Source organism: Pseudoalteromonas sp. TB51, assembly GCF_000498055.1.
GTDB lineage: Bacteria > Pseudomonadota > Gammaproteobacteria > Enterobacterales > Alteromonadaceae > Pseudoalteromonas > Pseudoalteromonas atlantica.
Genome location: NZ_AUTO01000339.1, coordinates 1 through 57,671 on the forward strand (window position 1 = coordinate 1; position 57,671 = coordinate 57,671).

At 41.0% G+C, this 57,671-nt stretch carries 44 protein-coding genes, 5 pseudogenes and 1 riboswitch; of the genes and pseudogenes, 15 read left to right on the top strand and 34 right to left on the bottom strand.

Going from position 1 to position 57,671, the window contains the following annotated elements; all coding sequences use genetic code 11:
- From L650_RS0121245 to dapB, 6 genes and pseudogenes are all read right to left on the bottom strand, one after another.
- Positions 1-267: 3,4-dihydroxy-2-butanone-4-phosphate synthase (locus L650_RS0121245; RefSeq protein ID WP_029774337.1), on the bottom strand; the 267-nt coding region annotated here is incomplete at its 3' end.
- 224 nt (positions 268-491) lie between these two features.
- Positions 492-672, bottom strand: a riboswitch (FMN riboswitch).
- 66 nt (positions 673-738) lie between these two features.
- Positions 739-1,797 (bottom strand): S66 peptidase family protein, encoded by a 1,059-nt coding sequence (locus tag L650_RS0121250; RefSeq protein ID WP_029774338.1) that lies wholly within the window; start codon positions 1,795-1,797, stop codon positions 739-741.
- A gap of 353 nt (positions 1,798-2,150) precedes the next feature.
- Entirely contained in the window at positions 2,151-2,627 is a 477-nt protein-coding gene (greA, locus tag L650_RS0121260) for a transcription elongation factor GreA (protein WP_029774339.1), read from the bottom strand.
- Between the two features lie 46 nt (positions 2,628-2,673).
- Positions 2,674-5,896, bottom strand: a pseudogene (gene carB / locus L650_RS0121265) (carbamoyl-phosphate synthase large subunit).
- Between the two features lie 16 nt (positions 5,897-5,912).
- A complete protein-coding gene (gene carA / locus L650_RS0121270) occupies positions 5,913-7,049 on the bottom strand; it encodes a glutamine-hydrolyzing carbamoyl-phosphate synthase small subunit (protein WP_004588094.1) in 1,137 nt (378 codons plus the stop codon).
- A 364-nt stretch (positions 7,050-7,413) separates the two neighbouring features.
- Complete coding sequence (gene dapB / locus L650_RS0121275; protein ID WP_029774340.1) at positions 7,414-8,211, bottom strand: 4-hydroxy-tetrahydrodipicolinate reductase; 798 nt, start codon at positions 8,209-8,211, stop codon at positions 7,414-7,416.
- Positions 8,212-8,550: 339 nt separating this feature from the next.
- On the opposite strand from dapB, the pseudogene L650_RS0121280 reads away from it, so the two are divergent.
- The 3 genes and pseudogenes from L650_RS0121280 to L650_RS0121290 all read left to right on the top strand — a co-directional run bounded on the left by L650_RS0121280 (position 8,551) and on the right by L650_RS0121290 (position 11,927).
- Positions 8,551-9,839, top strand: a pseudogene (locus tag L650_RS0121280) (Na+/H+ antiporter NhaC family protein).
- Between the two features lie 134 nt (positions 9,840-9,973).
- Positions 9,974-10,752: pseudogene (locus tag L650_RS0121285) on the top strand (nucleoside-binding protein).
- A gap of 161 nt (positions 10,753-10,913) precedes the next feature.
- A complete protein-coding gene (locus L650_RS0121290) occupies positions 10,914-11,927 on the top strand; it encodes an alpha/beta fold hydrolase (protein WP_029774341.1) in 1,014 nt (337 codons plus the stop codon).
- Between the two features lie 72 nt (positions 11,928-11,999).
- On the opposite strand, the gene L650_RS0121295 is transcribed toward L650_RS0121290, so the two are convergent.
- Entirely contained in the window at positions 12,000-12,797 is a 798-nt protein-coding gene (locus tag L650_RS0121295) for a M48 family metallopeptidase (protein ID WP_029774342.1), read from the bottom strand.
- A gap of 194 nt (positions 12,798-12,991) precedes the next feature.
- Between L650_RS0121295 and L650_RS0121300 the strand changes: the two genes are divergently transcribed.
- Positions 12,992-14,209 (top strand): Bcr/CflA family multidrug efflux MFS transporter, encoded by a 1,218-nt coding sequence (locus tag L650_RS0121300; RefSeq protein ID WP_029774343.1) that lies wholly within the window; start codon positions 12,992-12,994, stop codon positions 14,207-14,209.
- 11 nt (positions 14,210-14,220) lie between these two features.
- Here the strand turns inward: L650_RS0121300 and grpE are convergent, their stop codons facing one another.
- Positions 14,221-14,835, bottom strand: coding sequence for a nucleotide exchange factor GrpE (gene grpE / locus L650_RS0121305; protein WP_024033377.1), 615 nt, complete (start codon positions 14,833-14,835; stop codon positions 14,221-14,223).
- A 58-nt stretch (positions 14,836-14,893) separates the two neighbouring features.
- Positions 14,894-15,859: an HrcA family transcriptional regulator gene (locus tag L650_RS0121310; RefSeq protein ID WP_029774344.1), complete on the bottom strand. Its 966-nt coding sequence runs from the start codon at positions 15,857-15,859 to the stop codon at positions 14,894-14,896.
- A 284-nt stretch (positions 15,860-16,143) separates the two neighbouring features.
- Here L650_RS0121310 and nadK point away from each other — a divergent pair, with 284 nt between their 5' ends.
- The 3 genes from nadK (at position 16,144) to recN (ending at position 19,419) form a co-directional block, all read left to right on the top strand.
- Positions 16,144-17,028, top strand: coding sequence for an NAD(+) kinase (nadK, locus tag L650_RS0121315; protein WP_004588103.1), 885 nt, complete (start codon positions 16,144-16,146; stop codon positions 17,026-17,028).
- A 75-nt stretch (positions 17,029-17,103) separates the two neighbouring features.
- Positions 17,104-17,670 (top strand): hypothetical protein, encoded by a 567-nt coding sequence (locus L650_RS0121320; RefSeq protein WP_029774345.1) that lies wholly within the window; start codon positions 17,104-17,106, stop codon positions 17,668-17,670.
- A gap of 75 nt (positions 17,671-17,745) precedes the next feature.
- The gene (recN, locus tag L650_RS0121325; protein ID WP_029774346.1) at positions 17,746-19,419 is read left to right on the top strand and encodes a DNA repair protein RecN; all 1,674 of its coding nucleotides are present in this window, start codon (positions 17,746-17,748) and stop codon (positions 19,417-19,419) included.
- A 361-nt stretch (positions 19,420-19,780) separates the two neighbouring features.
- On the opposite strand, the gene L650_RS0121335 is transcribed toward recN, so the two are convergent.
- The 3 genes and pseudogenes from L650_RS0121335 to gltB form a co-directional block, all read right to left on the bottom strand.
- Positions 19,781-20,800 (bottom strand): GGDEF domain-containing protein, encoded by a 1,020-nt coding sequence (locus tag L650_RS0121335; RefSeq protein WP_223230618.1) that lies wholly within the window; start codon positions 20,798-20,800, stop codon positions 19,781-19,783.
- A 241-nt stretch (positions 20,801-21,041) separates the two neighbouring features.
- A complete protein-coding gene (locus L650_RS0121345; protein WP_004588108.1) occupies positions 21,042-22,457 on the bottom strand; it encodes an FAD-dependent oxidoreductase in 1,416 nt (471 codons plus the stop codon).
- A gap of 9 nt (positions 22,458-22,466) precedes the next feature.
- Positions 22,467-26,875 (bottom strand): annotated as a pseudogene (gene gltB / locus L650_RS0121350) (glutamate synthase large subunit).
- 436 nt (positions 26,876-27,311) lie between these two features.
- Between gltB and L650_RS0121355 the strand changes: the two are divergent.
- Positions 27,312-27,503, top strand: a complete 192-nt coding sequence (locus L650_RS0121355; protein WP_029774348.1) for a hypothetical protein — start codon at positions 27,312-27,314, stop codon at positions 27,501-27,503.
- Between the two features lie 217 nt (positions 27,504-27,720).
- Here L650_RS0121355 and L650_RS0121360 read toward each other — a convergent pair whose 3' ends face one another.
- Positions 27,721-28,059 (bottom strand): Grx4 family monothiol glutaredoxin, encoded by a 339-nt coding sequence (locus tag L650_RS0121360; RefSeq protein WP_004588110.1) that lies wholly within the window; start codon positions 28,057-28,059, stop codon positions 27,721-27,723.
- A gap of 267 nt (positions 28,060-28,326) precedes the next feature.
- On the opposite strand from L650_RS0121360, the gene L650_RS0121365 reads away from it, so the two are divergent.
- The 4 genes from L650_RS0121365 to L650_RS0121380 all read left to right on the top strand — a co-directional run bounded on the left by L650_RS0121365 (position 28,327) and on the right by L650_RS0121380 (position 33,882).
- Positions 28,327-28,908, top strand: a complete 582-nt coding sequence (locus tag L650_RS0121365) for a Fe-Mn family superoxide dismutase (protein ID WP_004588111.1) — start codon at positions 28,327-28,329, stop codon at positions 28,906-28,908.
- A gap of 209 nt (positions 28,909-29,117) precedes the next feature.
- Complete coding sequence (locus L650_RS0121370; RefSeq protein WP_024033371.1) at positions 29,118-31,040, top strand: PrkA family serine protein kinase; 1,923 nt, start codon at positions 29,118-29,120, stop codon at positions 31,038-31,040.
- A gap of 26 nt (positions 31,041-31,066) precedes the next feature.
- Positions 31,067-32,350: a YeaH/YhbH family protein gene (locus L650_RS0121375; RefSeq protein ID WP_029774349.1), complete on the top strand. Its 1,284-nt coding sequence runs from the start codon at positions 31,067-31,069 to the stop codon at positions 32,348-32,350.
- A 17-nt stretch (positions 32,351-32,367) separates the two neighbouring features.
- Positions 32,368-33,882, top strand: coding sequence for a SpoVR family protein (locus L650_RS0121380; protein WP_029774350.1), 1,515 nt, complete (start codon positions 32,368-32,370; stop codon positions 33,880-33,882).
- A 152-nt stretch (positions 33,883-34,034) separates the two neighbouring features.
- On the opposite strand, the gene L650_RS0121390 is transcribed toward L650_RS0121380, so the two are convergent.
- Together L650_RS0121390 and L650_RS0121395 are read right to left on the bottom strand one after the other, a co-directional pair.
- Positions 34,035-35,006, bottom strand: a complete 972-nt coding sequence (locus L650_RS0121390; protein WP_029774351.1) for a diguanylate cyclase — start codon at positions 35,004-35,006, stop codon at positions 34,035-34,037.
- A gap of 3 nt (positions 35,007-35,009) precedes the next feature.
- Positions 35,010-36,016 (bottom strand): annotated as a pseudogene (locus L650_RS0121395) (response regulator).
- A gap of 216 nt (positions 36,017-36,232) precedes the next feature.
- Here L650_RS0121395 and tpx point away from each other — a divergent pair.
- Complete coding sequence (gene tpx, locus L650_RS0121400) at positions 36,233-36,820, top strand: thiol peroxidase (protein WP_004588117.1); 588 nt, start codon at positions 36,233-36,235, stop codon at positions 36,818-36,820.
- A 113-nt stretch (positions 36,821-36,933) separates the two neighbouring features.
- Here the strand turns inward: tpx and adk are convergent, their stop codons facing one another.
- The 11 genes from adk to L650_RS0121455 form a co-directional block, all read right to left on the bottom strand.
- On the bottom strand, positions 36,934-37,578 hold the full coding sequence (gene adk / locus L650_RS0121405; RefSeq protein WP_004588118.1) for an adenylate kinase: 645 nt from the start codon (positions 37,576-37,578) through the stop codon (positions 36,934-36,936).
- A 182-nt stretch (positions 37,579-37,760) separates the two neighbouring features.
- Positions 37,761-39,674: a molecular chaperone HtpG gene (htpG, locus tag L650_RS0121410; RefSeq protein ID WP_024033368.1), complete on the bottom strand. Its 1,914-nt coding sequence runs from the start codon at positions 39,672-39,674 to the stop codon at positions 37,761-37,763.
- Positions 39,675-39,819: 145 nt separating this feature from the next.
- Entirely contained in the window at positions 39,820-41,724 is a 1,905-nt protein-coding gene (locus L650_RS0121415; protein WP_029774352.1) for an MFS transporter, read from the bottom strand.
- A 266-nt stretch (positions 41,725-41,990) separates the two neighbouring features.
- Positions 41,991-42,599: a recombination mediator RecR gene (recR, locus tag L650_RS0121420; RefSeq protein WP_004588121.1), complete on the bottom strand. Its 609-nt coding sequence runs from the start codon at positions 42,597-42,599 to the stop codon at positions 41,991-41,993.
- Positions 42,600-42,605: 6 nt separating this feature from the next.
- Complete coding sequence (locus L650_RS0121425) at positions 42,606-42,932, bottom strand: YbaB/EbfC family nucleoid-associated protein (RefSeq protein WP_004588122.1); 327 nt, start codon at positions 42,930-42,932, stop codon at positions 42,606-42,608.
- Positions 42,933-42,991: 59 nt separating this feature from the next.
- The gene (gene dnaX, locus L650_RS0121430; protein ID WP_029774353.1) at positions 42,992-45,460 is read right to left on the bottom strand and encodes a DNA polymerase III subunit gamma/tau; all 2,469 of its coding nucleotides are present in this window, start codon (positions 45,458-45,460) and stop codon (positions 42,992-42,994) included.
- A gap of 3 nt (positions 45,461-45,463) precedes the next feature.
- On the bottom strand, positions 45,464-46,009 hold the full coding sequence (gene apt / locus L650_RS0121435) for an adenine phosphoribosyltransferase (RefSeq protein ID WP_004588124.1): 546 nt from the start codon (positions 46,007-46,009) through the stop codon (positions 45,464-45,466).
- 172 nt (positions 46,010-46,181) lie between these two features.
- The gene (locus tag L650_RS24730; protein WP_004588125.1) at positions 46,182-46,304 is read right to left on the bottom strand and encodes a hypothetical protein; all 123 of its coding nucleotides are present in this window, start codon (positions 46,302-46,304) and stop codon (positions 46,182-46,184) included.
- Positions 46,305-46,376: 72 nt separating this feature from the next.
- Positions 46,377-47,129 (bottom strand): DUF2063 domain-containing protein, encoded by a 753-nt coding sequence (locus tag L650_RS0121445; RefSeq protein WP_029774354.1) that lies wholly within the window; start codon positions 47,127-47,129, stop codon positions 46,377-46,379.
- A gap of 10 nt (positions 47,130-47,139) precedes the next feature.
- Positions 47,140-47,967 carry a DUF692 domain-containing protein gene (locus L650_RS0121450; protein ID WP_128081079.1) on the bottom strand — a complete coding sequence of 276 codons (828 nt, stop codon included), beginning with the start codon at positions 47,965-47,967 and terminating at the stop codon, positions 47,140-47,142.
- Positions 47,968-48,080: 113 nt separating this feature from the next.
- Positions 48,081-48,566 (bottom strand): hypothetical protein, encoded by a 486-nt coding sequence (locus L650_RS0121455; RefSeq protein ID WP_024033363.1) that lies wholly within the window; start codon positions 48,564-48,566, stop codon positions 48,081-48,083.
- 227 nt (positions 48,567-48,793) lie between these two features.
- On the opposite strand from L650_RS0121455, the gene L650_RS0121460 reads away from it, so the two are divergent.
- Positions 48,794-49,774, top strand: a complete 981-nt coding sequence (locus tag L650_RS0121460) for a tRNA-dihydrouridine synthase (protein ID WP_029774356.1) — start codon at positions 48,794-48,796, stop codon at positions 49,772-49,774.
- Between the two features lie 57 nt (positions 49,775-49,831).
- Positions 49,832-50,164 carry a TraR/DksA C4-type zinc finger protein gene (locus L650_RS0121465; RefSeq protein ID WP_004588130.1) on the top strand — a complete coding sequence of 111 codons (333 nt, stop codon included), beginning with the start codon at positions 49,832-49,834 and terminating at the stop codon, positions 50,162-50,164.
- A gap of 4 nt (positions 50,165-50,168) precedes the next feature.
- On the opposite strand, the gene L650_RS0121470 is transcribed toward L650_RS0121465, so the two are convergent.
- From L650_RS0121470 to L650_RS0121505, 8 genes are all read right to left on the bottom strand, one after another.
- The gene (locus tag L650_RS0121470) at positions 50,169-51,212 is read right to left on the bottom strand and encodes a hypothetical protein (RefSeq protein WP_029774357.1); all 1,044 of its coding nucleotides are present in this window, start codon (positions 51,210-51,212) and stop codon (positions 50,169-50,171) included.
- Positions 51,213-51,275: 63 nt separating this feature from the next.
- A complete protein-coding gene (locus tag L650_RS0121475; protein WP_004588132.1) occupies positions 51,276-52,535 on the bottom strand; it encodes a tetratricopeptide repeat protein in 1,260 nt (419 codons plus the stop codon).
- Positions 52,536-52,546: 11 nt separating this feature from the next.
- Complete coding sequence (locus tag L650_RS0121480) at positions 52,547-53,161, bottom strand: energy transducer TonB (protein ID WP_004588133.1); 615 nt, start codon at positions 53,159-53,161, stop codon at positions 52,547-52,549.
- A complete protein-coding gene (locus tag L650_RS0121485) occupies positions 53,161-53,565 on the bottom strand; it encodes an ExbD/TolR family protein (RefSeq protein ID WP_004588134.1) in 405 nt (134 codons plus the stop codon). The genes L650_RS0121480 and L650_RS0121485 overlap by 1 nt, the downstream gene beginning before the upstream one ends.
- Positions 53,566-53,579: 14 nt before the next feature.
- Complete coding sequence (locus L650_RS0121490; protein ID WP_004588135.1) at positions 53,580-54,104, bottom strand: MotA/TolQ/ExbB proton channel family protein; 525 nt, start codon at positions 54,102-54,104, stop codon at positions 53,580-53,582.
- Complete coding sequence (locus L650_RS0121495) at positions 54,104-55,468, bottom strand: MotA/TolQ/ExbB proton channel family protein (protein WP_004588136.1); 1,365 nt, start codon at positions 55,466-55,468, stop codon at positions 54,104-54,106. Before L650_RS0121495 ends, L650_RS0121490 begins: the two co-directional genes overlap by 1 nt.
- Before the next feature lie 7 nt (positions 55,469-55,475).
- Positions 55,476-56,246 carry a DUF3450 domain-containing protein gene (locus tag L650_RS0121500; RefSeq protein ID WP_004588137.1) on the bottom strand — a complete coding sequence of 257 codons (771 nt, stop codon included), beginning with the start codon at positions 56,244-56,246 and terminating at the stop codon, positions 55,476-55,478.
- Positions 56,247-57,111: 865 nt separating this feature from the next.
- Complete coding sequence (locus tag L650_RS0121505; protein WP_004588138.1) at positions 57,112-57,315, bottom strand: cold-shock protein; 204 nt, start codon at positions 57,313-57,315, stop codon at positions 57,112-57,114.
- Between the last annotated feature and the right edge of the window lie 356 nt (positions 57,316-57,671).

Genomic DNA, 57,671 nt, shown 5'->3' on the forward strand with positions numbered 1-57,671 from the left:
GCTGGTGTTGTGAGTTACCATTTGCGGTAGCTCGAGCTGCTTAATACGCTCATCGCCCATACACAGGCACACAATACCGCTGCCTTCGCGGATCATTTCCGCCATTTGTTGGGTCGTTAAATGCTCGGCAGAAAAAACAAAATCACCTTCGTTTTCGCGGTTCTCGTCATCAACAACAAGTACCCCTTGGCCTTGCTGCAAAGCAGCAATGGCGTTTTCTACACGGGTGTGGCTTTTGCCAAATTGGCTAAGTAAAGACTGAATCATTATTATATTCCACATAAAAATAAATAGATTCAGGACACTGAAAGGCATGGCAAAATACACAAACTAAATTGCGCACTTTTTGCCACTAAACAGCTTATACCAATCCGCTTAATTAAGTGATTTATTTTGAGGTTAGAAAAACGTGTCGCTCAAAATAATTAAGTATTATTGCGAATTGGTATTAAACACGCAGCCACAGGCCACGTGTTTGCATACGCTACAAGCTATATTCTCTTTCATCCGGACTATAACCGTCGGCTCTGGCATCTCACCAGATCTGCTTGACCTTTATTTAATACATTAAAAAACGATTATTAAATAAAGCGCTCGCGGGCTCGTTTATTCAAAAACTAATGAGTAAAACATACCGCCGGTGGGGAATTTCACCCCGCCCTGAGAATGTACCGTGAACTTATCTGTTCACGGCCTGCGCATTATACGCGTGTATTTATATGTTATTCAAAATAAACGTTAAATAAGTTCAGTGTTTAGTGAGGCATTGAGTACTTTACCTTGGTTAATATCGGCCGTGAGTGAGCATTTTGCGCCATTAACTAAGTTTAAATTTGGCTGCACATGGCCAATATCAGCATCTATTATTACCGGGAATAAACACCCACCCAATGCCACCTCTAGCGCATGGCGGTAATCAAATGCATCGTGATGACTTTGTGTTATTTCGCTGCGCCCTAAAATAAGGCCGTTAATATCATCAAATACACCGGCAAGTTTGAGCGACAGTAAAAATCGTGCCACGGTGGTAGGCGTAAGCTCTGAATTTTCTAGGTATAAAATTAGCCCTTCGTTCGCACTGTGTTTTTTAAAGTCGTGCAATGCTAAAAATGGCGAATCCAGCAATAATCCTACGGTATCAAGGCAGCCGCCAAATAAGCGCCCAGACATCTCTATTGTGCGCTCATCAGTGTAATTTAGGCACTGCCACTGGGTAGGCTCGCTTGGCGCTAGCAGCTCATCGGGGTTTTGTGCGTAATTGGGTTTATTTTTTTGATAATAAGCAGAAGGTCCTTGCTCAAATTTACTTCCCGACTCGTAGGTAATGGTTTCAAAAATTTGTAAGCTGTAGGGGTTTGTTTCATCAGGGTGGAGCTGCATTAGGTTGGCACTATGAAGTGTTGCCCATTGGCACTTAGCCGTAAGTGCACAAGCAATTGTGCTCACATCAGAAAAACCCACCAGCCATTTAGGTTTGGCCTCTTTTATGGCGTTATAATCCAGTAGTGGCAAAATTTCCATTGCCAGCTCTCCGCCCATTGGCGGCATAATGGCGGCAACCTCATCGTCTAGCAAAAAGCCCATTAATTGCTTGGCATGCGCTTTTGCATCTAATTCATCGCGGGGTTTATTTTGGCGTAAAAACTCCCCTTCTACTACCTCGTAACCACGGTGTTTTAAACCGTCTATCACTCTATCTAATCGTGCATGGTATTTTTCTTTTAAGCCCGACGAAAGCGAGCAAATAGCAATTTTAGAGCCTACTTTTAAAGGCGCTGGATAAAGTATATTAGCCATGAATGTTCCTTTTAATAAAGTGATTCCACTGTGTAAAAGCCGTTATGCATTTACACATTACCTATATGAATGTACCTATATCAACACGCACACTCTTTATGCAATATGAATAAGCGTAGAGTGTGTTTAGCATTTATGCAGTCACCATTTTATTTATAAATTTTTTAACGAGTAATGGCATGCGCTTTTTTAGCAATCCAATTATGCCAATCCGTTTAACTCAGCTGCCTATTTTGAGGGGTGGTGTTATATATGGGGTTTATGAGGATAAGTTGGCATTAGCTAGTTTTTAGGCATAAAAAAACCGATGCAATCGCATCGGTTTTTGCTTGTACATTACTGTGAGCTAAATATTAAAGATACTCAACGTCAATGATTTCGTACTCAACGTCGCCTTTAGGCGTTTTAATGGTCACAGCATCATCTGTTTGTTTACCAATTAAACCGCGCGCAATCGGTGAGTTAACAGAAATTAAGTTATTTTTAATATCTGCTTCGTCATCACCCACAATACGGTAGGTTACTTCGGCACCTGTTTCTACATTTACAATAGTGACAGTAGTACCAAAAATAACTTTACCTGTATTAGGCATTTTAGTTACGTCAATAATTTGCACATTTGAAAGCTTAGCTTCAATTTCTTGAATACGGCCTTCGCAAAAACCCTGTTGCTCACGCGCTGCGTGGTATTCAGCGTTTTCTTTTAAGTCACCATGTTCACGTGCAATCGCAATATCATTTACGATTTTAGGACGGGTAACTGTTTTTAATTCGTTAAGCTCTTCGCGCAGTAACTCTGCGCCACGAACTGTCATCGGAATTGATTGCATACTTTTCTCACTTAACACCAAGGCCTAGTGGCCTTGGTACATTTCCTTAGTTCAATCGCTGGTGTAGCTCTTGAACTGACGTCACTTTACTACGGTCGTCCGCTTGGTTAGCAGTACAGTTAGCAAATGCCGCGTTCAAGGTTGTCGTGTAGTTGGTTTTGTTTTGCAATGCACCACGACGCAACACCTTCGAATCTTCGATCGCTTGGCGACCTTCGGTGGTATTTACGATATAGCTGTACTCTTTATTCTTGATGTTATCAAGAATATGCGGGCGGCCTTCATATACTTTGTTTACACGGCGTACTTCAATACCGGCCTCTTTTAAAGCCTCTGCTGTGCCACCTGTTGCATCAATTTCAAAACCAAGGTCTGTCATGGTTTTAGCAAGTTCTACAACACGAGACTTATCGCTGTTACGTACAGATAGTAACGCGCGACCACCGCGTGGTAAAGTGTTGCTTGCACCTAATTGTGCTTTTGCGAACGCTTCGGCGAAAGTATCGCCAACACCCATTACTTCACCTGTAGAGCGCATCTCTGGGCCACGGATAGGATCCACACCTTGGAACTTAGCAAACGGTAAAACAACTTCTTTAACGCTGTAATACGGTGGAATTACTTCTTTAGTAATGCCTTGGCTTGCTAAAGACTGACCCNCCCGCCATACAACGCGCGGCTACTTTTGCAAGTGCAATACCGGTCGCTTTAGATACAAACGGTACAGTACGCGCCGCACGTGGATTCACTTCAATTAAGTACACTTTGCCATCTTTTACAGCAAATTGTGTATTCATTAAGCCCACTACGCCAAGCTCAAGTGCCATATCGGTTACTTGTTTGCGCATAACATCTTGCACTTCTTGTGATAAAGAGTGTGCAGGTAATGAACACGCTGAGTCACCCGAGTGAACACCCGCTTGCTCAATGTGCTCCATGATACCGCCAATAATTACTTGCTCGCCGTCACAAATTGCATCAACGTCAACTTCGATTGCATTATCTAAGAAGTGATCAAGTAGTACTGGCGCTTCATTTGAAGCTTGTACCGCTTCGGTCATGTAACGACGTAAGTCTTGCTCATCGTAAACAATTTCCATTGCACGGCCACCCAGTACGTACGATGGACGCACAACCAGTGGGAAGCCAATTTCACCTGATTTAAGTAATGCTTCTTCAGTTGATGTAACTGTTGCGTTTTCTGGTTGTAGTAAATCAAGACGCTCTACTAACTGTTGGAAACGCTCGCGGTCTTCTGCGCGGTCAATCGCATCTGGTGAAGTACCAATTACTGGCACACCATTCGCTTCAAGCTCACGTGCTAATTTAAGTGGTGTTTGGCCACCGTACTGTACAATCACACCTTTTGGTTTTTCAACACGTACAATTTCTAATACGTCTTCAAGTGTAATTGGTTCAAAGAATAGACGGTCAGAGGTATCGTAATCGGTAGAAACCGTTTCAGGGTTACAGTTAACCATGATGGTCTCATAGCCGTCTTCACGTAGTGCAAGGGCTGCGTGCACACAACAGTAGTCAAACTCAATGCCTTGGCCGATACGGTTAGGACCGCCGCCAATAACCATGATTTTGTCTTTGTCTGACGGGTTCGCTTCACACTCTTCATCGTACGTTGAGTACATGTAAGCTGTGTCTGAGCTAAATTCAGCAGCACAGGTATCAACACGCTTGTACACAGGTACAATGTTTAACTGATGACGCTTTTTGCGAATTTCGGCTTCAGATACACCAGCAATTTCAGCAATACGTGGGTCGGCGAAGCCTTTACGCTTAAGTTTACGTAAAAACTCGGCATTTAAGCCGGCCATGCCACCTTCAGCAATTTTAGCTTCGTCTTTTAAAATGTCTTCTATTTGTACTAAGTACCAAGGATCAACTTTGGTAAGTTCAAATACCTCTTCTACGCTCATACCGTGGCGCATTGCATCGGCAATGTACCAAATACGCTCAGCGCCTGGCTCGCGTAGTTCACGGATGATTTTTTCGCGCGCTTTCGGGTCATCAAGTGCCACAATTGGGTTAAAGCCCGTTGCGCCTACTTCAAGACCGCGTAATGCTTTGTGTAACGATTCTTGCTGGTTACGACCAATCGCCATTACTTCGCCCACTGATTTCATTTGCGTTGTTAAGCGGTCGTTCGCGCCGGCAAATTTTTCAAAGTTAAAGCGAGGAATTTTTGTTACTACGTAGTCGATTGATGGTTCAAATGACGCTGGTGTTTTACCACCCGTAATGTCGTTTTGAAGTTCATCTAACGTGTAACCAATTGCTAACTTAGCGGCAATTTTAGCAATAGGGAAACCCGTTGCTTTAGATGCCAGTGCTGATGAGCGAGATACACGTGGGTTCATCTCAATGATAACCATACGGCCATCATCAGGGTTTACACCAAACTGTACGTTTGAACCACCGGTTTCAACACCAATTTCGCGCAGTACCGCCATAGAGGCATTACGCATTAATTGATATTCTTTGTCGGTTAGCGTTTGTGCTGGCGCAACGGTGATTGAATCACCAGTGTGTACACCCATTGGGTCAAAGTTTTCGATAGAACATACAATGATACAGTTGTCTTTTTTGTCGCGAACAACTTCCATTTCATATTCTTTCCAGCCAATCAGTGATTCATCAATCAGCAACTCACTTGTTGGTGATAAATCTAGGCCGCGCTCACAGATTTCGTTAAATTCTTCCATGTTGTAAGCCACACCGCCACCAGTGCCACCCATAGTGAAAGAAGGACGAATAATACACGGAAAACCAATACGTGTTAGCGTATCGTGTGCTTCATCCATAGAGTGAGCAATTTCAGCACGTGGACATTCAAGGCCAATGTTTTTCATGGCTACGTCAAAGCGTTCACGGTTCTCTGCTTTGTCGATTGCATCGGCGGTTGCGCCAATTAGCTCAACGCCGTGTTTAGCCAGTACACCGTGCTTATCTAAATCAAGTGCACAGTTTAATGCCGTTTGACCACCCATTGTTGGTAGTACTGCATCTGGCTTTTCTTTTTCAATAATTTTTTCTACCACTTCCCAATGAATAGGTTCGATGTACGTTGCATCGGCCATTTCCGGGTCAGTCATGATAGTCGCTGGGTTTGAGTTAACTAATATAACTCTAAAGCCTTCTTCTCTAAGTGCTTTACACGCTTGAGCACCAGAGTAATCAAATTCACAAGCTTGACCAATTACAATTGGGCCTGCGCCTAAGATAAGAATGCTTTTTAAATCGGTACGTTTTGGCATTATTACTCCAGTTAAATTAGTTATTACGCGCTTGCATCAGGTCGATGAAGTGGTCAAATAATGGGGCTGCATCGTGCGGGCCTGGGCTTGCTTCTGGGTGACCTTGGAAGCTAAACGCTGGCTTATCAGTACGATGAATACCTTGTAGTGTCCCATCAAATAACGATTTGTGCGTGGCACGTAAGTTACTTGGTAGTGTGTCTTCATCGGCAGCAAAACCGTGGTTTTGTGCGGTGATCATTACTACATCGCGGTCTAAGTCTTTTACTGGGTGGTTACCACCGTGGTGGCCAAATTTCATTTTGACTGTTTTAGCACCTGAGGCCAGTGCTAATAATTGATGCCCTAAACAAATACCAAAAATTGGTGTGTCGGTTTCTAAAAAGGTTTTAATTGCATCAATAGCGTAAGTACATGGCTCTGGATCGCCAGGACCATTAGATAAGAAGATACCATCTGGGTTTAAAGCAAGTACATCGGCGGCTGAGGTTTGCGCTGGTACAACGGTTAATTTACAACCGCGATCAACTAGCATACGTAAAATATTACGTTTAACACCGAAGTCGTAGGCTACTACATGAAACTTTTCATCATCGCTGCTAAGGGTTTTAAATCCTTGGCCTAATGTCCAGCTTGATTCGCGCCACTCAAAATTTTCCTTGGTTGAGACAACTTTTGCTAAATCCATACCTTTTAAACCTGGGAAGGTTTGCGCGGCTTGTAACGCTTTGTTTTCGTCTAACTCGTCACCGGCAATAATACAGCCGTTTTGTGCGCCTTTGTCGCGCAAAATACGGGTAAGCTTTCTGGTGTCGATGTCCGCAATACCTAAAATATTACGTTGTTTTAAGTAATCATCTAACGATTGCTCGTTACGAAAGTTACTTGCTAGCAGTGGCAAATCACGGATCACTAGGCCTTTAGCCCAAATTTGATTCGCTTCTTCGTCTTCGCTGTTGGTACCCGTATTGCCGATATGTGGGTACGTCAAAGTTACGATTTGTTCCGCGTATGATGGATCAGTCAAAATTTCTTGATAACCAGTCATAGACGTATTGAATACTACTTCACCGACTGACATGCCGTCAGCGCCGATTGCAGTACCGCGAAACACTGTGCCGTCTTCTAGGACTAACAGAGCGGATTTAGTCAAGTTAAACCTCCTAACAGTAAAAAACGGGAGTAAGCAAATGCTTAACACCCCGCCAATACCCAGAGGGATCGTCAAAACCAGATTTTTTTGTGAGCTTAAATTGTTTTACGCAGTCTTAAATGATGCCGATATAAAACGCTAAACCTTCAATCATTTTTCTTGCCTAAAACTCTTTTCATTCCCACTGAAACCCCTGGTTTTACTAGCCACTTGGGTATAATTGGAAACACGCATTTAGTAATTTTTGGCAAATTGGCTGCATTCTACATGAAGATGCTATTTAGGTCTAACGTTATTTAGATAAACACTACAAATAAGTAGTTTTAGGCAAAAATAGACCCAAACAGCTAAAAAAGTAACTAAACTACTTCAGATCTAGCACATCTTGCATATCATAAAGTCCTGCTGGTTTATTTTGTAACCACTGCGCAGCCCTTATAGCTCCTAATGCAAAGGTCATTCGCGAACTTGCTTTATGGGTTAATTCAAGCCTTTCGCCCATAGTTGCGAAATAGGCGGTGTGTTCACCTACTATGTCCCCGCCTCTTAGTACTGAATAGCCAATTTCATTTTGCGATTTTGCGGTTTCTACTTGGCTGCGGTCGTATACCGCTACTTCATCGTGATCCCACCCTTTAGCCTGTGCAATAGATTCACCAATGGCTAATGCTGTGCCCGATGGCGCATCTATTTTATAACGATGATGCGCTTCAAAAACTTCTATATCTAGGTCGTCACCAAATTTAGTGGCCGCTGTTTGTACTAGGTTAAGTAGCACATTAACGCCAACGCTGTAGTTACGCGCAAACACAATAGGAATATGTTTAGCAGCATTTTCTAATAATGCCATGTCATCGCTAGTTAAACCTGTGGTGCCTATAACCATAGGCAGTTTTTTATCCATCGCTGTTTTTAAGTGATTGCGCATACCTGCTGGTAACGTGAAATCGATAAGTACATCAACATCAGCAACCTTGCTCTCGTCGCTAAAGCTAATAGATTTGTCGGCTGAACTGTTTACTTGATTTACATTAATACCCAATAACGATGAGCTGCTGCGAACATACGCACCACCAAGTTGTGTTTGCTCTTTAATTGTCGCGGCTTCTAATAGGGCTAAGCCCATTCTGCCGTTAGCACCAAAAACACCTATTCGATTCATTGTTATTGCCTTAATCTGATTTAGTTGGATCTGTTGTTGCGTACCCTGACTAATTTGCCGCCCTAAACTTGCTTTGAGCAATTATTAGCCGCATATAATCGCACACCGGTAGATATTATCTAAAAGTCGTGCAATAGTCAGGTAAGCCCTTAATTAAATAATAATAACAATACCAGTTTACTTTAGCCATCTATACATTTAAACTTCTCTTTCGCGTCGATTTGGTCTTTGGCTTGCGGGCGCTGTGGTCATCTACTTTTCAATTAAAGAGTGATCTACTAAATTCAGCTAAAAGAGGAGTTTTGGCTGTGGTTATATTAACTGGTTATGAGGAATACAATGCAGCCAACATTTAATAAAAACAAAGCAATCCTATCTTTGCTTCCCCTTCTTACCTTTGTAGCCCTTTTTTTAGGCTCAGGTTTATATTTACAATCGCAAGGGGTTGATTACGCTTTTTACCAGCTCCCAGCGCCGGTTGCTATACTACCCGCTATTATGCTTGCCTTTATTTTAAACAAAGGCACTGTAAACCAATGTGTTGAAACCTTTATTAAAGGCGCAGGACACAACAACATTATTACCATGTGTTTAATTTATTTACTTGCTGGTGCATTTTCGGCAGTAGCAAGTGCCACCGGTGGTGTGGATGCGGTTGTAAACGCTGGCTTGTCACTTATTCCCCCGTCGCTGTTATTACCTGGGCTATTTTTAATTGCTGCGGTTGTCTCTACTGCAATGGGTACATCAATGGGTACCATTGGTGCTATAGGGCCAATTGCTTATGCGGTATCCGTTAAAACAGGCATCGACCCTGCGCTAATGGCCGGTACTATAGTATCGGGCGCAATGTTTGGTGATAACCTTTCTATTATTTCAGACACAACCATTGCGGCAACGCGTACGCAAGGCTGTGAAATGAAAGACAAGTTTAAAGAAAACTTAAAAATAGCGGTTCCTGCTGCCGTATTAACCATTGCTTTGCTGCTTTATTTAACACCTGCTCCACAAGCTGTAGAGACTAAAGATTTTGATTTATTATTAGTGCTGCCTTATGCCTTTATTTTAGTATTGGCTGTTGCCGGTATGAACGTGTTTGTGGTGCTATTTAGCGGTATTGTATTTGCTGCGCTAATGGGCTTTACCGGCAGCTACGAAGGCGCAAGCTTTGTAAAAGATATTTACAAAGGTTTTACCGATATGCAGGAAATATTTTTACTTTCCATGTTTATTGGTGGCTTATCTGAATTTATTCGTATTAACGGCGGNAAGCCATTACAAAAGTGATTGCCAAGTGGCACCGCAAAGTAGCTGATCAGCTTGGTATAGCTGCATTGGTATTAACCAGCAACGTGTGTATAGCCAATAACACGGTATCAATTATTGTTGCAGGTCCTATTGCTAAAAAACTTGCTGATGATGGCGAAATAAGTGGTAAACGCTCTGCAAGTTTACTCGATATTTTTGCTTGTGTTACGCAAGGCTCACTGCCCTATGGTGCTCAAGCATTACTGTTAGGTGCTACGTTTAAAATTAGCCCGTGGGAAGTATCAACGTCATCTTACTATTGCTTTATTTTAGCTTTTACTGCCATTGCCGTTATTTGTTTGCGCCGCAATAAAGCCTAAATTTTGTGCAAAATCTTATGTTGCAGCTTAATAAATAAGCTGCAACATATGTTAAAATAATAATCTACAAATCAATACCTTGTGCTATAATGCGCGCTTTCGCGTGTCACTAAAATTATAGTTAAATACAGATTATGAAATATAAAAAAATACTTCCCCTCGTTACCCTTACGTCAATCGCTTTATCATCTTCTGCCCTTGCTGCTAATTGGAGCAGTACCGCATTACATGTTAATAATGGCGACCAAAAAAACCCATTTACCAAGCAAGAATCAGACACGACTGTTTACTCGCTGCAACATGCATCGGGCTATGATTACGGTGATAACTTTTTCTTTATTGATTACAGCAAAGACGATACAACCGACGGCTACCAAGATAGCGACTTTTACGGCGAATGGTATTCAACGCTAAGCTTATCNGTGAGAAAATTGGCGCTGGTGCATTATTAGATGTAGGCCTTACTGGCGGAATTAACGTTGCCGGCGATGCCAAAATGATGAAATACCTACCGGGTGTTAAATTAAGCTGGGATGTACCTGGGTTCAACTTTTTTCAAACACTTGTCACTGCCTATATTGATGACAGTGAAGGCGTAGCCAAAGGCGGTGCCCCTATTGAAACTAACAGCTGGATGTTTGATGTAGCCTTTGAATACCCGTTTACCGTAGGCTCGCAAAAATTTAGCTTTAAAGGACACGCTGAGTACATTGCAGAGCGCGAAGATGAATTTGGTAACGACGTAGAAGCGTGGATACTTGCACAGCCTATTTTAGTATGGGATATGGGCCACGCGTTAGAAATGAAAGAAAACACCCTATTACTGGGTATGGAACTGCAATACTGGCATAACAAGCTAGGCACTGAGGTCACTGAATCGGTTCCACAAATACACGTTGAGTGGACTTTTTAAGTCCATACAGTGTAAAACAGAGTCAACATTACTTTTAAACGGAGCACTTAAACAGTGCTCTTTTTTTGCCATGAAAACTATTTAATTGAACAGCCTTTAATACTTAGTTATTGTCCTACTTTAATTAAAGCCGTGTGCTTGCCTTTAATAGGAGTAAGGAAATGCCAGCGATTAAAGTTATTTGTTTGTCTGCATTATTAGCCTTTACTAATAATGCATTTGCCAGTAGTACAGAACCCTCTAAAACCCTCTCTTACGATGCACTTTTAACAAATTACCAGTATGATTTTAAAGTAAATTATTTTGATATTGCATCACAAAAGCAATCGCTAAAAATGGCGTATATTTATTTAAAACCCACGCAAAAAAATATGCCAACAGTGACGCTAATGCACGGTAAAAACTTTAATGCCGACTACTGGAGCCCCACAGCCCGTTACTTACAGTCGCTTGGATTTGGGGTGCTGATCCCCGATCAAATTGGTTTTGGTAAGTCTTCAAAGCCCACTAACTATCAATATTCATTTGCGGCGCTTGCGCATCATACACATGCATTAATGGACTCGCTAAATCTTGAAAAGTCGATTGTTGTTGGCCACTCTATGGGGGGAATGCTAGCGAGCCGTTTTGCATTAATGTACCCAGATACAACCACTAAACTGATTTTGCTTAATCCAATAGGGCTTGAAAACTACTTACACTATGTAAAATACAAAGACACCAACTTTTTTTATAAAAATGAGCTTAACAAAACGCCCGAAGGTGTTAAAAAGTACCAGCAAAAAAACTATTACGATGGTCAATGGAATACCCAGTATTCAGCATTAACCGACTTTATTACAGGGCAAATACAAGGCCCAGATAAAGAGCAAATTGCCTGGGTTAACGCTAAAACCTACGATATGATTTTTACCCAACCGGTGATCACTGAATTTAAAGACTTAACGGTGCCCGTTAAATTAATTATTGGTACGCGTGACAGAACAGGCCCTGGCCGAAACTGGAAAAAAGACGGGATAGATTATCAGCTGGGGCGTTACGACAAATTAGGAAAACACGCTGCTGCGCTCATTCCTGATGCGCAACTGTTTGAGCTTGATAATTTAGGTCATTTACCGCAAGTAGAAGATTTTGAGCGATTTAAGGCAGTGTTTAAACAAGCACTAAGTGAGTAATAGCTTGATGCTTAATAAAATAAAGCCCCTGTAAGTAAACCGCTTACAGGGGCTTTTTATATAAAAACTAATTTACAGCGTACATTGCGGGTTTTTACCCTGCGATTTAGCCGTACTTTGCTCGCTAAGTGCTTCGCTCATTTGTGCTTGTAAATTATTAATTCGATTGCTCGGTGCAGGGTGAGTAGATAAAAACTCAGGTGTGCTACCACTGCCTGCTGCGCTCATATTTTGCCAAAGCGTTACCGACTCTTGTGGGTTAAAGCCAGCCTGCGCCATTAAATCTAAGCCAATGGTATCGGCCTCTGATTCGTGTGAACGGCTAAACGGTAAAACTACGCCGTACTGCGCCCCTAAGCCTAAACCTTGCATAATTTCGTTGCGGTATTGTACGTTGCCCATTTCAAGCGCTGCGCTGCCTAATTGCATACCAGTATCTAAAATTGAGCTTTGCGATACACGCTCATTTGAATGCTCTGCTATAACGTGGCCCACTTCGTGCCCTAGTACGGTTGCAAGCTGATCTTGATTGGTGGCTATTTTTAATAACCCCGTATGAACACCTATGTAGCCACCAGGTAATGCAAAAGCATTTGCCGACTCATCTTCAAATACCACGACTTCCCAATTTTGTGAGGCGTATTCTTTTGGTAAAACAGCCACGACCTTTTCAGCAATACAATTTACATACGCATTGGTTTTTACATCTTTATTGATTGGCTGTGATTCCTTCATTTGAGCAAAACTTGCGGTGCCCATTTCACTCATTTGTTGATCTGAATACAGCGCAATTTGAGTACGCCCCGTAGGCGATGTTTTACAGCCGGCTAAAACTGCAGTTGCGAGTAAGGCAAGGGCTAGCTTTTTCATGGTGTTTCCTTCAAGTCTTTAATTTTTATTAGTTGTAGAATAGCAAACACGGTGCCAGTTTAGAATCTTTGCTCTTTATTACGCCGCTTTTTATTTTTAATAAATAAATGACCTTGCCAGACAAACTAAGTTTATACCCTTGCATAGCCCTGTTACACTATAAGCCTTGTTTTTAGTGAATGTTGAGTGACTACATGGACGCCTCGGCCTCGTCTTTTAATACCCGAATTTTGTTACCCTTGTTAGCCAGTATTGTTGCTATTACGCCGCTGGCTATAGACATGTACTTACCGGCCATGTTGGTTATTGCGAACGATTTACAAACCACTATGCCAAATGTACAAATTTCGCTAAGTATTTATTTGGCTGGCTACTCGCTAGGCATGTTATTTTTTGGCCCTATTGCCGATCAACTCGGACGACGAAAACTAACCCGGATTGGCTTAACCTTATTTGGTGCAAGCTCATTTGCGCTGGCTTTTACCAACGAAATACACACCTTTTGGGTACTTAGAGCCGTGCAAGCATTCACCGGCGCGGCAGCTACGGTGGTTGTGCCTGGCGTAATTAGGCATATTTATCAAAAAAACACCGCTAAAGGCATGTCGTATGTATCTATGATTATGATGGTAGCGCCTTTAGTTGCCCCCTCTGTGGGCTCGTTTATTTTAGGGTTCTCAGTATGGTCAACCATATTTTTGGTTCTTGCTGCCTATAGCTTTTTAATTTTAGCGTTTGTACAAGTGTATTTAATTGATATCCCCATTCATAAAAATGAGAAAAAAGGCCTAGCCTTGTTTTTCGACAGCTATAAAACGGTACTTAGTAATAAAGATGCACGTGCAGACATATTAAGCTCTATGTTTGTCTCGTTTGGCTTTTTTTGCTTTTTAACCTCAGTGCCTTTTGTATACCTAGATTTATATAATGTGTCTGAGCAATTATTTGGTATTTTATTCGCATTTAATGTCATGGCACTTATGTGTGGTAACTTTTTAAATACCCGAATTGTACCAAGAATTGGCTCTCGAAAAATGCTGTACATAGGGCTTGTATGTGGCTTTGCCTCTGGGCTGGCACTGCTTACGTTTAGCTTGTTGCAGCTTTCTTTATATTACATTGTAGCGGCCATTGCGCCTTTAATGATGAGCCTAGGGGTAACAGCAAGCAATGCTGATTCATTAATATTAATGAAGTTTGAAAAAAACACCGGTACCGCCACCGCTGTTATTGGAACGCTGCGCTTTGGCAGTGGCGCGCTCGTTGGCCCATTGCTTGCGGTGGTGCATGCAAAAAGTGCAGTGCCGTTTTCAAGCTTAATGTTTAGCGCCGTGCTATTAACTATGCTGGTGCAGTTAATCCACTATAAAATAGACAAAAAAAAATGCCTCATTATGAGGCATTTTTTATAAACAGTGACTAATTAAGCGTCTGCTGCTTTAGATACCATAACCATTGCAGGGCGTAATAAACGACCATTTAATGTGTATCCTTTTTGCATTACTGCAAGTACCGTGTTTGGTGAAACATCGTTACTTGGTTGGATAGACATTGCTTGGTGGAATTCTGGATTGAATTGCTCACCTTGTGGGTTAACAATTTCAACGCCAAACTTTGCAACCGCATCGTTAAAGCTTTTAACTGTCATATCAATACCTTCAAGCAATGGCTTTAAGGTTTCGTTTTCTTTATCAGAAAACTCAATAGCACGCTCTAGGTTATCGATTACTGGAAGTAATTCGTTAGCAAACTTTTCCAGTGCAAATTTATGTGCTTTTTCTACATCTTGTGCAGCACGACGACGAATGTTATCTACATCTGCGGCGGCGCGTACAACGCTGTCTTTTTGATCCGCAATGGTTTGCTTAGCGGCTTCAAGCTCTGCGTATAGCATTGCAATTTCAGCTTCAGGGCTTTGCTCTTGGTCTGCTTCGTGTTGCTCTGCGGCTTCTACTGCTGCTTCAACATCAGCTTCCATTTGAGCTACTTCTTCGTTTAGTTCTACTTCTTGCTCTGGGTTTTGTGTCTGCTCAGACATAAAATACGTGCTCCAATTCTTTACAACTGCGGTAATTATGGGGATTGAATAAAAAGATTCAAGAGTTAGATGGCTCTAATAATTTAAATTCTTGGATTAATTGTTCAATTTGCGCCGATTTAGGGCAAATTACGCAAAAGCGGCTTTGATACTCTTGATTTTGAAAGTATGGCACACTAATTACTATCAGCTCATTACACTCTGTAAACGGTAAGTTTTCAGTGTTTAAAACTGATACCCCGTTTTTAAATGCGAGTTTATCTTCGACAAAATTTAAAAATGAAACGCCAATATTTAAGCTTTGTTCGCAATCGACCTTTTTATATAAATAGTTTTCGCCTACTACAATACTGTTATCTGATCCAAGCTTTTGACTAAGCTGGCGCGTCCACTGTGTCAGTGAGTCATGGCAATTACGCGGTGCGGTGTTTGCCATTGCTTGCATTCTGTACAAACCTTCCATTAAGGTTTGTTGGCTAAATACTGTGTTTAACCAAGTTGCAAATTGATAACGCACAGCATCTGAGGAATCATCAGGTTTGTTGATACAAATATTGTGGCTTTGCCCTGCTCTATCTATTAGCAGTACAAGCCAATCGTTAGAATCAAACTCAAGCACTTCTACTCTAAACACTTGTTGCGAGCTTGCTTGTGGTAAGCCTACACAACAACATACTTGATACTTTTTACTTAATCCATGGGCAAGCTCCACAAGTTGTGCTTGCTTTGGCTGCCAGTAATTAGCTATTTCAGCTAACGGAAAAAACTCATCAAACCAATAATCAAACCCTTGGTTTGTAGGTACACGCCCTGCCGATGTATGAGGGGAATATAACAAGCCTACTTTTTCAAGTCGCGCCATAGCATTTCGTACCGTGGCAGAACAAACCGCCATGCCTTTTTGCTTCGCTATTTTTGTTGATGGAACGGGTAACCCTTCACCATTACAATAAAGGCTCATCACTGCTGAAAAAATTTGTTGATCTCGCGGGTTTATATTCATGTTATCTACATCTTGTTGCATGAAAGAGATATCGGGGCAGTTAAAACAAATTCAAGCCTAAAGCACGCTTTAAGTGAATATGTTGTTGCATGCATTACAATAAAACACTGCTGCAACTATTTTTAAGCATTAAATACAAAAATTAAAGGAGTAATTTAATCTGTTGAGCCAATAATAAGCTCTTAGGTGAGCTTGGCAATATACAGGCGTAATTGAATCATTATCATATTGGTAAATCTGTGTTTTCAAACACTTCTGTTTTGAGTTACCCTACAAAAATATTATTACTTTTTATTGTAGCCGTTATGCACTCACCGTTTAAAACTATTGGCCTTATAGGTAAACCAAACCATCCTAAAGCTGCGGCTACGTTACAGCGTTTACATACTTTTTTATCGGCTCTTGGCTTTACCGTGATTGTAGAAAAGCGCACCGGTGGGCAGTTATCGGATGTCCCTGATACTCATCAAGTTGACCTTGTTAGCTTAGGCGAGCAAGCCGACCTTGCTATTGTTGTAGGGGGCGATGGCAATATGCTTGGTGCTGCACGCGTACTGGCACGCTTTGATGTAGCTGTAATAGGCGTAAACAGAGGTAATTTAGGGTTTTTAACCGATTTAAACCCAGAAGGCTTTGAAGGTAGCCTAGAGCAAGTGTTAAGCGGCGAATATTTAGAAGAAAAACGCTTTTTGCTCGAGGTAGAAGTATATCGCCATAACGAACTTAAAAGTGCGAATTCAGCCGTTAACGAAGCGGTGCTACACGCCGACAAAGTTGCCCACATGATTGAGTTTGAAGCTTTTATTAATAATGACTTTGTGTTTTCTCAGCGCTCTGATGGCTTAATTGTATCAACCCCTACCGGCTCTACGGCTTATTCTTTATCGGGTGGCGGGCCCATTTTAACACCTGAGCTTAATGCAATTTCGTTAGTGCCTATGTTTCCGCATACATTATCAAGCAGACCCTTAGTGGTTGATGCCGATAACGAAGTGCGCTTAAAGTTAAGCCTTGAGAACACCGACAGCTTACAAGTCAGTTGCGACAGCCATGTAGTGCTTGCCGTTTTACCCGGCGATGAAGTGGTTATTAAAAAAGCCGACAGAAAACTGCGCTTAATTCACCCAAAAAACTACTCTTACTACAACGTTTTACGTACTAAACTTAATTGGGGCAGCCGTTTATACTAATTTTATTGCCAAGCGTAGTGCTTTAGCGCAAAATACAAGACAAATAAAAATTAATCAAACTAGGAATATCTAGCAATGACTTATGTTGTTATCTTTGCTTTGTTATTACTTATCACTTTGCTTGGCGCTTATATTAGAGTTGAAAACAATAGAAAAAAAGCGTTAGAAACCAAGAAAAAACAATTTAACGAACGTGTTGCCCAAGTAAACACTCGCCTCAAAACCAAGCTAAACAATTTATTAGAAGCCAAAATAATAAGACCTAAGTATGTAGCGCAAATTCAGGCAATTGTGGCCAATTTTTTTGTGGTTCAGCCCCATACAGATGAAAACTTGCAACATTTAGAAGATATTAACGACAGCTTAGTGAGCACGCTTTCGATTGAGTTTCAAAAAGCACTGCAAAGTGAAAACGCCCAAGCGCTACAAGATAATATACAGTACTTTGTGAGTGAGTTACCCCAGCAAGGCATACTATATAATAAAGCGTTTTATCATGAAATTTTGCCCTCATTGATTGTACAAATTAAAACTCACACACCTGAAAACCCAAGCGAAAGCCTTGAAAATACTGACGAAACCCCTTCTGATGAAAGTACTGACTCTGATGCGCAGTTTTCTCAAAATGCGAGTGTTGCTTAAAAAGTAAAAAATTAATTTGCAAAAAACCTAAACACTGTATAAATTAACAGTTAATTCACTGGATGGATGAACAGTATGTTAATTGGTTTAGAAATTAAAAATTTTGCAATTGTAAGTAACTTAAGCACTGAGTGGCATAACGGCATGACGGCGATCACGGGTGAAACCGGCGCGGGTAAATCGATTGCCATTGATGCACTTTCACTGTGTTTAGGCGAGCGCGCTGAAGCGTCGGCGGTTCGCCCTGGCACAGATAAAGCAGAAGTGTGCGCACAATTTGATTTAACTGCCCTTCCTCTTGCTAAAGCATTTTTAGAACAACACATGCTAACGAGTAACGACAACGAATGCCTACTTAGACGCGTTGTATGTAAAAATGGCCGCAGCAAAAGCTATATTAATGGCAGCGCTGTTACAGCAGCTCAACTTAAAGAGCTGGGACAGTATTTAATTTCTATACACGGACAGCATGCTCATCAGCAGCTTTTAAAAGCTGAACACCAGCTGCAACTGCTAGACGCCTACGCAGGCCACAACCAGCTTGTAAAAGCGGTTAGCCAAAGCTTTAAATTATATGCAAACCTGCAAAAAGAATTTAAACAGCTTGAGCAACAGCAATTACAACAAGCCGCTCAAAAACAATTACTCGAATACCAAGTTGCCGAATTAGATGAGTTTGCCTTACAAGACGGCGAGTTTGAACAAATAGAAGCCGAACATTACAAGCTAAGTAATAGCCAAACCATTTTAGAAGCCTGCCAGCGCGAACTTCAACATTTATACGAAAGTGATGAGCAAAATGCCTGTTCAATGCTGCAACACAGCGCTCAGCAATTTGCCGAGCTTGCAAATTATGACGAAAGCTTAGCAAGTGTAGCTGCATTATTAGATGAAGCCGCAGTGCAAGTTGAAGAAGCAAGCAGAGAAGTAAGAAACTACGCAGAGCAAGCCGACTTAGACCCTGCTAGATTAACAGAAGTAGAAGCGCGCTTAAGTGGCGCAATGGACTTAGCCCGTAAGCATCATATAAAGCCTCAAGAGCTGGTTGAGTTTCATCAAGGTTTAACACAAGAGCTAGAATCAATTAGTAACAATAGCTCACGTTTGGCGCAATTAGACGATGAAATAACTAATGCGCTAAGTGCATACCAGCACGCCAGTGATCAGCTAAGCGAAAGTCGCCATAAATATGCCAATACATTAAATCAATTAATTAGTGAAAGCATGGCTAATTTATCGATGGAAAATGGGGTCTTTGAAATTCAGCTTACCCAAGAAGCTGAGCGCCAACCCAATGCATTAGGTTTTGATAGCGTCTCGTTTTTGGTCTCTACTAATCCTGGGCAGCCATTACAACCTTTAGCTAAAGTTGCCTCGGGTGGTGAGCTGTCGCGTATTAGCCTTGCTATACAGGTGATCATTGCCCAAAAAGTGACAACACCAACGCTTATTTTTGACGAAGTGGATGTAGGTATATCAGGTCCTACCGCCTCCTCTGTAGGGAAGTTATTACGCCAACTAGGAAAATCAACACAGGTTATTTGTGTAACCCATTTACCCCAGGTTGCAAGTAGTGCGCATCAGCAGTTTTTTGTAGCAAAAGAAATAGCACAAGGCGAGACCTTTACTCAAATGCTCAGCCTAAATAAAGACGGCCGTATTAATGAAATTGCACGCTTACTTGGTGGCGATAATATAAGTAAAACCGCTAAAGCAAATGCTAAAGAGCTTATTATGGCGCACGCCTAAGTTATACTTTTGCTACAACAGTGGAGAGACGTTTTAAATGCAAAGCATGCTGATAAATTTTTGCCATGTTACTGGGTGGCTACTTGTTGTTTTGAGCTTTTTGCTTATTGGGTTTAGTAAGTTTAAGCACGCAGAATTTAAGCTAAAACTCTTTAGCTTTTTAAAACTTATATTGGTTTATCAAGTAACGGTGAGTGTTTGGCAGTGGTTTATTATTGGCAACATAGTGGCTAATAATCAATGGTTACTTTTATTAGCACAGATACTGTGCAGTGCAATGTGCTATTTAAGTTTACAGCGGCGAAAAAGTAAAAGCCGCCCCAACCTTGATAGTTTTTCTATGGATTAACTAACACAAGCGTTAAGAGCAAGTTCTATTTTTACCTTGCTCTTTTGCTTTGTATAATCGCTCGTCGGCAAGCTTTATGTCTTGGGCTATGGTTGTATCTAACTGGCTTTGCACAAGCCCCATACTAATAGTTAATACCACCGATTTTCCATTCATGCGCACTGGATTTTTTTGTAATTCGGCATGAATTTTTTCTGCAATACTTTGCCCCTGCTCTTTGTCGCTGTTTGGTAGTGCAATTAAAAACTCTTCACCGCCCCACCGAGAAGCAATACCTTGCTTTGGCATGCTCTTTTTTAAAATATTGGCAAGTTGGGTTAACGCTTCATCACCAAAGTCGTGGCCGTAGTTATCATTAATGTTTTTGAAATTATCAACATCAGCTAGCAAAATTACATACGGCTGCTTAGTTTTTTTATGAAGATGTTTAAGCTCAGCAAGTTCTTTCATCATAAAACGTCTGTTAGGTAAATCAGTTAAGTGATCTATTGTGGCAAGGCGCTCATTTTTTTGACTCAGCGCGACTATTTTTTCGTTGTATTTTTCGCGTGAGCGCTCATAAAAACCAGTTAATAAAGCAACAATAATAAAAGAAATGACCACCCTTAGTGGGAGTGCTTCAGGCTGATAATCATAAATATTAAAGTTATCTGTAATAATAAAGCCGGCGATCACGGCAAATAAAAAGGCAACAATATCAAATGTTCCTTTTTTAAGGCCTCTAATAGAGTAAGTCACCGGTGATACAATAAATATCCAAATTGGCCCAGTACCTTCAGCTCCGCCCGAGATCACTAAGTACAGCATTAAACAGTAAAGGTTATATAAAATGGTGGTCGCTGATTTTTCGACTGCGCGGTAAAGGCTAAAAGCCCACGCATAAAAACCAGCTGAAACTAGCAGCATAATACCAAGCACTACATCAGCATTAGACAATGCATTACACGCCATAGCGAAGGTAGCTATAAATCCGATGGTCGAAAAAAAGCGAACAATTAGCTTTCTTTCTCTGTTGTCTGAGTATGCATTCATATTATTATTTTTTATTTGCAAGCTAGCTTTAAAAGCTCATTTTCCGAGGATTTAAAAAAGAAGTTAGCAGCAAGTTTGTACTGAAATAGTACTTTAAGCAAGATTTACACGTTAATTATTGGTTAATGACAACTTTTTAATACTTTTTCATTTGAAAAAAGCAAAAAAAAAGCAAAAAAAAAGCAAAAAAAAAGCAAGCCAGTTGGCTTGCCTTTATTATATTTAAAACTTAACGAGATAATTAAACCTCTAAATAATCCATAATACCTTCAGCAGCGTTACGCCCTTCAAAAATAGCCGTTACCACTAAATCAGAGCCTCGCACTATATCGCCACCTGCAAATATTTTCGGATTAGTTGTTTGATGAGTAAATTCACCTTGCTCTGGTGCGTTAATGCCGCCCCAGTGGTTAATTTCTACATCATACTTTTCCAACCAGTCCATTTTGTGTGGTTTAAAGCCAAACGCCATAATAACCTGGTCTGCCTCAAGTACGTGCTCAGAGCCTGGTACAACTTCTGCTCGGCTACGGCCGTTTTCATCAGGCTCACCCAGTTGTGTTTTAACCATTTTAACGCCTGCAACATGGCCATTATCATCAAGTACAATACCCGTTGGCTGTACATTAAAGGTAAAGTTTACACCTTCTTCTTTAGCGTTTTTAACTTCACGCTTAGAGCCTGGCATATTTTCTTCATCACGACGATAAGCACAAGTTACTTTAGCTGCGTTTTGACGAATAGACGTTCGCACACAGTCCATCGCGGTATCACCACCGCCAAGTACCACAACCTTTTGATTGGCCATATCAATGCACGCTTGGTTTTTTTCATCGTAACCCATAACGCGATTTGTGTTACCAATTAAAAATGGCAGTGCGTCGTGTACGCCTGGCGCGTCTTCGTTTTCAAGACCAGCACGCATACTCTGATACGTACCTACACCTAAAAATACCGCGTCGTAGTCAGCTAAAATTTCGTCCATAGTGATATCTACACCCACTTCAACGTTTAGCTTAAATTCCACACCCATTTCGGTGAAAATTTCACGGCGCTTTTGCATTACTTCTTTTTCAAGTTTAAAAGAAGGGATACCAAAAGTAAGTAATCCGCCAATTTCTGGGTGACGGTCAAAAACCACTGGCTTTACACCATTACGCACTAAAATATCTGCACACCCTAAACCAGCCGGACCCGCACCAATAATAGCTACTTTTTTATCCGTCCATGTCACGTATGACATGTCTGGTTTCCAGCCCATTTTAAATGCGGTATCGGTAATGTATTTTTCAATATTACCTATCGTTACTGCGCCAAACTCTTCATCAAGCGTACATGAACCTTCACACAGTCTGTCTTGTGGACATACGCGTCCACACACTTCAGGTAAACTGTTTGTACGATGAGAAAGCTCAGCCGCTTCTAAAATACGGCCAGTTCTAATTAATTTTAACCACTGCGGAATGTAGTTATGCACTGGGCATTTCCATTCACAGTAAGGGTTACCACAATCTAAACAACGGTCAGCTTGTGAATTTACCTGATTCTCAGAAAAGGGTTCGTAAATTTCCACGAAAGATTTTTTACGCGACGAGATTGGTTTTTTGCGCGGATCAACACGCTGCACGTCTATAAATTGATATACATTTTCGCTCATACTGCCCCCTTATTGCGCTTGAACACGAAGTTCTGCGCTACTGCGAGCGCGGTGCCCGAGTAAACTTTTTACATCACTTGATTTTGGTTTAACTAGTTTGAACATAGGTAAGTACAGTTCAAAATTAGCTAAAATGGTTTCTGCTCGACATGAACCCGTAAGCTCTAAATGCTCGGCAATTAGGCCACGCAGATGCTCTTGGTGCGAACTTAAATCATCAAGTGTTACTACTTCTACAAGCTCTGGATTAATGCGTTTTTCAAAGTCACTTCGCTCATCTAAAATATAAGCAAAACCACCTGTCATACCCGCACCAAAGTTAACGCCTACATTACCTAGCACACATACAACNCTTGCACGCCAGAGTTACGCACTGCAAAACGCTCACCAGCACAGCCTGCGGCAAATAACTTACCACCCGTAGCACCGTACAAACATGTGTTACCTGCAATAGTCGCTTTATGACTTTCAAACGATGATCCCAGTGGTGGGCGTATAACAAGCTTACCGCCTGCCATGCCTTTACCTACGTAGTCGTTTGCATCGCCAATAAGGGTCATCTCTAGGCCACCGGCATTCCAAACACCAAATGATTGCCCTGCTGTACCATGTAGCTCAATAGATACTGGATCTGCAGCCATACCTTGATTGCCGTGCTTAGAGGCTATGTAACCCGACAGCATTGCGCCCACTGAACGGTCTGTATTACATATGCGGCTCACGAGCGAAATACCCGATGAGGTATCAATCGCTTGTTGCGCTTTACCTAGTAACGTTTCGTTAAGTTCACCTAAATAGTGCGAGCTATTTGGTGCGCTACAAAATAAGGTTTCGCCCGTTGGGTTATTTGGCTGAGCAATTACAGACGATAAATCTATTTTCTTTTGCTTCGCTGTTTTACCTTCAATCGCTTCTAATAAGTCTAAACGGCCAATTAAGTCAGTTAGATTAGCAATACCTAAGCTTGCCATAATTTCACGTGCTTCTTGGGCTATAAACTTAAAGTAGTTCATCGCCATTTCTGGTAAGCCGTGGTAATGCTTTTGACGAAGTGTTTCATCTTGCGTTGCAACACCGGTCGCACAGTTATTTAAATGACAAATACGTAAGTATTTACAACCTAGCGCCACCATTGGGCCTGTACCAAAGCCAAAGCTCTCTGCACCTAAAATAGCGGCTTTAATGATATCTAAACCTGTTTTTAAACCACCATCTGTTTGCAGGCGAATACGGTGACGAAGACCATTTTCAACAAGCGCTTGCTGGGTTTCTGCAAGGCCAAGCTCCCACGGGCTACCCGCGTATTTAACTGACGTTAATGGGCTTGCCCCGGTACCACCATCGTAACCTGAGATAGTAATTAAGTCGGCGTACGCTTTAGCTACACCTGTGGCAATTGTGCCTACACCTGGCTCAGATACTAACTTCACCGATATCATCGCTTCTGGGTTTACTTGTTTTAAATCAAATATTAGCTGGGCTAAATCTTCAATTGAGTAAATATCGTGATGCGGTGGTGGTGAAATTAATGTTACACCGGGTACCGAATAACGAAGTTTTGCAATATACGGCGTTACTTTTTCGCCTGGTAGTTGTCCGCCTTCGCCTGGTTTAGCACCCTGCGCCACTTTAATTTGAATTACATCAGCATTACGAAGGTAGTGCGGCGTTACACCAAAACGACCCGAGGCAACTTGTTTAATACGTGAGTTTTTCTCGGTGTTGTAGCGCAACTTATCTTCACCGCCTTCACCTGAATTTGAACACCCGCCTAAGCGGTTCATTGCAATGGCAAGCGCTTCATGCGCCTCAGGCGAAAGTGCACCAATACTCATAGCTGCAGAGTCAAAGCGCTGGTATAAAAATTCAGCCGGCTCAACATCATCAATGCTAATGCCTTTTTCAGGTAATTTAAGCGCTAACATATCGCGCAGCGTTGCAATAGGACGGTTATTAACTAAATCAGCATAGGCTGCGTAGTCTTTATAATCACCTGAACGTACGGCCTTTTGTAGCGTTTGAATAACATCTGGGTTGTAAGCGTGGTATTCACCACCGTGAACGTATTTTAATAAACCGCCATGGCTGAGTAATTTACGTTTACTAAAAGCAAGTTTATGAAGCTTTTGCTGATCAATATCAAAATCGCTAAAACAGGCGCCTTTAATACGACTTGCCACACCTTTAAAGCACATTTCTACCATAGCATCAGATAGACCAACCGCTTCAAAAAGCATTGAACAACGGTACGATGCAATTGTGCTTATGCCCATCTTAGACATAATTTTGTACAAGCCTTTATTAATGGCTTTTCGGTACGAAAGCGTCACTTCGCAGTACGATTTATCAATCACTTTACTGTCGCTCATCGCAACCAGTGACTCGTATGCAAGGTATGGGTAAATTGCGGTTGCACCAAAACCAAGTAATACGGCAAATTGGTGTGCATCGCGTACGCTACCCGTTTCAATAATAATATTAGACTCACAACGTAAGTTATTATCTACTAAACGTTTTTGTACAGCACCTACCGCCATAGCAGCAGGAATTGGTAATTGGGTTTCGCTAAAGTTACGGTCAGATAAAATAAGCATTACACAGCCGGCTGCTGCTTTTTCTTGTGCAGCGTCGCAAATACGTGCAACCGCTTTTTCTAAACCTTCCTCTGCTGTGTATGTAATATCAATTTTACAGTAGCTGTAATGCTCGTCATCGGCATTTAGTAGCTGCTGCATGTCTGCATACATTAAAATTGGCGTATCAAACTGTAGGCGCTTAGCGTGGCCTGTGGTTTCATTAAATACGTTTTGCTCACTACCAATACACGTTGCCAGTGACATTACGTGGTTTTCACGCAGCGGGTCGATTGGCGGGTTAGTCACTTGTGCAAACTTTTGGCGGAAGTAATCGTACAATGAACGATGCCCTTCGCTTAGTACTGCAAATGGCGTGTCATCACCCATAGAGCCAGTTGCTTCTTGGCCGTTTTCACCCATTACGCGAATAACACTATCGAGCTCTTCGTTAGTGTAACCAAACATTTTTTGGTATTTAGCAAGTGTTTCGTCATCAAATGAGCGATTACCCGCATCTTGCTCGGTAAGCTCTTCAAACGGGGTTAAACGTTTAACGTTTTCTTCAAGCCATGACTTATAAGGATGACGCGATTTTAAATCTTGGTCGATTTCGTCTGAGTGCCAAATTTTGCCTAATTTAGTATCAATTACTAACAGCTCACCTGGTCCTACACGGCCTTTTTCAACCACTTCATCTGCAGTGTAATCCCAAATCCCTACCTCAGAGGCAAGTGTAATAAAGCCATCTTGGGTAATAACATAGCGCGCTGGACGCAGGCCATTTCTGTCAAGGTTACAGGCTGCAAAGCGCCCATCAGACATAACAATGCCCGCAGGGCCATCCCACGGCTCCATGTGCATAGAGTTAAAGTCGTAAAATGCGCGTAAGTCATCATCCATAGCACGGTTTTTCTGCCATGCAGGTGGCACAAGCATACGCATAGCACGGAATAAATCCATGCCACCCGCTAAAAACAGCTCCAGCATGTTATCTAAGCTTGAAGAGTCAGAGCCGGTTTCGTTTACAAATGGCGCTGCGCTTTGTAAATCAGGAATAAGTGGCGATGAAAACTTATACGAACGTGCACGAGCCCATTGGCGGTTACCTTCAATGGTATTAATTTCACCATTATGCGCTAAATACCTAAATGGTTGTGCTAAAGGCCAACGCGGCTGGGTATTAGTAGAAAAACGCTGATGGAATACACAAATAGCGCTGGTCATACGAATATCAGCTAAGTCTAAATAAAAGTTAGGCAAATCTGCAGGCATCATAAGGCCTTTATAGATAGTCACTAACCCCGATAAACTCGCAATATAAAACGACTCATCCTCTGCTAAACGCTTTTCTGCACGGCGACGTGCTACATATAAACGTCGCTCTAAATCTTTAGAGCGCCATCCTTCAGGCGCACTAACAAAAATTTGCTCAAAACCAGGTAATTGCTGTGTCGCAATTGGCCCTAGCATTGAAGGGTCAGTAGGCACTTCACGCCAACCGAGTATTTTAAGTGTTTCTTGTTCTAATTCCTCACATAAAACCTGTTTTGCAGCTTGTGCTAAAACGGGATCTGAATTTAAGAAAACCATGCCTACGGCGTAATTTTTACCTAAGTGCCAATTATGCTCACTCGCAATAGCACGGAAAAAACTGTCAGGTTTTTGTAGTAATAAACCACAGCCGTCACCTGTTTTACCATCGGCAGAAATACCACCGCGGTGCTGCATGCGATCAAGTCCAGTAATAGCTGTACGAATAAGCCGATGACTAGCTTGACCATTTACTTGGGCTATTAAGCCAAAGCCACAATTATCTTTTTCTAATGTTGAGTCGTATAACATAGACCCCTCCCTTGCTGCACTGTTAACGTGAATGAACTGCTCGACGATTTGCTAACAGACGCACAAAACTAGCCTCTATAGTAAATAGAGTCAATATTATTTTGAATACATATTCACATTCTTGAATATTTCTCACTTCAAGGCAAGATTTCTTTTTTACCCATAAGTTTTAACAATTAGCGCTTATTTGCGCGTTATTTTTTCATGACACTGGTGTCAATTTTAACATTTTGTAAAAACAAAGGCGTTAAAGCAATACCCTTTACGTAAACGTAAAGAGCCAAACCAATGAATAAATATTCACTAATTTCCCGCAGGTTCAGTTAACATTTAGATAGTTTAATGCGTTTTAAATAAATTAGAGGTTTAGGATCACGCTTTTTTAGCGTTCATTAGTATAGTTATTAATTGTTGTGTCGTTTTTAGTGCAGATGTAGTGAATTTTTATTTATTACCAATTCGCTTGATTGAGCGAACTATTGTAAGGCTGGAAAAGCGTGTTGATAGCTGGGCAAAAAACTCGCTATTTAGTTGTTCTAAAGAAAATTTTTTAGCGAAAATAGCGACACGTTTAGCCCCGCAAAATGATTACGTCTTATTACGCATTGATATAAAACTCATATTTTAATTAAAATTCGCGCTTATATAAGTAGCTTTGTTGCTTACTTATCCTGACTAGGTGCACCTAAACAAGGAGCAAGGGCTGAGTTTGCTAACTATTGAGCACAAATTAATGGTTATAATCACCCACTGATGGGCTGTTCAAGAGATTAAGACGTAATAAAGTTATATAGCCACAAAAAAGCCACGTAAAACGTGGCTTTAATAATCTAGCAAAGTAGCAATTACTCTGCGTCAGCTTCTTTATACTTAGCTGCAGTTTCAGTGATCAGTGGCTGTAATTCACCACGTTGAAACATTTCAATGATAATGTCACAACCACCTACTAATTCGCCCTCAACCCAAAGCTGTGGGAAAGTAGGCCAATTTGCGTATGCTGGTAACTCAGCGCGAATATCTGGATTAAGTAAAATATCAACATAGGCAAATGGTTCGCCACATGACATTAGAGCTTGTGACGCTTGTGAAGAAAAACCACAATTTGGTAATTTAGGCGACCCTTTCATGTAAAGGATAATTGGGTTTTCTGAAATCTGCTGTTTAATTTTATCAATGGTTTCCATCTACAACCTCAAAATGACGATAGCTTGATATACCTAGGGCTTGAAAATAAATCATTGTGGCCACAGATATATAACTTAAAATGGGCAAATAAAGCCGCAATTGAAATAGTCTTTAGCAATAGCATTGCTGTTTGCTTAAACTTGAGTAAAATACTCAACAATTATAGTAACACTATATTTTCGTTTGGTATAGGTAAGTGGTCTGTTCTATCAGGCATTACGTACTATCAAGCGAGTTATCAACCAAAAGAAGATGGAGATAAAAAAATGGCATTTGAACTACCGTCACTACCATATGCAATTGATGCACTTGAGCCTCATATTTCACAAGAAACTCTTGAGTATCACCACGGTAAGCACCACAACACTTACGTTGTTAAATTAAACGGTTTAATTCCAGGTACTGAATTTGAAAACAAATCTTTAGAAGAGATTGTTTGTTCATCTGAAGGTGGCGTATTTAACAACGCTGCACAAATTTGGAACCACACTTTCTACTGGAACTGTCTATCTCCAAATGGCGGCGGCGAGCCAACAGGTGCTATCGCTGACGCTATTAACGCTAAATGGGGCTCTTTTGACGCGTTTAAAGATGCATTAAACGACAAAGCGGTTAATAACTTTGGTTCTAGCTGGACATGGTTAGTTAAACTAGCTGACGGTTCATTAGATATCGTAAACACGTCTAACGCAGCAACGCCGCTTACAGACGAAGGTGTTACACCAATCCTAACTGTGGATTTATGGGAACACGCTTACTACATTGATTACCGTAACGTTCGTCCTGATTACCTTAAAGGTTTTTGGGCGCTTGTTAACTGGGAATTCGCGAACGCTAACTTCGCTTAATTAGCTATTATACGCTGATTTAAAAAGACGCCTCGGCGTCTTTTTTTATGCCTTTATAAAATTCAAACCGCCTTTATACGCGCGAAATTGCTAATTTAGCCACATGATCTTTTTTCACTTAAATTTTTAATTTTATTGCACAAAAATATCAATCTCTGACTAAACTTTAAAAAGTAAGCACCTTTTTAAAGCGGGTTTCGGAGGTTATTATGACTATTTTTGAGCACTACCAAGCACGATACGAAGCAGCACAAGAAGAAGAATACAGCATTAGCGAATTTCTAGAAATTTGTAAAAATGACAAATCAGCTTATGCCAGCGCCCCTGAGCGTTTACTTATGGCAATAGGCGAGCCGCAAATGGTTGATACTGCAACCGATGCACGTTTAAGCCGGTTATTTTCTAATAGAGTGGTTGCACGCTACCCTGCCTTTGCAGACTTTTACGGCATGGAAGATGCCATAGAACAAATTGTCTCCTACCTAAAGCATGCGGCTCAAGGCCTAGAAGAATGCAAACAAGTCCTTTATTTACTCGGCCCTGTTGGGGGAGGTAAATCTTCAATTGCAGAAAAACTAAAATATTTAATGCAACAAGTGCCTATCTATTCAATTAAAGGCTCTCCGGTAAACGATCATCCGCTCAGTTTGTTTGACCCAGTAGAAGATGCCAGCGTTCTCGAAAAAGAATACGGTATTAAACCACGTTATTTAAAAACGATTATGTCGCCATGGGCTGGTAAACGATTAAAAGAATTTAACGGCGATATTAGCCAATTTAGAGTCGTCAAACGCTACCCCTCTATTTTAAATCAAATAGGTATAGCCAAAACCGAACCCGGTGATGAAAATAATCAAGATATTTCTGCATTGGTGGGCAAAGTAGATATTCGCCAGCTTGAGCACTTTGCTCAAAACGACCCCGATGCCTACGCTTACTCAGGCTCTTTATGTTTAGCAAACCAAGGTTTAATGGAGTTTGTAGAAATGTTTAAAGCCCCTATCAAGGTGCTGCATCCACTCCTTACCGCAACGCAAGAGGGTAACTACAACGGTACCGAAGGTATTAGCGCTCTGCCCTTTAACGGCATGATTTTAGCCCACTCAAATGAGTCAGAATGGCAAACATTCAAAAATAATAAAAACAATGAAGCGTTTTTAGATCGTGTTTATATTGTAAAGGTCCCTTATTGCCTGCGCGTGACCGAAGAAATAAAAATCTACGACAAACTTATTCAACATAGTGAACTTGCCAGTGCACCGTGTGCACCAGGTACGCTTAAAGCGTTAGCGCAATTTACTACCTTATCTCGATTAAAAGAGCCTGAAAACTCTAGTATTTACTCAAAAATGCGGGTCTATGATGGTGAAACCCTAAAAGATACCGACCCTAAAGCAAAATCTTATCAGGAGTATCGTGATTACGCAGGGGTAGATGAAGGCATGACCGGCCTTTCCACTCGTTTTGCTTTTAAGATTTTGTCGCGCGTATTTAATTTTGATACCACCGAGGTTGCAGCTAATCCGGTGCATTTATTTTATGTTTTGGAGCAACAAATAGAGCGTGAACAATTTAGCGCCGAAGTGGAAGAGCGCTATTTAAGTTTTTTAAAAGGCTATTTAATTCCGCAATATGTTGAGTTTATTGGTAAAGAACTACAAACCGCGTATTTAGAGTCATACTCTGAATATGGCCAAAATATTTTTGACCGCTATGTGATTTATGCTGATTTTTGGATACAAGATCAAGAATACAGAGACCCAGATACAGGACAGTTATTTGACCGCGCCTCGTTAAATGCAGAACTTGAAAAAATAGAAAAACCCGCCGGCATTTCTAATCCCAAAGATTTTAGGAACGAAATAGTTAACTTTGTATTACGTGCACGCGCTCACAATAATGGTAAAAACCCGTTATGGACAAGCTACGAAAAACTACGCACTGTGATTGAGAAAAAAATGTTCTCAAATACCGAAGATCTACTCCCTGTTATTTCCTTTAATACAAAAACCTCCGCTGAGGATCAACAAAAACACGAGGACTTTGTTAACCGCATGGTTGAAAAAGGCTACACGCAAAAACAAGTGCGTTTACTTTCTGAGTGGTATTTACGGGTTAGAAAATCGCAGTAACCTTCATGTAGTTTAGGGGGAACAGTATGGCGCATTTTATAGATAGACGCTTAAATGGTAAAAACAAAAGCACGCTTAATCGTCAGCGCTTTATTAGGCGCTATAAAAAGCAAATAAAAGAAGCAGTGTCTGATGCGGTTAATAAACGCAGCGTTACCGACTCAAGTTCAGGAGAGAGTATATCTATCCCGCAACGAGATATTAGCGAGCCCATTTTTCACCAAGGTAAAGGGGGCGACAGAGAACAAATTCACCCTGGCAACGATCAATTTTCAACAGGTGACAAAATTGAGCGCCCTAAAGGCGGCCAAGGTGGTGGCGCAGGCGATGGCGATGCAAGTGATTCAGGCGAAGGCCAAGATGACTTTGTGTTTTCTATTTCTAAAGATGAATACCTTGATTTACTCTTTGAAGACCTAGAACTGCCCAACTTACAAGAAAACCAGCTAGATAAGCTTGTACAAATGAAAACTCATCGGGCTGGTTTTTGTAGCGATGGTATGCCCAGTAATATTGATATAGTACGCTCATTACAGGGCTCACTCGCCAGAAGAGTCGCCATGAGCGCGGGTAAAAAAAGGCGCCTAGCAGAGCTTGAAGGCCAACTTGCGATGGAGCGTGAGCAAGCCAACAGCGACCAAGCCATCATTGCGTTATTACAAGAGGAAATTGAGCAACTTAAACAGCAAATAAAAGCCGTACCATTTATTGATAATTACGACTTACGTTTTCGTAATTATGAAAAACGCCCCCACCCCACCAGCAAAGCCGTTATGTTTTGTATTATGGATGTATCAGGCTCAATGGATCAGGCCACAAAAGACATGGCAAAGCGTTTTTATATTTTGCTGTATCAATTTTTGACCCGAAGTTATAAAGACATTGAGGTGGTGTATATACGCCACCACACACAAGCTAAAGAGGTCGACGAACAAGAGTTTTTTTATTCTCAAGAAACTGGCGGCACTATTGTCTCCAGTGCCCTTAAATTAATGAACGAAATAATAAAAGAGCGCTATGATTCAGAGCAATGGAATATATACGCAGCGCAAGCATCTGATGGCGATAACTGGGCAGACGATACCCCACACTGCGGTGAAATATTACGTAATAAGCTACTTAATGCGGTACGCTACTTTGCCTATATAGAAATTACCACGCGTGCGCACCAAAGCTTGTGGCGCGAATACCAAAACATCGCCCAAACCCATAGCAACTTTGCAATACAACATATTCAAAGTGTTGAAGACATTTACCCTATGTTTAGGGAGCTATTTAAAAAAAATCGTCAACAACAAGGGGCTGCTTAGCCTAAGCGAGGTTTACTATGAGCACTGAACGAATTAGCGATGGCCCAGATTGGACCTTTGAGCTGCTTGAGCAATACCAAACTGAAATAGCCCGTGTTGCAGCGCATTATCGCTTAGACACTTACCCTAACCAAATTGAGGTAATAACAGCTGAGCAAATGATGGATGCTTATTCAAGCGTAGGCATGCCTATAGGCTACAGCCATTGGTCATATGGTAAAAAATTTATACAAACCGAACAAAATTATAAGCGTGGGCAAATGGGGCTGGCTTACGAAATTGTGATTAATTCAAACCCCTGTATTGCTTATTTAATGGAAGAAAACACACTCCCTATGCAGGCACTGGTTATGGCGCATGCCTGTTATGGCCATAACTCATTTTTTAAAGGAAACTACTTATTTAAAACATGGACTGACGCCGACTCCATCATAGATTACTTAGTGTTTGCTAAAAATTACATTAGCCGCTGCGAAGAAAAATACGGTATTACACAAGTAGAAAGCTTAATTGATTCGTGTCACGCATTAATGAATTACGGCGTAGATAGATATAAACGCCCGCAGCAAATTTCCCTTTTTGAAGAGCAAAAACGCCAGAAAGAGCGTGAAGACTACATGCAATCTCAAGTAAACGAGCTATGGCGCACTATCCCCGCTCAACAGCAAGAAGCTAAAAAGCAAGAGAGGCATTTTCCGCAAGAGCCGCAAGAAAACATTTTATACTTTATTGAGAAAAACGCGCCTTTATTAGAGTCTTGGCAGCGAGAAATAATACGTATTGTGCGAAAGATATCACAATATTTTTATCCGCAAAAACAAACCCAAGTGATGAACGAAGGCTGGGCCACCTTTTGGCACTATACCATTTTGAACCACTTATATGATGAAGGTAAATTAACCGACTCCTTTATGATGGAGTTTTTGCAAAGCCATACCAACGTGGTTTATCAGCCACCTTATAACAGCAATTACTATTCAGGTATAAACCCGTATGCACTGGGTTTTAATATGATGGTGGATATTCGCCGTATTTGCGAAAACCCAACAGATGAGGATAGACGCTGGTTTCCTGAATATGCAGGCACTAATTGGCTAGACACACTGCATTTTGCGATGGAAAACTTTAAAGATGAAAGCTTCATAAGCCAATTTTTATCACCTAAGTTAATTCGTGATTTTAAGCTGTTTACTATTGTCGATCACTGCCGTAATCCACATCTAGAAGTAGGCGCAATACATGATGATAGCGGTTATCAGGCTGTACGCGAAGCGCTTTCAGCGCAATATAATTTGAGTAATCACGAACCTAACATTCAAGTATATAATGTTGATGTTAGAGGCGATCGTTCTTTAACGTTGCGTTATGTTCCTCACAATAACATCCCCCTTGCTGACTCGCATAAAGAAGTGCTAAAACACCTGTACAGGTTATGGGGATTCAAGGTTCAATTAGAGCAAGAGACCAGTACAGGCGATGTGTCTACTCTTGGCCAATGCCCAGCAGATGATACTCGCCATACTACAGAGTAAATAAAATGCCTGATAAAAAATGGCATTTTAACCAAGCCCTTGTTAAGTATTTACTGCCAAGGCTTGCGGCGCAATTAGGTGCATCCTTGGTTACTTTAATTTAGCAGTAATATTACCGTGGCCTTAATTTTAGCAGCGCATAAAAAAGACGCTTATGCGTCATTTTTTATATCCTCAAAATCGGTTACTCTGTTACGGCCATGCTCTTTTGAGTGATACAGGGCTTTGTCAGCGGCTTCAATCCACCGCTCATGTTTTGCAAAGTCAGGGCTATTTCCTGCAAAGCCAACACTCACAGTCATCTCTATTTTTGTGTTTTTATAAACAAAAGGGTTGGCTTCTATTAACGCTCTTATGCGCTCGGCAAATATTGCTGCGCCTTGCTTGTCGGTATCGAGTAAAGTAACAACAAACTCCTCCCCACCATAGCGCCCTGCTATATCGGTTTCGCGAAGCGTCGTTCGTAGCAGTTCTGAAAGGTGGCGTAGCGCTTCATCGCCACAGCTATGGCCATGCTCATCATTAATTTTTTTAAAATGATCGATATCAAACATCAATAATGTGCTGCTGCCACCGCTGCGCTTAACACGTAAAAACTCTTGGTGCAGTGTGCTTTCCCAATGCCCACGGTTAAACAGTTGCGTTAAGCTGTCGGTTTGGCTTACTTGCTCTAAACGCTTATTTAAATCTTCTAATTCTTTTTTATTGACCGCCACATCGGTAACATCATAAATAATGATACAAATATGACTGACCTCACCCAGTGTATTGGTAAGTGGAATAAAGGTCGCATTTTGGTACATGTAATCCGCTTTACCGGTAATGGGGCGGTAGTTTTTAAAACGAAAGATGTAAGGTTGCTGCTCCCAGATAGTAAAAGAGCGGTTTTTAAGTACAAATACAGACTCTGACTTGCTTCTAAACCATTTCTCATCAATCGAAGGAAATAAATCAAATAGGTCTTTGTCTTTTACAGCACTTGGTAATAGCCCAGAATGATTTTCCATAAAGCCATTCCACACACACACTTTATAATTTCTATCCAGTACAACCAGGCCCACATCAACCGTGTTAAACATATCCATTAACCAATGGATCTCATTCATTTCTAAATCAGCGGCCATAACTTAGTCTTCTAATAGGTAAGCAACTTTGTATTTCAAAGTTTTAAGTGAATCTTCGGTAAATAACAGCATAAGATCGCAGTTAATATCATGGTTTTCGATGCCGTAGCTTATTTCTATCGCTAAGGTTCTTTGCCAACGAGATTTATTTGATTTAACCAATTCAGATACGTCGCGATGTTGGCCAAGTACAATGGGATGACCTTGGCTAAAAGACATATCTAGCTGTTTAGAAAGCCCCGTTAAAATTGAGCCTATTAAAATATTACTAATATCCATAAGTAGCTCAAGCTCAACTTTGTCGTTCAGCTCACCGTCGTAATTCATCAGTGACGCAATTTCTTTAAAGCTTGAATCATTTAATAAAAGTAATGCCTCGCCCGATACGCCACNCCGCCAATAAAGCCTTGGCACACCCCTGATGTGGCAGCATTATTGTCAATTGACTGCAGCGCCATATCCAGTTCATTAACTTCAAGCACATTCACATTCGGAATTGGCAGCTCTACAAACACATTCAAAAGCCGTGCAAGCAAATCGCCTGCTTGGCCCATAGCGACATTTGTAAGCTCTTGGTATATATCGCGCACATCTGGGTCTACTTGTTCACCTAAAGAATGAGCAAGACGCTCGCGCATGGCTTTATCTTTAATGCCATGATGCTCGATAATATCGGCAAGTTTTTCAGGTGAGCAAGGTTTTTGGATAAAATCAATGGCGCCTAATTCAAGTACGCGTTGGTGCGCATTTGGCTGAATATCGCCAGATACAACCACGGTTAGAATATTAAGGCCTTGCTCTTTCATGGCCATAAGGACTTCGTAACCGTCCATTTCAGGCATGTTTAAATCAAGAAAAAGGATTTCAGGCTCGATTATTTTTAGTTTTTTGATGCAATCAACACCATCTTGAGCAAACTCTACTTTAATATCCCAGTCATCTGGTAAAGAGCGGGCTAGCTGGCGCCTCGCTAATTTTGAGTCGTCACATATTAATACGGATGTTGACATACTATCTCTCTATTATTTAACCCAATGTTGTCAATAGGCCTTATGACTTTATTAAAGATACATTTTGTAACTACATGTTAATAAAAGTTCATGCAGTTTACAATTTATATATCACAGAACTTATTATTACTTTTACAGTGATATTTAATCGCTTGGTCAGTGATATTGAGTATAATACACTCAAACCTATTGCGTTAATTTAAAAGGAAATAACCTATGGTACGCTCTCTTATTTTTGCACTAAGCACACTGGCTTTAAGCTCAGTTGGGCACGCATCACAGTACCCAGAAAACACGCTTGATGCAGGTAAGGTCTCTGCTCAGGGTAAGCCTGTCACTTTGTTAGGTAAAGGTGTAAGTGTAGGTGATAATGCGCCAAATTTTAAAGTGGTTGATGGTGGTTTTGCCCCTGTAAATCTTAATGATTATAAAGGGCAAGCTGTATTAATCAGCGTAGTGCCAAGTTTAGATACTGGCATTTGTAGCTTACAAACCAAACATTTTAATGAAAAAGTAGCGACGCAATTTCCTGCTATCGCAATACTGACCATCAGTGCCGATTTACCTTTTGCTCAAAAACGCTTTTGTAATGCTGAAAACATCGACAAAGTAACAGCTCTTTCTGACTCTGTATGGCGAGACTTTGGCCAAAAATATGGCTTAATTATAAAAGATATGGGACTACTAACTCGCGCTGTGCTTATTTTAGATAAAAGCCATACAGTGATATACAAACAGCTCGTGTCTAATTTATCTACCGAGCCAAACTACGACCCAGTAATAGAAAAGCTAAAAACGTTATAGGTAACAGGGCGTGTTGACCTTTGGTGGTTTAATTTTAAATTGTTAAAAGCTACTAAATACAAAAAAACCGCCCAAGGGCGGTTTTTTAATACCTAAGCTGTGTTTAGATTATATTAACCTAAAAGCTCTGCTAGTTGCTGGCTTACTGTTTCAACAGCTTGCGTACCATCAATTTTATGGTACTGCGTGTTACCTGCTTGCGCTTCAGCTTGGTAGTAATCAACCAATGGCATAGTTTGCTCATGGTAAATAGCTAAACGTTTACGAACTGTTTCTTCCGTGTCATCTGCACGAATAATAAGCTCTTCGCCTGTTTCATCGTCTTTACCTTCCACTTTTGGTGGGTTGTAAACAACGTGATAAACACGGCCAGAGCCAGGATGTACGCGACGTCCACCCATACGCTCAACAATTACTTCATCAGCAACGTCAAACTCAATAACGTGATCAACCACAACGCCATTTTCTTTCATAGCATCTGCTTGTGGAATAGTGCGTGGGAAGCCATCAAGTAAAAAGCCTTGTTCGCAGTCTGGTTTAGCAATACGCTCTTTCACTAAACCAATGATGATATCGTCAGAAATTAACTGACCTGCATCCATTACTTTTTTCGCTTCCAAGCCAAGTGGTGTACCTTCTTTAATGGCTGCACGAAGCATATCACCGGTAGAAATTTGTGGAATACCGTATTTGTCCATTAAAAACTGAGCTTGAGTACCTTTACCAGCACCTGGCGCGCCCAAAAGAATAATGCGCATATCATTGTCCCCTAGTATGGATATTTATTTTAAAGCCTGAATTCTTCCACAAGCGCTGCAGATACTCAAGCAACTTATACTAATTGCCTACTTTAGAGCACATAAAAAAAGGAAGCATACGCTTCCTTTATAATTATGGTTATATTTTAGGCTCTTTTAGCAATTAAAAGAGCCTGTTAGCCTTACTTATTTAAATCAAGCATTAACTTGTTTAAACGTGTTACGAACCCGGTAGGATCTTTTAATGTACCGCGTTCAGCAAGTAAAGCTTGGTCTAGTAATACATGAGACCACTGTGCAAACTTATCTTCGTCTTGCTCATCGTTTAAGTGCTTAACTAACTGATGCTCAGGGTTAAGCTCAAACACTGGCTTAGCCTCTGGTACAGGTTGCCCTACTGACTCCATAAGCTTTTGCATTTGCGAGCTCATGTCGTTCTCATCGCTAACCACACAGGCAGGAGAGTCTGTTAAGCGATGCGTAAAGCGTACTTCTTTAACTTCTTCACCTAGCGCTGTTTTAATGCGCTCAATTAAGCCTTCTACTTCTTTTTCAGACTCTTCTTGCGCTTTTTTTGTTTCTTCGTCGTCAAGCTTACCTAAATCAAGGTCGCCACGTGTAATTGACTGGAATGATTTTTCGTTAAACTCAGTTAAGTGGCTCATCATCCACTCATCAACACGGTCACTTAGTAATAATACTTCGATGCCTTTTTTGCGGAAGATTTCTAAGTGCGGCGAGTTTTTAGCCGCTGTAAACGAATCAGCAACCACGTAGTAAATTTTATCTTGCTCATCGTTCATACGCTCAATGTATTGCTCAAGCGATACATCTTGTGTTTCTGAGTCGGTATGCGTAGATGAGAAGCGTAACAATTTAGCAATGGCTTCTTTATTCGCTGTATCTTCTGCTGGGCCTTCTTTGATTACTTGGCCAAACTCGTTCCAAAATGTTTGGTAGTCTTCGGCTTTGTTTTTAGCCATACGCTCTAGCATTTTTAAGATACGAGACGTACACCCTTTACGAATCGCTTGCGTTACTTTGTTATCTTGTAAAATTTCGCGCGATACATTTAGGGGTAAATCGTTTGAATCAAGCAAGCCTTTTACAAAGCGCAGGTAGCTTGGCATAAACTGCTCAGCGTCATCCATAATAAAGACACGTTGAACATACAGTTTTAAGCCACTTTGGCGCTCACGGTTCCATAAATCGAACGGCGCTTTTTTAGGGATATACAATAAGCTTGTGTACTCAGTTTTACCTTCTACTTTATTGTGCGCCCAGTTTAGCGGCTCTTCCCAATCATGGCTTACATGCTTGTAAAACTCTTTGTATTCTTCATCAGAAACCTCTGACTTATCACGTGTCCATAAAGCGGTTGCACGGTTAATGCTTTCCCACTCACCTGGAACTGCTGGGATTTTTTCGCCGTCTTCGCCTTCAGACTCAGGCACTTCTGCTTTATACATTTGTACAGGCGTAGAAATATGATCTGAGTATTTAGTAACAATGCTACGTAAACGGTATTCATCCGCGTATTCTTTTTCTTCTTCACGCAGGTGTAAAATGATATCCGTACCACGGCCTTCTTTTTCAATTTCTTGTAATGTGTACTCACCTTCACCTTGTGATTGCCACTCGTACGCTTGTGTTTCACCCGCTTTACGCGTGCGCACTGTCACTTCATCAGCCACAATAAAGGCTGAGTAAAAACCAACACCAAATTGACCAATTAATTGTGAGTCTTTACTTTGGTCACCGGTTAAGTTTTTGAAAAACTCAGCAGTACCCGACTTAGCAATAGTTCCTAAAGAGCTAATCACTTCTTCACGCGTCATACCAATACCATTGTCAGAAATGGTAATTGTGTTCGCTTCTTTATCTGCGCTAATACGTACACGTAAATCGGCATCACCCTGGTAAAGGTCGCCATTTGAAAGCGCTAAAAAGCGTAGCTTATCGGCGGCATCTGATGCATTTGATACAAGCTCACGTAAAAATATTTCTTTATTCGAATATAACGAATGAATCATTAAGTTTAATAGTTGTTTTACTTCTGTTTGAAAGCCTAATGTTTCTTTTTGTGCTGCAGTCATTTATGTATCTCCAATTAGCAAAGTGTCTGCGTTATGCACTTAATATGGGGTGAGGTGGAGTAACTTCAAGGGAAAAATTTAAAAAAGCAGCTTTTGCGCTGACATAAATAAAAAGCCACATAAAAATGTGGCTTTTAGAGTTAAATTACGGTGTATTTTTAGCGTGCTGGGCTTTTAAAGCACTGACTTGTTCGTGTAAATAATTAGCACTTACCTGCTCAGCGCCAATCGGCTTTCCCACACTCACCGATACTAACGACCATTTAAGGCGTGGTAGTTGCCACTTGGCTTTACGGCTAAACATACTGCCCCACAAGCCACCTAAGTGAACGGGCACAACAGGCACAGGTGTGCGCTCTATAATGCGCTCAATGCCCCGCCTAAACATGTCCATTTCACCATTACTTGTTAGTTTTCCTTCAGGAAAAATACCAACTAACTCACCGCGTTCAAGCGCTGCGGCAACCTCATCAAATGCTTTTGCAAACGCCTTTGGATTGGCTTTTTCGCTATCAATTGGAATAGCTTTTGCCATTTTAAATAGCCAATGCAGCGCTTTTGAGTAATAAATGGGAGCAAACACCATAAAGCGTATAGGCCTAGGCGAAGTGGCTAAAATAAACATCCAATCTACAAAGCTAACATGGTTAGCCACAATAACGGCTGCGCCTTCGCTTGGAATATTTTCATGCCCTTTTGTGCGCACGCGATACATGCATATAGCTAAAATATAGATAACAAAGCGCAAGAAAAATTCCGGTACCTTAGTGTAAATATAAATAGAGATAAGCAAATTAAGCCCCGCCAAAAGCAATAGTAACGACGAAATATGCCACTCTAAAACAGAGAGCGTTACAATACTTAATATGGCACTGCCAACCATAAAGAGCGCATTAAGCACATTATTAGCAGCAATCACCCGCGAACGACTTGCCTCCTCGGTACGCTGTTGAATAAGCGCATACAGCGGCACAGTATAAAAACCGGATGCGATACCAATACCTGCCATCCAAACAAAATGCCATACCATGTCGCCCGTATTGAGTACTTGTTTAAGCGTTAATAAGTTTTCAGAGGGCGCGATATATTGACTAATAGCCGGCTCTTGGCTTAATAAATACAAAAATAGCGTAATTAAAATAGCGCCAAAAGGTACAATGCCCAGCTCAATACGTGAGCGCGAGAGCTTTTCGCACAACAAAGACCCCACGGCAATGCTTAGCGAAAACACCACCAGCGCACTGGTTACCACGAGTTCATCGCCACCCATTACATGCTTAACGTAATTAGGTAATGCCGTTAAAATAACCGCGCCTATTAGCCAAAACCAGCTTATACCCAACACCGATTTACCAACCGATTCTGTTTGAGCATTAAGCGCTTTAAATACATTTTTAGTGGATGAAAAAATATTATAGGTAAAGTGCAAATTAGGATTATTAGCTTGGCTTATAGGAATAAAGCGGCTGCTGAAAAAGCCAAGTACCGCAAGTATCAGCACGGCAATACTAATAATTGTAGGACCTGTTGTTTGAGTAATGTAATAGGTGCCAAAAATAGTACCAATTAAAATAGCTACAAAAGTGGCAGACTCAACCAAGCCATTGGCTTTTGTTAATTCGTTAGGTGCCACATGCTGCGGTAATATTGAATACTTAAGCGGGCCAAAAAAAGTACTTTGCAAGCCCATAAAAAACACGGTAGTCAGCATTAGCCACACATATTGCGTAAAAATAGAGGCTGCGCCAATAACCATAATCGGTATTTCGCAAAATTTAACAAGCCGGATCAGCTTTGATTTTTCTGTTTTTTCGGCTAATTGCCCCGCCATTCCTGAAAATAAAAAAAACGGTAATATAAATAAGCCCGCTGCAAGGTTTGAATACAGCGCACCATCGCCAAGGGTTGCAGCTTGAAACACTAACAATATAAGCACGGATTGCTTATACACATTATCATTCATAGCCGACAAAAACTGCGTTACAAATAGAGGTAAAAAGCGCTTACTGCTGAGTAAGCCGCCTTTATTGTCGTGTTTATTATTTTGCATAGTACTCCTTACTAATCAGATAAATTCCTGATGTTTTTATAGCAACTTGAGCGATATTTTTAAGGCGCGTGAGCCGTGCAACTATCACGTTATCTAGTTGTTGTTAGTCAATAATTTATAACACAACGTCGCCAAGTTTAACTCATTTATTAATTTAATATGATTACCGGCAAACCCACACACGTTATACGGTAATTAAATAGCAAACACAAAAAAGCCCACATATTTTACTATGTAGGCTTTTAAAACGATTTCAGATAGTTATGTTAGTCCTGCATAACCGCTCGGCGGCCACTAAATGCATGCATTAACGTGGTGCCATCTACTAAATCAAGCTCGCCACCAACAGGTATACCATGCGCTATACGCGAGGCCCCTACTTTATATTTATGGCAAAGCTGGGCAATATAATGTGCAGTGGTTTCGCCCTCAACCGTGGGGTTGGTAGCTAAAATCACTTCGTTAATACCGCCGTGCGAGAGCTTTTGTTCAAGTATATCAAGGCCAATTTCTTTAGGGCCAATACCGTCAATTGGCGATAAATGCCCCATAAGTACAAAATATAAACCAAGGTATTGGCCTGTTTGCTCTATTGCCAACACATCGGTAGGCGACTCAACAACACACAGCACACCACTGTCTTGGCGTTTTGTACTTAAGCAAATATCACACTGCGCTTGCTCAGTAAAAGTGCGGCACGACTGACAATGCCCAACCGCGCCCATGGCTTTGGTCAATGCGTTACCAAGTTGAGTACCGCCTTTACGATCGCGCTCTAATAAATGAAACGCAATGCGCTGAGCCGACTTAGGACCAATACCCGGTTGGCAACGTAGCGCTTCTATAAGCTGCGTTAAACTATCTGAAAGTTGCATATTTGCTTAAAACGGCATTTTCATACCTGGTGGTAATTGCATACCGCCAGTTACTTTGCCCATACGCTCTTGCGTTTCGTCAGCAACGCGGCGAACAGCATCGTTACATGCTGCAGCAAGTAAATCTTCAATCATGTCTTTGTCGTCTTCCATAAGGCTTTCATCAAGCTCAACACGACGCACATTATGATTACCAAGCATGGTTACTTTTACAAGGCCTGCGCCGGCTTCGCCAACAACTTCCATTGTCGCGATTTCGTCTTGGGCTTTTTGCATGCGCTCTTGCATTTGCTGCGCTTGCTTCATCATGTTACCCATTCCACCTTTAAACATAATTTTCTCTCTTTCTTTTAAACTCTAGTTGTCATGAAGATAAGGGCGATTGTATTTAATTACAATGCCTGAATACTGTTTTCGTCAATTTCGGCGCTAAATAGCTGCTGAAATTGTACTATGTTTTCATCAGATGTGATCACATCTATTGCTTGCTGGTGTCGCCCTGCATCTATTTTTTGCTGAATTAAATAAGGCGAGTCAATCACCCCTTTTGCAAAGTTAATACTCAGCGATACGTTATGCCCGTATATACTTGATAACGCCGCATCGAGCTTTTGCCTAAGCATGGGCGTATCTAAGTGTTTTTGCGATTCATCCACGTCAATATGTAAACTGTCGCCTTGCTTGGTAAAAATCGAGTGTAATGCAAATTGGCGCATTCGCCCACCAAGCCCCATACGCTTAATTAAATAAGCCCACTCATCTTGCTGATGCGCAAATTTAATCTCGCTAATTGGGCTTTGAAAATCATCAGGAACCGGTATAGCGGGCTCTTGCTCTATTACCTCAGGCTTTTTTTGCGGGTTAATTTGCTCAAGCAGCTCAGGCGCTAAGTTTTCAGTAATTGTTTGATGCTTTTCTTTAAAATCAACCTTACGCGCTGGCTGGCTTTGCGTTGCTGGCTCAGCTGGCGTTTGGCTCCCTGTTACTGGGAGCGTTGGCTTTTTTTCGCTATCGCCTTGCGCATGGTCATGCCATGGCGGTGAATCGTTTTGTGACTCACTCGCTTGCGGGCTTGTATTATGTGGCTTTGCTTCGCTGTTAGGCGTAGCTTGGGCAGGTGTTTTTGGTGTTTGCGCTTGCTCAGAGGTATTTACACTCCCCCCTGAAAGCCTGCCAGCACCCGATATATTTCTATCCCGTAAAATTCGCGCAATTGCTGATTGTGCTTGAGCTTCTTGTTCACGCACACTGCTATCTTTAGCATCGGCGTTTTCAGGCGCGGGTTGTGTGTGTTGCGCTATAGGTGCAGGGTTATAACCTTGATCTACCGCACTGCTCATAACATCATCAAATTGTGCAGCTAAGCTTTGCTCCATATTACTGTGTTGCAGATAAGCATCGTCTTCACTTTGGCGCTCAGCAGCATCGTCACTCTTAGCTATGTGCTCACTTTGCTGCACAGGGCTCTGTATATCGTTTTGCAGGCTTTGAGCCGCAGGTGATACGCTATTGCTGTTTTGCTCACTTGGCGAGCGTGTTAGCTGCTCTGTGGGCGGTTGCTCTACTGGTTCATCAATTGTTTGGTTTTGCGCTGTGCTTTGGTTTTGGCTTTTCTCAACCATTACTTGCGGAGCAGGGATTTCGTCTTGCGATGGTGTTTTATTTTTATTTAATATATCACGCAGCGCATCGGCACGGCCTTTACTACTGGTAGGCGCAGGCGTTGCAGCACTCGGTGTGTCACTAGGCTCAGGAAGCGATTGAGCAGACGTTGTACCTGCAGACTCAAATGCTAATAAACGCAGCATTATCATTTCAAAGCCTAAACGAGGCTCTGGCGCCCATTGTAAGTCTTTTTTACCGTTTAACAGTAACTGGTAATAAACCTGAATTTGTTGAGCCTGGGTGTGCTGTGCAACATGACTAACATAATCGGCGTTTTTATCATCCAGTTGCGCTGCTTGCGGGACAAGCTGAGTTAATTGAATAAGGTGAGTTAATGCAATTAAATCATCAAGTAGTGCAATATAGTTAGGATTACGGCTCGCTACTTGGGCTATTTCGTCCATCAGTGCGCCACCATCTTGTGCTAACAAAGCAGCAAGCAAACTTTGGCTGTAATGTGTGTCCATTAAACCAAGCATAGCTTGTACGGCTTGATTGTTTATGTCGCCGTTGGTTTGCGCAATAGCTTGATCTGTTAAGCTCAACGCGTCACGCATACTGCCATCGGCGGCTTTTGCAATAATACTTAGCGCATCTTTATCAAAGTTTAATTCCTCTTGAGTAAGGACATGCTCAAGCTGAGTTTTAATTTCGCTTTGCGAAAGTGCATTTAAGTTAAACTGTAAACAGCGCGATAAAATGGTAACTGGTAACTTTTGCGGATCAGTGGTTGCTAGTAAAAATTTCACATGCTCTGGCGGCTCTTCCAACGTTTTTAATAACGCGTTAAAGCTATGCTTAGAGAGCATGTGTACTTCATCTATTAGGTATACTTTGTAACGTCCACGTGTGGGGGCATATTGAACGTTATCAAGAATTTCACGAGTATCTTCTACTTTGGTGCGAGAAGCGGCATCGATTTCAAGTAAGTCAATGTATCGCCCTGCTTCTATGTCAGTACAACTGCTACATTGCCCACATGGAGATGCCGATATACCCTCATCACAATTTAAGCTTTTAGCAAAAATACGCGCAATGGTCGTTTTACCCACACCACGGGTTCCAGTGAATAAATAAGCGTGATGCAGTCTATTTTGCGTTAGCGCATTAACAAGCGCTTGCTTTACATGAGACTGGCCAACCAATTCATGAAAGGTTTGCGGACGCCATTTTCTCGCTAGAACCTGATAACTCATCAATTACTCGCCTTCAAACTCAACCAGTTTTAAGATTTTAATACCCATTTTTTCTATACGCTGCTCACCACCAAGCTCAGGTAATGAAACAACAAACGCTGCATCAGTGGCTGTGCCGCCTAATTTTGCAACTAGCTTTGCTGTGGCTTCAATTGTGCCACCGGTAGCTAATAAATCGTCAACTAATAATACTTTGTCGCCTGGGACAATAGCATCAACATGAAGCTCTAATGTGTCTTCACCGTATTCAAGTAGGTAATCTTGGCGAATCACTTCGCGTGGTAGCTTGCCTGGCTTACGAACAGGAATAAAAGGGATCCCTAACGCGTAAGATAGCGGTGCACCAAAAATAAAGCCGCGAGATTCTGTACCAATAATTTTTGTAAAGCCTTGGTTTTTATATTCGTTTATAAAAGCATCGATTGTTGCTTTAAAGGCTTCTGGATTTGCCATTAGTGTTGTTACATCACGAAACATAATGCCTGGTTTAGGATAGTCGGCAATGGTTGCGATACTGTTTTTAATAATAGCGGGTGTTACTTGAGTCATAAGTTTAATTGCTCAATAGTTTATATTTCAAAGCAGCTGATTATAACCTTAACTGACGTTAAAATGCGAGTTTGCTGTTATTAATACCAAGGTGGTTTGAAAATTATAAGGGTGGAGGAAGAAAAGAAGCTTAAGGCTGATATAAACAACAGCCTTAATAGAGCAAGGAGCTTTAAGTTAGGCTTGTGATCCAGCCTAAAATCGCATTTAAACAGCCAATACCCACAAAAACTGCTAAAAAAGCAATAAAGTAAGTAGCGTTAAACGGATCTTTAAAGTCTTTATCATCTGACATTGGTATAACCTTTTTTTAAGCACGACAAATAAGGCTGCCATGATAGACGAAGTAAAAACATCTATAAAGACCTTAATGTTGATTTTTTGTCACGATAATACCGCGCTCGCACATTGCATTAAGCGTACTTAACGCACCATGCGCAATTTGTTGTTCGCTAAAATTAGGCGCGTGGACTAAAACCTGCTGGCATACACTCTCAAACTCAATGCCCGCATTGGATTCTATTATTGAAAGTAGCAAGGCGGTCATTGCATTTGTGGCTAAAAACTGTACGTCGTCGTTATCATCTCTGTATACAACAAAGTAATTTGGCTGCTCAGATGGCGTGCTGGGTTTATACTCTGTGCTGATATTTTGAACCGCATATTGGTAGCTTAAATTACGCGCTACACTCGATAAGTAAAGTGCAGAACTGGTTAGTTCAGTGCTTTTTAAGCGTTGCTCATTGGTATCTTCATTAGCCACAGAAACATCAAGCTCTATCCACTCATAATGTGCCAGCTCAAGCATAAATGCATAATCGTACTCTTGCAGGGTATAACCGCTCGACAAGTAATTAATAAACTCCCCTGCTATGTCTAAAAAATAAGGCGACTTACAGTCATGCTCACTAAAAAAAGCCCTTATTAATTTTTGCCATTGCTGCTGTGTATATAAAGTTTTAAGCACCGGAAAACCAGATGTGATAAACCCTGCAATATTATTAAAAAATAAGTCGCGGTAAATCGCCATGCGTCTATCTTCAATATCGTTTGGCTTTGGGTTATGCTCAGGCTCACGTATGTGCGCCATAAACTCATTTTGGCTGTCAATAAAGCTCATATTTCTTCCTTTATGCTAATTGCTGAGTAGGCGATGCGCATAACTGCTTATTTTGTAAATCGTGAATAATATCAAGCTCTTTTGTAAGTGTATTTATACTTGGAATATTAAAATCACGCTCCAATAAGGTAGGAAACACCCCATGCGCTTGGTACGCTTTATCAAGTAAGTCCCATACGGGGTCAATAACATCAGCGCCGTGGGTATCAACAATTAAATCATCGGCTTCATTGTAGTGCCCAGCTACGTGCCCATATGCAATGCGTTTTGAAGGTAGCCCTAGTAAAAACGCTTCGGCGTTGTAACCATGATTAATTGAATTAACATAAATATTATTTACATCAAGCAGTAGTTTACAATCGGCTTGCTCTAAAATCGTGTTTGTAAATTCAAGCTCAGATAACTGCTGGCTAGGCGCCGCATAATAAGAGACATTTTCGATGGCTATTTGGCGCTCTAAAATATCTTGCACTTGTTTGATGCGAGGTACAACGTGTGCAATGGCATCTTCAGTAAAAGGGATTGGCATTAAATCGTACATATGCCCTTTGCCAGAGCAGTAACTTAGGTGCTCACTGAATAGTTTAATGTTGTGCTGATCAAAAAACGTTTTTAGCGATTTAACAAATTCAATATCAAGAGGTTCAGGCGAGCCGATAGAAAGCGATAAACCATGGCAAACAAAATTATTGGCGTCAGTTAAGGTTTTAAATTGTTTTTTAAAGCGCCCTCCCAGCTTAAGCCAGTTTTCAGGCGCTACTTCCATAAAATCGATTTGCTTTGGTGTATGCGCTAGTAGTTCATCAAGCATCTCTCGACGAAGACCTAAGCCCACCATCCCAAATGCTGAGTTTTGTGTTGCTCTCATCATTATCTCCTAAAACAAAAAGGGCCTTTTGGCCCTTTTAGCATAACGTATATCTGAGTAAATCAGGTACTTAAATCAGCCTGTTATTGGCCGCCACATTTGCCTTCGCCGCATTTACCTTCTTTTTTACCTTTTGCGTCGCCGCCACATTTGCCTTCGCCGCATTTACCTTCTTTTTTACCTTTTGCGTCACCGCCACATTTGCCTTCGCCGCATTTACCTTCTTTTTTGCCTTTAGCGTCGCCGCCACATTTGCCTTCGCCGCACTTACCTTCTTTTTTACCTTTTGCGTCGCCGCCACATTTGCCTTCGCCGCACTTACCTTCTTTTTTACCTTTTGCGTCACCGCCACATTTGCCTTCGCCGCACTTACCTTCTTTTTTACCTTTTGCGTCGCCGCCACATTTGCCTTCACCGCACTTACCTTCTGCCGCATCAAGCTGGTATCCGGTTACTAGCTGTTGAAATTCAAATGGGTTTGCTTGTGCATCTGCAGAGGCAAAACTTGCAGAGCCAACAACTACTGCACCTAAGGTTAACGCGATTGAGTTTTTCTTTACTGTATTCATTGTATGACTCTCTTATATAAGTGTGTATTAAGATAACGCAAACTAATTATTGTCAATTATGCGTTGCTTGTATAATTAAATAGACCCGCTATCAAATAAAAACTTTCATTTATTTTCATTTTTTTTACTTTTAAATTTATACAAACAAATATGGGCAGTAATTTAAGTTTTATCAAACCATACTTTGCAGGTACACTACGCACCCGTTTTTTCAATAAAAATACTCTATGAAACTTGTTTTAGCGCCTATGGAAGGTGTTGTTGATTTTAAAATGCGCCAACTTCTTACCAATATTGGTGGCTTTGACCTATGCGTAACAGAATTTGTTAGAGTAATTGATAAATGTTTACCGGCTAAAGTGTTTCATCGCTATTGTCCTGAGCTCAATAATAACGGTTTAACCAAAGCAGGTACTCCTGTGCGCGTACAGTTATTAGGGCAAGTGGCCGACGTATTAGCAGAAAATGCGGTTAGAGCTATCGAATTAGGCTCTCACGGTATAGATCTTAATTTTGGCTGCCCTGCAAAAACGGTAAATAAAAGCCGCGGGGGTGCTGTTCTGCTAAAAGACCCTGACCATATGTATGACATAATCAAAGCGGTAAGGGATGCAGTAGATAGTAAACATCAAGTAAGCGCTAAAATACGCCTGGGCTTTGATGATGATAGCAATAGCCAAGAAATTGTAGATGCCGTTGTAAACGCCGGTGCAGATAGTATTGCAATACATGCCCGTACTAAGCGTGATGGTTATAACCCACCTGCTTATTGGGAAAAAATCCCCCCGCTAATAAAAGGTAAAAACATCGCCGTGGTTGCCAATGGTGAAATTTGGCAAGTAGAAGATGCCCTACTTTGCCAAACCCGAAGCCAGTGTAGCGATTTAATGCTAGGGCGCGGTGCGCTTTCTCACCCTGACTTAGCGAAAAAAATTAAAGCTCATGTCAATAATGAACAATATACAGGCCTAGAGTGGGAACATATAATTTATCATTTGATTCACTCTGCTATTCATCAAGACCCCACACAAGATGAAAAATATTTTGCCTCTCGTACTAAACAATGGCTGGGTTATCTAAAACGCCAATACCCACAAGCTAATGCACTATTTGATGAAATAAGACGTCTTAAAGTAAAAGGTGATGTAGCACAGGTTTTAAAAAAATACGCTAAGTCTCCGCAACTTGATTCAAATCATAGCGTATAACCAGCGCAGCTCAGATAATACCAGTATAACGAAACGCTAAATGAAGGTTATACCAATATGCTTTATCAGCAACAACTGCACAGTGAAATAGCACACGTTAAATCAGTAATATTAGCGATGCTGAGCCAATCTGCACACCCTGCCCATCTTAAGCTACGTGACGTTATATTAACTAGCCAGCATAACGAATGGCTTGACACGGCCACCTACCACTTAGGTCCTGAATATCAAACTTTAGTTAATAGGCTGACAGAATTAGAAGCGGCAATAAGCCAAATTGATATTGGTCAATACGGCTATTGCTGCGATTGTGAAGAAGCAATTTCTGAGCGGTTACTTAAAAAAGACCCTGCAACACAGCGTTGTGAAATGTGCGCTAAGCGCACATAAGCGTTTAAAGTGTTAATAGTTGCTCGGCAAAACTAAAAGCCTGGCCTGGGTAAAGCACACTATCTTCAACTAAATACTGCGCATCGCGCTGTGAAATAGCTAATCGTTTTACTAAGTTCACTTTTGCCTGAGATAAAGTCCATGCATGGTAGTGTATACCTACATCAGTTTCCATTAGCGCAAGCATTAGCCTTTTATCTTCTGGGCTCAGCTGGCTGTTTTTAGCCATAGCTGGCAACAGCATGTAATCAGTTTGCCAATCAATCCCTTTTACTTTTGGCGCCTTGCTTAAATATTGGCTAATAAACGAAGTACTATGATGCTCGTTATAGCTCAAATTAGGTGCAGTGTGCGAGTTCATTTGAAGATGCTGATTGATAGTATCAACCCATTGCAAAGGCGACTTAACTGCCCCACTGAAGTAATTTAGTTTACTTTGATACCATTCACTGCCATTAGCAAGACCACGTAAGCCAATGCTTCCCCTTGGTTTGTACTGGGCCAAGTAATCATTAAACTCTGCAATCTGGGCTTTTAAATCGTTTGCGCTAGATTGTTTTAATTGTGACGTTTGTAAGTAACCCTGCAGGAGGTTTAATTCAACCTTGTTTAATCTCAAATTGCTTTGCAGCGCACTATCTAATTGATCTTGAGTGAACTTAAGCCACTCAATTACCTCGTTAGCCTTAGTACTTTGAATTTGCGCTGATAATAAGTTCTCTAACACATTCACCTGTGCAGGCCAGCTGAAAAAGCGCTCAGGAAAACGCTCAGCAATAATTAAGTAATTTAGCTGCTGTGTTTGCGCGTTTGAAAGAGTCATTGTTTGTAGGCGCTGATACATCTGATGACGAAGCGATAAATACGCTGAGGAAAAAGGCAATACTTGTTCAGTGGATACACTTGCAGTGCCCGCAGGCTTTAGCGCCGTGTTTAAATTTTTAATACTCTGCTGCGCAGCATCATAAGATTCAAAAGGCAGTGGTTGTTTTGAACAAGCAACCAAAAACAGACTAAATAGGACAGACAAAAGATGCGTTTTATTCATTATAAATTCCAATAAAAAAAGCCCCAAAGGGGCTTTTTATATAATTGCTAAAACAAATTAAAGTTAAATTTTAACACCGTTGCGAGCGGCTTTATCTTTAATAAATGTAGACCAACCTTTAGCAAACTTACGTGTGCGTGGGTCGTCCATTGCTTTAGTAATAGCAGCATAAGCTTGCTTGTATTTAGCTTGGTAGTAGTACGCTTCAGCTAAATCTGAATAAATGGTGCCTTTTTTGTCAGAGCCAAGCTCTAACGCTTTGTTCAAACGAACAACAGCAGCACTAAAGTTCTCAGATTGTAAAAGTAACGATCCTGCTTTGCGGTAAAGCTCTGCATCGTCGTCAAATTTAGCAGCTTCTTCGTAGTACTTAGCAGCTTTTTCGATGTCTTTAGAACGGTGGTAGTTACTAGCAATTGCATTAACATTTTGCTTAGTACGCTTAACTTTGTCTTCTTTAATCGCATTTTCAAGGGTTTTAGCCGCTTTAAATGGAATTTCGTTTAAAGAATAAAAGTTAGAAAGTACTTTGTAATCTACTTCCGCTTCAAAATAGCCATTTTTGAATGCTACTTCCATGGTCGCTAGACCTTTAGAGTAGTCTTCGGTTTGTAGGTAGTATTTACCTAAACTAACCCAGGCTTTTTTGTCATCTGGCCAAACTCGTACAATCTCTTCACCAATTTTCACCATGTTGGCGTAATCTTTAAGTTCAAAGTAAGAACCTAATTTTAATTGGTAAGGGGCCTTGTTAGGCTCCTTTTGTAAAGAGATTGCCTTGTCGGCAGGTTTAAAAACATCACGAAACTGACCTAACTGATAGTTAGCTTGCGCAATACGAGTATAAACTTTAGGGTCTTCTTCGCCGGTGAAGTCCATCCAAGCTGTATAAGCTTTTTTGGCTTCTTGGAACTTTTCAGTACCTGCGTATAAATCACCTAATAGCTTTAAAGTTTGCTCGTGATCTGCGAAGTTTAAAATATCAGGGGCAACAGCTTGTCTAGAGTATTTAATCGCTTCATCGTACTTCTCTTTTTGCGCGTACATGCTACCTAAGTAACGATTTACAGTCGCTTTATCGAAGTCGTTAGATGCGTCAATCTCTTTTAACAAGGCAATTGCTTCATCAATTTTGTCTTCATTGTACAAGTCAAACGCTTTAATTACCTTTTTACCAGTACGCTCGCCCATGATTTTAGTCTTGGCTTTTTTACGCTCTTCAATTTTAGCGTAATCCGGCGCTGCTAATACAGGTGCAGTTATAGCTGCACCTGACACAGACATAAGAATTGCAAGAGCAGTTACTTTAGATAAATTTCTCATTACTCGCCTCCTTAGCCTTGGTTAAGTTTAAAGTCTAGTTGAACTTGTAAACCAACTTGTTTCTGTGGTTTACCGTCAATAATTTTAGGACGGTATTTCCACTTGCGTAATGCACGTTTAGCTTCACGGTCAAAGATACGTTTTGGTTCTGCGTCAATAACTTGAACGTCAGTCACGCCACCTAACTCATCAATTGTGAACGAAAGTTGTACCCAACCTTCTTTACCATCACGCGCTGCTTGCGTTGGATATTTTGGTTCAATACGAACGATAGGTGTCGCATCACCATCTCGTCCAAATGCACCTGGACCACTTAGTCCACCAGCAGAACTTCCTACATCAATGCTACCCATGTTAAATGACATAGCACCAGGGTTAGGATTGTTATTCTCCGGCTGTGGCGGCTGCGGTTTAGGCGGCTGCTTTGGCGGTGGCGGAGGCGGAGGCGGAACACGCTTCCTCTCCTGCACCTTAGATTCAGGCGGATTCGTCATTATTTCGACTATGATCTGCTCTTTTTGTTCAGTATTACGGTCAGCCCCACCAGAGATGAGGTAAGCCATGAAGTAGAACAAGCCGAAAGTAACTGCCCCACCTGCAATCAGTGAAAACAGAAAACGAATCATTACTGATCTCCAGCTATTGAAATTCTCAGGTTGTCACCTGTCGCTTTGATCTGGTCCATAACTTTAACCACTACGCCGTGCTTTGCTTCTTTATCAGCTTGCAAAATCACAACATCAGTAGGTTGTTCTGCTAATAAACTTTCGATTTTTGCTGAAACACGTTCAACATCAACTTGCTGTTTATCAATCCAGATAGCACCATCACTGCGAATAGCAACAAAAATGTTAGCATTTTTTTGCTTCGTAGCTTGGGCCGCTTTAGGTTTATTGACCTCGATACCAGCCTCTTTAACGAACGATGTAGTTACGATAAAGAAAATAAGCATGATAAATACGATGTCAAGCATTGGCGTCATATCTACCGCTGCTTCTTCTTCTTCACGAAAACGTTGTTTACGTGCCATATTTAATTCTCTCTCTAGTGATGAGGCATGCTATCTACAAGTTTGGCTTTCACCATTCTCGCTCTTGCCTCAAGGCGTGAGCTAAAGAAAACTCCAGATAGTGCCGCAACCATTCCAGCCATTGTTGGGATTGTTGCCATTGAAATACCTGATGCCATTAAACGTGCATTACCAGTACCTTGGGTTGCCATGGTTTCGAAAACCGCGATCATACCCGTTACAGTTCCAAGTAAGCCTATTAAAGGACAAACAGCTACTAATGTTTTAATCAACAACATACGCTGATCTAATTTTTCAGACGCTTCAGAAATCCATGCTTCACGGATTCTGTGTGCGTACCAAGACGTAGTGTCTTGGCGGGCATCCCACTTTGCTACAATATCCTTCGTTAAACGAGGAAATTCAGCAAGTAGGAACCAATAGCGCTCAATCATTAAAACCCACATAAGAAAGAGTGCTATCGCGACCACGTATAATACCTGGCCGCCTGTGCCAACAAAATCCCTGATAGATTCCCATATCTCCATCAGGACTAGCATTAGGCTTTCTCCTTCTCCGCATGAGTAGCAACGATACCTGCGCTTTGCTCATCAAGGATATGTAATACTGACTTACTACGACCTGCAACAATTGAATGAAGTAGGATAAGTGGTAGTGCAGCAATTAGACCTAGCGCTGTAGTTACAAGAGCTAGAGAGATGTTACCAGCCATGATCTTCGGATCGCCCGTACCGAACAATGTGATTGTTTGGAACGTTAAGATCATACCGATTACTGTACCTAGTAGACCAAGTAACGGTGCGATTGCAGCAAGAATCTTGATGATGTTGATGCCAGCTTCAACACGTGGCGTTTCACGTAAGATAGCTTCATCAAGTTTAAGCTCAAGGTTTTCAACGTCTTGGCTCTTGTTGTCATGGTACACTTTAAGAATACGACCCAGTGGGTTGTTTGTATTCGGTGTAGACAAGTTTTTAAGCTGAGACTTGATCTTAGAAGTAGTAAGCGCTAAGTCAACGAAACGTACTAAGAAGATTAGTAGACCAACAGCTAATAAAACTGTGATGATGTAACCAACTTCAGCACCTTGCTCGTAGTATTCCATAAGCGTTTTCTTCTGCGTGTTGATACGTAAGATTGCACCACGAGTCGGGTCAATGTATACGCCAGCGTAATTGTCAGAAGAAGTACCTTCAAGAGCAGAGATACCATCTAAAATGTAGCTATCAGGTTGTTTACCTAAAGGCTGAATAGATTTTGTCTCTGGCGAGTAGATTAAGTAACCTTCGTCAGTAACTAAGTTAAAGTTACCAATACGTGTTACTTGCTTAACTGTAGAGTTACCGTCAAGACCTGACACTTCAGTTTCAAAAGTAGAAACTTTTGCTGACTCAGTCATTTCTGTTTGAAGTGCAATCCAAAGTTCTTCAAGTTCACGAACTGTTGGAAGTTCTTTAGCTGCTGCTAATGAACGAAGTACTTCTGCACGGCCTGGCTTTTCAGCACTTACTAGTGAAGCTTCGATAGAACCGATAGCGTCTTGCGCTGCACGACGTACAACACCAAACATTTCACCAAGAGTACCTTGTGCGTTTTGAAGCGCTTGCTCTTTTTCAGCTAATGTATTTTCGTTTTGTGCATATTGCTTAGCTAAGCTGTCACCGCGTGCTTTTTCAGACGCTAATTGGCTTTTTGCTTTGTTAAGTAATGCTTGCTTGTCAGCACGTTCTGATAAGAACTCTTGCTCACGTTGCTTATTGATTTTACCTTCAGAGATACGTTCTTGCTTTACTTGCTCAAGAATTTTATCTAAAGCATCAGTATTTGCATGTGCATTAAGCGCGGTACCTGCAGAAACAGATAGTACTGCTGCAACAGCAAAACCTTTAAATAGTTTCTTCATTATTCGATTACTCCGCGCCAAAGATTGGTAGTTTAACAAGTTCTAGTGTCGCTTGCTTACGCGCCATACGAATCACTTCTTTAACTGGTTTTAGGTATTCTTCACCTAATTCTTTCCACTCTTTAGTGTTGTTGTCCCACACCCAAGCGTGTTTTAAGTCAAAAGATTGTGCTACGTAAGTGATACGACCTAAACGACCGATATCAACGTTAATGTTTTTACCATCAACTTCTAAAGTACCTTGAGAAGCAGTTACAGCCGAGCTGTAAGCAGTTTCAACTGTGTATGCTTCAAGAACTTGGCGGAATTTCTCAGACGTCGTTACAGACGCAGAAGCCATGATTTCACGAAGTCTTTCTACACGAGCAAGACGAGAATCAAGATTGAACGGAACGTCCGCTTTGATGAATTGCTCAAGCGTATCGATCATGCGATACATCAAAGGCACAACGTTTTGTTTAGTGTTGTCGATAGTAGCGATTTGACGGTCAAACGATTCGATTGACGCATTTTGGTCAGCGACCAAACGTGCTACGTGATCGTTGTACACTTTCATAAGTTCAGTCTCATCAACAATACTACGGTACTCAGCGATTAGCTCTTGAGTTTGACCGTATACGTTGTCAATTTTAGTTTGAGACTTAACAGCAGCCTTTTGAATTTGCTGACCTGCTTTTTGCACGTCATTCAAAGGATCTGCAATCACATTGCTGCTTGCAAATGCAAAAGCGCCAACCAACGCAGATGCTACAAGACTCTTTCTGATTTTAACAGACATAGTTCCCAACCAATTAAGTAATGTTACTTTTATAATTTAATTATCAACCTTATTAAGGATGACAACCCTGATATCTTTTAATAGATATCAACCCTCCAATAATGCTAAATGCAATACGCCCTGTCAACTTGATGTTAGCTATTCTAAGTAAATAAATACCTTGAAAAAGCTAAAACTAAAGTATTACAAAAAATACTGTTAACATAAATGCAACCAGCATTAAGCCGTTTTAGCATTATATAGCCCCTTTAAAATTAAACACTAGTTAAAAATTAGACACTTACATGAAACAAAAATGCAACATCTAAACAAAACTGAATTGCACCTTAAAAAAAAACAAAAATAATAAAAATGTGACAATTTGATGAACTAGATTTGGTTAAATTAGGCTAAAAACACATCTTAACTTACAAATCCTGCGCTTCATCGTATAAAAATACAACAATTCGAAAGTGGTTTTGAGATGATGTATAAATATTACTGCATTTAAGTTAATGGCTTTAACTTTGCTAAGCCCAAGTTAAGCCTTATTAAAGCCAGTAAAACACTCAGTTAATTACACGGTTTTTTAATACACACTATGCGTGTGGTAAATGTATTGTTTAAGCTTGGTGAAAGTATGCAGATGATGAGCTGTTAGTGTATTGAAGCGGCGTTGCTATTAAATAGGGTTTTTAACTATTTAAATGGCAAATATGTTAAACGTGTTTGAAGCTATAGCGAGAAGTAAATTTTAACGTTTGACTGTATTAGGGAGTGAACAAACAATATTAGAGAGTATAAAAACAATGAGGAAGATTTTGAGGAATTATGGTGAAACAGAAAACTGCTTCACCAAGATGAACTAAGGTTCACATAATTAAAATTATGCTACTTCTACGTTCTCAGCTTCAGGGCCTTTTTGACCTTGTTTGATGCTGAAAGTCACTGCTTGACCTTCGCTAAGAGTGCGAAAACCAGAACCAGTGATTGCGCTGAAATGTACAAACACGTCAGGACCATTTTCTTGTTCAATGAAACCAAAGCCTTTAGCTTCGTTGAAAAATTTTACTTTACCAGTAACCGACATACTAAATTTTCCTGTAAGTCAATAATTAAAATTCAGCCATATTATTATGGCTATATCCTCCCTGAGTCAGTGCCCAAAATTCTGGAGGTATAGTACAGGAACAAGTTTTAACCTAACCGGTAACCTTAAACGCAGCACAATATCCGTAAATTCAATACGCAAAAACTCAAAGCAAGTTAAGGTTAACACATTAATTTTTTTTTGGCTCTATTAATTAAGATTTATTTACTCAGAACAAAAATAAATAAAGCATTATATGTAAGTGGTTATTTTTAAAGCTAAAATTGAACAAAAAACGGCAGCTTTGTTGCTCGTAATTGTAACAAATCATGTATAGCAGCTTAGCTTTACAAATA

What these genes read in the sequence shown, in the direction of transcription:
- L650_RS0121250 (WP_029774338.1), bottom strand. Translation starts at nt 1,797, where the DNA reads ATGGCTAATATACTTTATCCAGCGCCTTTAAAAGTAGGCTCTAAAATT.
- greA (WP_029774339.1), bottom strand. Translation starts at nt 2,627, where the DNA reads ATGCAATCAATTCCGATGACAGTTCGTGGCGCAGAGTTACTGCGCGAA.
- dapB (WP_029774340.1), bottom strand. Translation starts at nt 8,211, where the DNA reads ATGAATCGAATAGGTGTTTTTGGTGCTAACGGCAGAATGGGCTTAGCC.
- L650_RS0121290 (WP_029774341.1), top strand. Translation starts at nt 10,914, where the DNA reads ATGCCAGCGATTAAAGTTATTTGTTTGTCTGCATTATTAGCCTTTACT.
- L650_RS0121295 (WP_029774342.1), bottom strand. Translation starts at nt 12,797, where the DNA reads ATGAAAAAGCTAGCCCTTGCCTTACTCGCAACTGCAGTTTTAGCCGGC.
- L650_RS0121300 (WP_029774343.1), top strand. Translation starts at nt 12,992, where the DNA reads ATGGACGCCTCGGCCTCGTCTTTTAATACCCGAATTTTGTTACCCTTG.
- grpE (WP_024033377.1), bottom strand. Translation starts at nt 14,835, where the DNA reads ATGTCTGAGCAGACACAAAACCCAGAGCAAGAAGTAGAACTAAACGAA.
- L650_RS0121310 (WP_029774344.1), bottom strand. Translation starts at nt 15,859, where the DNA reads ATGCAACAAGATGTAGATAACATGAATATAAACCCGCGAGATCAACAA.
- nadK (WP_004588103.1), top strand. Translation starts at nt 16,144, where the DNA reads ATGCACTCACCGTTTAAAACTATTGGCCTTATAGGTAAACCAAACCAT.
- L650_RS0121320 (WP_029774345.1), top strand. Translation starts at nt 17,104, where the DNA reads ATGACTTATGTTGTTATCTTTGCTTTGTTATTACTTATCACTTTGCTT.
- recN (WP_029774346.1), top strand. Translation starts at nt 17,746, where the DNA reads ATGTTAATTGGTTTAGAAATTAAAAATTTTGCAATTGTAAGTAACTTA.
- L650_RS0121335 (WP_223230618.1), bottom strand. Translation starts at nt 20,800, where the DNA reads ATGAATGCATACTCAGACAACAGAGAAAGAAAGCTAATTGTTCGCTTT.
- L650_RS0121345 (WP_004588108.1), bottom strand. Translation starts at nt 22,457, where the DNA reads ATGAGCGAAAATGTATATCAATTTATAGACGTGCAGCGTGTTGATCCG.
- L650_RS0121360 (WP_004588110.1), bottom strand. Translation starts at nt 28,059, where the DNA reads ATGGAAACCATTGATAAAATTAAACAGCAGATTTCAGAAAACCCAATT.
- L650_RS0121365 (WP_004588111.1), top strand. Translation starts at nt 28,327, where the DNA reads ATGGCATTTGAACTACCGTCACTACCATATGCAATTGATGCACTTGAG.
- L650_RS0121370 (WP_024033371.1), top strand. Translation starts at nt 29,118, where the DNA reads ATGACTATTTTTGAGCACTACCAAGCACGATACGAAGCAGCACAAGAA.
- L650_RS0121375 (WP_029774349.1), top strand. Translation starts at nt 31,067, where the DNA reads ATGGCGCATTTTATAGATAGACGCTTAAATGGTAAAAACAAAAGCACG.
- L650_RS0121380 (WP_029774350.1), top strand. Translation starts at nt 32,368, where the DNA reads ATGAGCACTGAACGAATTAGCGATGGCCCAGATTGGACCTTTGAGCTG.
- L650_RS0121390 (WP_029774351.1), bottom strand. Translation starts at nt 35,006, where the DNA reads ATGGCCGCTGATTTAGAAATGAATGAGATCCATTGGTTAATGGATATG.
- tpx (WP_004588117.1), top strand. Translation starts at nt 36,233, where the DNA reads ATGGTACGCTCTCTTATTTTTGCACTAAGCACACTGGCTTTAAGCTCA.
- adk (WP_004588118.1), bottom strand. Translation starts at nt 37,578, where the DNA reads ATGCGCATTATTCTTTTGGGCGCGCCAGGTGCTGGTAAAGGTACTCAA.
- htpG (WP_024033368.1), bottom strand. Translation starts at nt 39,674, where the DNA reads ATGACTGCAGCACAAAAAGAAACATTAGGCTTTCAAACAGAAGTAAAA.
- L650_RS0121415 (WP_029774352.1), bottom strand. Translation starts at nt 41,724, where the DNA reads ATGCAAAATAATAAACACGACAATAAAGGCGGCTTACTCAGCAGTAAG.
- recR (WP_004588121.1), bottom strand. Translation starts at nt 42,599, where the DNA reads ATGCAACTTTCAGATAGTTTAACGCAGCTTATAGAAGCGCTACGTTGC.
- L650_RS0121425 (WP_004588122.1), bottom strand. Translation starts at nt 42,932, where the DNA reads ATGTTTAAAGGTGGAATGGGTAACATGATGAAGCAAGCGCAGCAAATG.
- dnaX (WP_029774353.1), bottom strand. Translation starts at nt 45,460, where the DNA reads ATGAGTTATCAGGTTCTAGCGAGAAAATGGCGTCCGCAAACCTTTCAT.
- apt (WP_004588124.1), bottom strand. Translation starts at nt 46,009, where the DNA reads ATGACTCAAGTAACACCCGCTATTATTAAAAACAGTATCGCAACCATT.
- L650_RS24730 (WP_004588125.1), bottom strand. Translation starts at nt 46,304, where the DNA reads ATGTCAGATGATAAAGACTTTAAAGATCCGTTTAACGCTACTTACTTT.
- L650_RS0121445 (WP_029774354.1), bottom strand. Translation starts at nt 47,129, where the DNA reads ATGAGCTTTATTGACAGCCAAAATGAGTTTATGGCGCACATACGTGAG.
- L650_RS0121450 (WP_128081079.1), bottom strand. Translation starts at nt 47,967, where the DNA reads ATGGTGGGCTTAGGTCTTCGTCGAGAGATGCTTGATGAACTACTAGCG.
- L650_RS0121455 (WP_024033363.1), bottom strand. Translation starts at nt 48,566, where the DNA reads ATGAATACAGTAAAGAAAAACTCAATCGCGTTAACCTTAGGTGCAGTA.
- L650_RS0121460 (WP_029774356.1), top strand. Translation starts at nt 48,794, where the DNA reads ATGAAACTTGTTTTAGCGCCTATGGAAGGTGTTGTTGATTTTAAAATG.
- L650_RS0121465 (WP_004588130.1), top strand. Translation starts at nt 49,832, where the DNA reads ATGCTTTATCAGCAACAACTGCACAGTGAAATAGCACACGTTAAATCA.
- L650_RS0121470 (WP_029774357.1), bottom strand. Translation starts at nt 51,212, where the DNA reads ATGAATAAAACGCATCTTTTGTCTGTCCTATTTAGTCTGTTTTTGGTT.
- L650_RS0121475 (WP_004588132.1), bottom strand. Translation starts at nt 52,535, where the DNA reads ATGAGAAATTTATCTAAAGTAACTGCTCTTGCAATTCTTATGTCTGTG.
- L650_RS0121480 (WP_004588133.1), bottom strand. Translation starts at nt 53,161, where the DNA reads ATGATTCGTTTTCTGTTTTCACTGATTGCAGGTGGGGCAGTTACTTTC.
- L650_RS0121485 (WP_004588134.1), bottom strand. Translation starts at nt 53,565, where the DNA reads ATGGCACGTAAACAACGTTTTCGTGAAGAAGAAGAAGCAGCGGTAGAT.
- L650_RS0121490 (WP_004588135.1), bottom strand. Translation starts at nt 54,104, where the DNA reads ATGCTAGTCCTGATGGAGATATGGGAATCTATCAGGGATTTTGTTGGC.
- L650_RS0121495 (WP_004588136.1), bottom strand. Translation starts at nt 55,468, where the DNA reads ATGAAGAAACTATTTAAAGGTTTTGCTGTTGCAGCAGTACTATCTGTT.
- L650_RS0121500 (WP_004588137.1), bottom strand. Translation starts at nt 56,246, where the DNA reads ATGTCTGTTAAAATCAGAAAGAGTCTTGTAGCATCTGCGTTGGTTGGC.
- L650_RS0121505 (WP_004588138.1), bottom strand. Translation starts at nt 57,315, where the DNA reads ATGTCGGTTACTGGTAAAGTAAAATTTTTCAACGAAGCTAAAGGCTTT.